The following is a 57,523-nucleotide window of genomic DNA, read 5'->3' as shown; positions in this document are numbered from 1 at the left end:
CCTCGCCGACCATCAACTGGGAGCCTGGCAATGGCCGCACCTAACTTCAGTGTCATCATTCCGTTTTATAACGGTCAGCATACTCTCGCCAACGCCATCGAGTCGGTACTGACACAAGCTTACCCACATTTTGAAATCATTCTTATCAACGATGGCTCAACGGATAACAGCCACAGTGTCGCCGAACCATATATCAGTGATCGCGTACGCTATTTTGAGCAAGATAATCAAGGCGTTGCCGCGGCTCGAAATCTAGGAGCGGCAAAAGCTCTCCACCCTTGGTTGTGCTTTTTAGACTGTGACGATGTGTACTACCCTGAGCGCTTAACACAACATGCCGAGTGGATCGAGCAAGACCAAGATCTGGACGTACTCACAGCAGACTTTGACTATGTCGATGCTAACGGGGCACATTTAGGCACCAGCTTAAGGTCAACACCTGCTGGGCAATATTTATTGCAGCAACAGCCCAACTCAACACGATTAACTTTTGATAATCACGCACTCACACTCTTTGTAGGTAAACACTTTGGGGATACGCACACCTTAACGGTAAAACGACAGCTTTTCATGAATGTGGGCGGATATCCGGTGCAATTTCAAGTTTGTGAAGATGTTAGCTTGCTTATTTTAGTATGCAACCAAGCCAAAAAAATAGGCGCCATCAACCGGCCATTAGCCGCGTACCGTATTCATCAACAGAGCACGACCCGGCAAAATCCCCTGTTTGCTCAGCAGCAAACATTCGAGGCCTATCAAGTGCTATCTCAACGGCGCCTAACCCCGGCTATCACCGCAGGATTAAAACAAGCGACACGCCTTGCCTGTTTAGATCTTGCTTATTGCCAATTGAAACAAGCCAGCTTTAGGCAAGTAATTCAGTACGCCTTCAAAGCCTTTTGCCAATCTCATTTAACGCTTCGCGATTTTTTGTCTATTACCAAATCAGCCGCGATCCAGCTTTACCGCAAGGACAGCTATGCCAACCACTGAAACGCCCAAAGCCGACAGCCAGAAAACCGCACATACAACACGCAGTCGTGCCCGAGCCAGTGAACGAATTGTAGTTATCACTGAACTATTCTTACCGACCAAAGGAGGTACCGCGGTTTGGTTTGATGAGGTGTATCGACGTTTAGGCAACAAAGAGCATCATGTCATCACGGCCAAGGTTGCTGGTGACACAGAGCACGACAGCACCCACAGTAACAGCATTCATCGTTTGTCTTTACAGCGTGTCAGCTGGCTAAAGCCGGAATCACTGTGGATGTATCTCAACCTATTGATGCATAGCATTTGGTATTGTTTGCGATACTCTGCCACCAGCGTACATGCCGGCCGCGTTCTGCCTGAAGGCGCCATCGCAGTGCTATGTGGCAAATTATTTTCGATTCCAAGCGTTATCTACGCCCACGGCGAAGAGATCACTACCTGGCGGCAAAAGAATAAATTCAAAGCCATGGTCAAGATGTATCAGCAATGTGACCACGTCATTGCCAACAGCGAGTTTACCCAACAAGAATTACTCAAGTTAGGAATCAAACAAAGCAAAATCCGGTTAATTCATCCGGGCGTCAACGTTGAACGCTTTCAACCCAGCTTGCCTTGCGCTGATTTGAAACAACAAATACAGCTGCAAAATGACGAGTTTTTACTGTTATCTGTTGGCCGACTAAGCCGAAGAAAAGGCTTTGATACCGTAATAAAAGCATTAGCACACTTGAAACAACAAGGCATTAAAGCGCGCTATGCTTTGATAGGCATTGGCGAAGATCTTCATTACCTAACAGAACTTAGCCAGCAACTCGGTGTGGCCGAGCAAGTGCACTTTCTTGGCCATGTAGCAGTCGACGACTTACCCCGTTGGTACAACGCTTGTAATTTATTTGTGATGCCGAACCGTGAGGTAAATGGCGATACCGAAGGCTTTGGTATGGTCTTCATTGAGGCGGCTGCTTGCGGTAAAACAGCCATTTCAGGCAACATAGGCGGCCCTCCGAATGCTGTACTCCATGAGAAAACCGGGCTCAACGTTGATGGCACTGACGAACACAATTTAACCCGCGCAATATTGCGTTTAATTGAAAACCCTGAATTAACACAACGCTTAGCTCAACAAGCGCGCCAAAGGGCAACCCAGGAGCTTAGTTGGCAAGCGGTGGCCCAACAAACTAAAGAATTCCTCGACTAGATAAAGACATTAAAGGGCAAAATTGCCACCATTAATTCTACAAGGATGTAACGATTGTCGAGTCAAGACTCAAGCCAAATTGATGCTAAAAAGGCCATGTTCGCAGGCGCTTTATGGACTATTGCTATGCGTTGGGGCGGTAAATTCCTCGGCTTAATCAGCACCATTATCGTGGCTCGACTGGTGTTACCGGAAGACTTTGCCGTTATCGCCATGGCAATGCTGGTTGTTGGCTTATTAGAAGCTTTTATCGACCTCGGCGCAGCAACCGCTTTAATGCGCGAGCCTAACCCAAGCAAACACTTTATTCACTCTGCTTGGAGCATGCGGTTAGTACAGTGCATTTGCTTATCATTATTGCTCTGTGTTTTAGCATACCCTGCTAGCCTTTATTTCCAAGAGCCCAAACTAGTATCCGTTATTTGGGTTCTGGCATTTTGTACCTGCTTGATAGGCTGTAACAATATTGGTTTAGTATTAGCCCGCAAAGCACTCAACTTCTCCCTCGATTTTCGATTAATGCTATGCAGTAAGGTATTACAGGTCATCGCGACCATCGCCGCTGCATTCTACTTTGGCGACTATCGAGCTTTAATTACCGGCGTTGTCGTAGGCTATGTGGCCGCAACGGCCCTAAGCTATGTAATGCATCCTTATCGGCCATGGTTTAGTACCCAGGCATGGCCACAAATTTGGCAATTTAGTAAATGGCTGGTACTGGCCAACACCGCCAGTTACTTGCTGCGAAAGCTGGACCAAATAGTGGCAGGACGAATGGCTAATAGCCATGTCTTTGGCCTCTACAATGTTGGAGCCGACATTGGTGAATTGCCAACCTCGCAGCTCGGCCCAGCCATCCTAAAAAGCTTATTACCAGTATTATCAAGCATCCAAGATGACATGCAGCGGGTAAATAGAGGCGTACTCAAAGTAATGGCCATTCTCAACTCGCTCACTTTGCCCGCGGGTTTTGGCACCGCCGCAATCGCGCAGCCCCTTGGCTTAATGCTCCTTGGGCCAACTTGGCAAGGCGCGACCCCTTTTATTGCATTATTTGCGATATGCAGCGCCCTTAAAGTGGCTCCTAAGCCGTTAAGTAGCTTGCTTATCCTGCGGGGTTACAGCAAGAATCAAAGTTCCATCCTATGGCTTGAGCTCAGTAGCTTTGTCATTGCAGCCCTATTGTTGGTGCCCGAGTTCGATATCTTTGGTTTGGTGTACGCTAGGATATTTGCTGCCACTATCATCATTTTGGCTTTTTGCTATCAAGCATACATTAAATGCGGATTACCGTTTGCCAGCCCTATTGTATATATTCTGCGACCATTGCTACTCTCAATATGCATGTTTTTGCTCATTAACCTGACGCTAAATCACCTGCAAACAGACCTGTTATGGCTGCAATTGCTTGTCGCTATCAGCTTGGGTGCGGTAAGTTACACTCTGATGATGTTAATCAGCTGGTGGGGATGTGGTAAACCAGAAGGGTTAGAAATGGAAATATTCAACTGGCTCAAAAAGCAGCGAAATAAAGGTGCTAAAACATGCTAACAACCCCCTCAATCAAAGATCGGGTCATTTGGTTACACTTTTGTGTTACGGTCAAATTGCCGCTGTGGCTATTTCGTAAATTACATTTATTTGGCTTACTGCCATTACCTTGCTCTGTGCCGATGCTCAAACACAAAGCTTTGGTATTTGCCGCAGATCCGCAAAATCCACTGGGTTCAGTAGGTGATCAGGCTTTATACAAGGGCTTACTGCAATTGCAAAAAGACGCAGACCCCACCTGCCAAAGCATCAATATTCTTTGTTACCGTCAACCCAAACACACTATGGCTGGACTCAACTTCATCACAGTTACCGACTCTTGGCTAGGCACAGTGATCATCGCAGCTTGCATTAAACAATGCGGCAGTTTTTATCTGCTAGGAGCAGACGTGGTAGACGGTAAGTACGGTACTAAATTTGTATGTAAAGCAATGGGGCTACTTAATTTTTCTGCCGCCATCAAATGCCCCGCAGGCATCACAGGGTTTAGCTTTAACAGTCAGCCTAGGTGGCCTATCGTTAAAGCCTTAAAGCGGCTGCCTGCTGAGGTAAAACTGTGCGTCAGAGACGCGGCTTCACAACAAAGACTGGCGACTTTTATTAAGCGGCCAAGCACCCTAGTAGCGGATCTCGCCTTTTCAATTCAGCCCAGTCAAGACTTGAGTGCTGAAGCAGAACATTGGTTGCAGCAATGTAAAAAAGAAGAGGGGTTGATTGTCGGCCTCAATATTAATAAGCACGCCTTTTATAAACAACTGGCAAGCTTAGGAGAAGAGGGTTTCCTTAAGCAGATATGCCAACAGCTCAGTCAGCTCGCCAAACAGTACCCGGTCAGTTTTGCTTTAATCGCCCATGACTTCAAGACAGATGCCGGAGATACTGCCCTATTGACGCAACTACAAACTCAACTTGAGCACGATACTGATCGCCCTTGTATTTTCTTTGCCGAACCCGACCCTTGCCAAGTAAAACACCTCGTCGCCAAGCTAGACTTTGTCATTAGCGCCCGCATGCACCTTGCTATCGCAAGTTTAGGCGTTACTACGCCCGTACAAGTAATCAATTACCAAGATAAATTTGCGGGTTTACTGCAGCACTTTAACCTGCCCTCTAGCGACTTGTTTGAGCCGGAGCAAGTACTAAGCCCTCACTTTTTGGAGCAAGTTGGTTTGATGTGCCAACAACATCAAGCCGTGCGCACTCACTTACAGCAAGCATTGCCTAAAGTAAAAAGAATGTGCCGCGACAACTTGGTGACCACTGCGGTGGCAAGCCATAGCTAGGTCATCTTTGTTTTCTCGCGCCATGACATTACTCAGCTAAGACACGACTACTGAATACGCCTCAGTTGTTTATGGGGCTAATTGCAATACTTGTTTACTGAGGCCTAAACAGGCCGCTTTAAAACTCGCTTCACTGTAATGCTTCGCAATTGCTTGCTGACCTTTTTGGGCTATTTTAGCTTGAGCGTGCTCCTGCTCTATGCAACTGATGCAATGCATCGCAAATTCCATCGCATCTGACGCGACAAGCAAATGCTGCTGATTGAGCAAATAAGGCGCAAATGCTTGCGCGCACAGATCCGTAGTAATACAAGGGCGAGAAAAGGCCAGAGCCTCTAATACCTTTATATTGCTGCCACCGCCTACCAGTACTGGCGCAATCACTGCCGAGGCGCTGAGGTATTCTGTAGCCAAACTATCAACAAAACCGGGCGCACTGATGTCGTAAACTTGCTGCCAATGAATGCGTACTTGCTCTGGCGCAGCCCCTACCAGTTTGACCTCTACGCTGGGGTAGGTTTGCCTGACAATTGGCAGCACTTGTTGTAAAAACCAATTAATAGAGACAACGTTAGGCTGGTACCACAAGGATCCTACAAACAATAACTTAGGGGATTCACAGTTGGGCTTTTGATGTGCTTGAGCCTTATCTTGACTTTGCAACAATGGAATATTGGGCAGAACTTGACTCTTGCTTTTAACGCCACTGACAACGTCTTGTTCGGCAACAAAAAATAAACCATCAAAGCGTGATAACTTTGCTTGATTAATGTACTGCGCCAATCGCTTTTTCAGCCACTGCTTGGTCAGTGAAACGTTCCATTGCAGCAGAGTGCTGTAACGATACTGAAAGTCATCCAGGTCAACAATGGTTTTAACACCGGCAGGAATCACAAGCTGGCTGATTGGCCACATATAGCGACCCACAATAAGGTCGTACTGATCTAGTTCTTGCCCTAATGACCGACAAACTTGCTGGTTGAATCTAACGCTTTTACTTAACCCTTGCCACCAGCTTTTTGCCAGCTCTGCCTTAACCCAATTAACGCCTTCAATAGCATGCTCCTGAACCACCTTGGTTCGCTTCGCTGGTGTGAGCTCTAAAATGTCTACCGGCCCCAACTCTTGTAACGATTGATATAACAAGGCGCTACGCTGAGCCGCACCGGAAGACTGTGCAAAAGGCGCTACACTGCACACAAGTAGAATGCGTTTGGCATTATCACAGCTAGACATTTCTTTGCTTACTTAAAATGGCATTGACGGTTTGGCGATCAAATAAATAATACCGCCAGCTTTTACGCAATTTGAGGTCTTTAAGTTGAGCATCCCAATACAGTTGTTCCACTTTTTCAGGGATACCCGCTAAGCCCGAACGATATATTTTTTGGGACAGTAACTTATTTTGAAAATAACGCATGCTGTAACGCTGACATCGACGTAAATAAAAACGAGGACTCATCAAGGCGTGTAACCATGTCGTATCGTAACTAAACTCAGCACCAGCACAGACTTGAGTTAAAGATTTATCCCAAGAATTTTGCAAGGGTTCTAAATTCCAATGCGCAAGTGCGCCGACTAGGCTATCGTCGCCAATAAAGCCTACCGGTAATCTGATATTTTGCTGGCGGATCCTTGCAACAAAATCCGCATTCAATGCATACAGGCAACCGGCAATACCACCATTAGCTACAATCTCTTTGCGGTATAAAGAATATTTGGCTTGGGGCACCGCTGAACATGCATTGAGGCGTGGGTCTTGCTCTAATTGAGTCACTAGATTAGAAATAGCATTTTCACCAACAAAACAATCGCCGTCTAAAAAAACATAATAATTGCCTACGCCAGTATGTTGATGAACCGCTTCATTCCAAGCATTACATTTATCTCCTAGGCAAATATCCACAACTTTTAGCCAAGGATGTTGTAAAGCAAACTGGTTCGCAATATCTACCGTGTTATCTCGACAACCATTAGCAACCAACACACACTGGCTTCGTCCAGAGAAACGAGCGTGTTTAGCCAAAGTATTAGCTACAGACTCTAAACAGCGAGTAATACTATCGGCTTCGTTGTAAGCAAAGATAGTAATAACAAGCTCAAACTCCTCACTACTTTTATCTGCCATATTAGGGTTCCTGAGTATGTGACGTCGTCGTATCTTGGTAAGCCGCAACCTTAGCCTTAAAGTTTTCGTGTCGTTGCTTTAATATTTTTGAATCCGTTGCACTGATACCTCTCGATAAAATAGACAGCGCCCTATCTGGTTGCTTATCAATCCAATAAATACGACTTAACTGTACATAAACCTGTACCCGTTTAGGGTCTACTTGCTGTACTTGTAATGCCAAAGCCTCCGCAGCTTCAAAATCAAAACTAAGTTCAAATAAGTAGCTTTTTGATAACAGTAAATCAAGCAATATGGGGTGTTCTTCAGGTGTCTGATCAATCGAGTAATCGAGGTTACGCTGCGCTGCGTTGATAAGGCCAGATTGTTTTCGCATGCTCTCAAGGTAGTGTTGGATCTGAACTAATGCGTGACAGTAATGATGAATATGCAAGTAAACATCAGCCCCTAAACGATCCGACCAATATTTTACATCAGGTCGACTCAAATCGTTTCCTTTTGAATGCGCCTTGGGTCCACAATAACCAGGTAAACGCCTTAGTTCATCTGGTGTAGCAGAAAAATTACCTATGCCTTTGGCATGGATGCTAGTGGCTAGCAAACAGCTAAGAATCAACAAGTATCTCACTGACTTTGTTCCTCTTGTTGTAACCAAAATGACAATTCATCAGCTAACGCTTGCCAAGGTGGTTGACTAAAATCACACTCATGCGCTTGATCACCATCAGTAATACAGCTCACCAACTCCCCCTTTCTAAGCATGATCCGCTCAAGTTGATAAGGACCTTTACGCACAGCCTTTAATCGCGAACGATTAATTGAAGCTAAATATTCAGGCTTAATTGTAAAAGTGCCATCTTCTTTATTAGGAATGTCCAATAGCTCAGTAATATTCGGGTAAACGTATCTGTCTTTAGGTAAACCAGGCATATTCCCCAACCACATACCACTTTCATAAAATGCGACGCTACTGCTATCTGCATGGCTAAGAGGTTGCCCTTGCATCTCTTCTGGCGCAGTTAAATCAAGTGCATCAAGTAAGGTTGGTGCAATGTCTAAACTACTAGTAGTAAATGTATTTATTTGATTTTTTTGGTTTCTTGGGTCATAGATAATCAAAGGTACTCGATAACTGGATGAATAAAGTAAATTGCCTTGACCCCAAGACTCTTGTTCAAATAAATCCACGCCATGATCAGCAAACACCACCACTAACGTATTATCAGCAATCCCAAGTTGTTTTAATTGTTCTAGCATTTCACCGACTAAGTCATCGAACTGCTTGACCGTACCATCGTACAAAGCATTAATTTGTTCGATATCAAAGCTGTGTTTATCCCTTTGCATGTTTTTCATGACTTCTTTTACAGAGCCGAAGCTCGCCATCACATATTTGGACTCACCCTGATAGTCTTGATTGCTATACATATTGTAATAAGGGGCTGGGCTGGCAAATGGCACATGCGCCCCTGCGGTGAATACAGTCAGTAAAAAAGGAGAAGGCTGTTCAGCAAGGTACTGCAGCTCTTTTTTTGCTAATTGATACATATGACCATCAATAGAAGTTCCCGCAACGTAAAATATCTCCGGTAACCAAAGCCGTCCGATCTCATTACTCCAAAATAAGCTCAAGAATAAACGCGAGTTTTTAGGGCCTTGTGCAATCAAGGTTTTGATATTCCACTGATCTGCTGGCAGTAATTGACGCTGAAATCCAAAGTCTAACTTACCTAAATCAGTTGCAGCCCAATCTCCCACCACAGAAGTGGTATAGCCGGCCTTATTTAATACCTCTGGAAATGCTTGCGAGACATCTACCGCAGCCGGCTGAACAAAGTTAGTCCGCACTTTGTGTTGCCAAGGGTAACGGCTGGTAAAAATGGAGGTCAAGCTTGGTGCAGTGCGGGCGAGTGGAACATACATGCGGTCTGCAACTAAACTCTTCGCAGCTAATCGATCAATATTTGGGCTAATGTTATTACGTGAATAACCATAAGCTCCAAGGCGATCTGCTCGAAGAGTATCCGCTCCCAACATAATGACATTTAGTTTTGTGTGTGTGTTCGCCACCTTAGCGTCTGGGCTAGGTTCCACAGCATTTGATAAGTGCCATGTATTCCAATAAAACACACCAGCCAGTGTTGCCAGAAATAAAAAACTAACGCTATTTAAAGCTTTATTAAACCTTTGCCGACTGAAGACAGAAATAAGATTTATCGCCAATGGCGTAACCAAAACGACAGCTAAAACAGCCACTCCAATGACCCAATTAGCTTCATTTAGCATAGGTTGAAGCATATTCAGCCACTTCATATCATAGCTAAAATTAATCACAACACGGGAAGGGTTATAAATCAGAAAATGACACAGTAAGAGCAAAATAATAGCGGCCGAACTCGACGCGATAAAAATGAGCTCAATGAGAATATGCTTAGGTAGCCACTTAAGCTGTACATAATGTCGATAACTCAGTTGGGTTCCATAGATCAATAACCAAGCCGTTAACCCTGAGGCCGCCAACAACTTGCCAATGGAGCGTATGACATCCACCCAAAACTGTTGCAACAAGTCACTATCAATGGCTGGCCCACCCATCGAAAAGTTGTAATAAGCATGACCGACTAATGCCAAGCTAAAAATAAGTGCCAATAACAAACTACGCACAAAATATGCCATTCAAGCCTCGTATTGGTTAGGAGTAAAAATTGCTCGCCCCTGTAGGACTGGATTGTTTTGCTGACGTTTCTTCTGGTGTTTGCAACTTACTCACAATCACCCCAGCGGTGATCACTATGCACAATAAATGGTAAGGTAAGTCGAAATACGCCATGCCAAGAAACGCACCGCCAGACAGGTACGCAACAAATGACACTTGAACATGACGTAACAGCTGGTTTAATTTTGCGCCTTCACTGCCAGGAGGGGCTTTGTTTGTTGCCTTAATCAATTTTTGCGCACTTAGCCAAGTGCTCAACCACAGCAAAATAAACAGTGCAAAAGCAATAAAGCCATGTTCTCCAATCACTTCAAAGTAAATACTATGAGCATCATGCACCATGCCGGGCTCAGGAGCATAAAGGTAAAAGATATCTTTTCTAAAGGTTTCAAACCCTCCACCCATCACATTACTGCTGGCCAGGTTTGTTGCCATTTGCCAGGCATTAATCCGCCCCATGGCTGATTGATCTTCTTCAAAGGTCTCAATCGTGTTCATGCGGTCAGTCCACTGACTAGGAGCAAAATTAAGCAACATCAAACCCACTAAAGCTGTAGCCATCATCGACAATATAGGCTGCTTACTTTTCAAACATAAAAAGCCCATCATCATTACGCCTCCCACTAAAGCGCCTCGTGAGTGAGTACCAATCACCGCAAACAGGCATATGACGGCCATCGCATTCAGTCCCATTTTGAGCCACCAGCGCTCCTCGACAACGGCCAAGAATCGTACCAAAGGCACAACAATCAAAATCGCTAAACCTATCTCGTTATTACCATAAATGAAGGAATCTGCGGGCCCTTGTACCCGATATATTCCGCCAGTGGTAATGGTAAAAATGCCTCCCTTAACCCCATAAAAGCCGATCGAAGCAACAATCACCCAAACCAAGGCTTTCAGGTCTTTGTAAGTGGTTAATATATAAAGAGATGCAAACACCATGATTTGAATTTTTAAGACCTTTTCTAACTGCATCCAAGCCAGCTCAGGATAAAATGCGTTAAAGGTGCTTAACACGGTACATAAAATGAAAAACAGCAAAATAAAGACCTTGCCATCACCCCAAGGCATGGTGAACTTTTCTTTCGTAAGTAACAAAGCGATCAACATTAAGATGGCGGTTGTTTGGGCAAAAGGGAGGGAATAAGCAAACCCATACACTAACCTGTGGGGGTTCATATAGCTCAACCAAGACCACACCAACACCGCCCAAATAGGTCGTTTCAAACAAAATGGGATCAAGCCTAAATAGAATAAACTCAGCGCAATATCACGCATAGTCCCAACTTACTCCCACTTTGCTTTCTACGTATTTAAATTTACCGGATTGCTCCCTAGCAATTTGATCAACACGCTCGATATCCAATTGAATATCCCCTAAGCGCTTGCGAAAGTTGTTACGAATGAAGCTTTGACAAGCTTCGCTGTAAGTATCATCAGTGACGAGCAACACTCTCGTGTGTAATCGTGATTCTTGTATGATTTTGAATTCTGTCACGCTCGGTAGCTCTCGCAAGACATAAATCAAGGACAAGGCATGCATAGCCGTGCCATCAGCGGTGATCACAAAGTCCGTCGTACGCCCTTCGATACTCTCAAGCATAGGTAAATGCCTGCCACAAGGACAAACTTCGGTGCTCAAGCAAGCTAAATCTCCAGTACGATAACGTACAAATGGAAAATCTTGTGTTGCCAAATGAGTCACTACCACCTCGCCAATTTCACCTGCGGGCAAAACCTTGCCATGAGGGTCTACAATTTCCACAATAATATCTTCAGCGGAAATATGCATACCTCCATGGGGGCAAGCATGGGCAATAAAACCCGCATCGCGGCCACCATACCCATTCGCTACAGGACAAGAAAAGACTTCTTCAATTAGGCTCTTTTGATTTTCAAACAAACGTTCAGACGTCACAAATGCGACTTTAATACCTAACTGAGTCAAGTCACAATTATGCTTTTTAGCGTACTGAGCAATCAAAGATAAAGAGGAGGGATAACCAAACAACATAGCAGGTCGAAATTGTTTGATGGTTGCCACATACCGAGCTAGATCCGCTTCAGCCATGGCGAATGCAGGCAACAATTGTGAGCGCAATAAACGATCTCGCCATCGCTTCACTTTATCCTGCTTACTTAGCTCAATAGGTGAACCCCATACCACAAGTTCTTTATCCCCAATATCTACATCCCACCATTTGGTTGCTCGCCATTTAGCAGCAATATCATGGCTTTTACGCTCTTTACCAACAAAAAACTGTAATGGTTGTCCGCTTGAACCACCGGTATTAAATAAGGTGAGATCTTTCGCCAAATTCGACTTCAATGAATCTCCGGCTTGACGAATACAGGCTTTATCTAACAAAGGTAAAGCTTGCAAGCCACTAAGGTCCGTTAACTGCGAAGGAGAAAAAGCCAAATCGGCAAACAGGTTTTGATAATAAGGAACATGCTGTTGAATATTCTGTAAAAACTGACGCAGTTGAAGCAGTTGATTTTGAGCCAGTTGCTCAGGTGTATGCCACTGGGATAGTTCTAGCTGATGCATCTTTGCCACGCTAGCGTGACCTTTCAATTGCTCATGCAATGGAAATAACAATGAAGACACCACCTTGGTATACATGCCTCACTCCTTGTGAACGAATACTCAACAATGGGAAGATATAATTTCATCTTTCACTTTAATTGGGATTCTATAAGGATAGGATACGATGGATTAACCCGTGAAATATTTTGCTTACTGCGATATCAAGCGGCTGATTGGTTTTTAAGTATCACTCGCTTTTTTTAACAACGCCCGTAAATTCGCTACGCCTTTTTTACCTTTTTCTTGTTTCTGCTCTTTGCTTTCTTGTTTTTGACCGCTGCGCTCCCAATTCACGTCGTCTTGGGGCAACTCGTCTAAGAATCGGCTGGGTTCAGGGCGAATGGTTTCGCCGTATTGGCGTCGTTCACGGCAAAGAGTGAACGTGAGTTCTTGCTGAGCGCGAGTAATACCAACATAAGCCAAACGTCGCTCTTCTTCGATATTGTCTTCATCTATGCTGGTTTGGTGCGGCAAAAAGCCTTCTTCCATGCCCACCATAAATACAAACGGAAATTCCAAGCCTTTCGAAGCATGCAAGGTCATTAACTGCACTTGGTCTAGCTCGTCATCGTCTTCGCTGCGCTCCATCATGTCTCTGAGCATCAAACGGTTAACCACTTGGGCCAATGTCATAGGCTCTTCTAAATCATCGCCTTCAAGCCATCCGGTAACCCATTTAAATAACTCTGACACGTTTTTCATACGCATTTCAGCAGCTTTCGGGCTTGGGCTGGTTTCATACAACCAGTCTTCGTAGTTAATATCTCGCACCATGTCGCGCACCGCTGAAACAGGATTGCCTCGCTCAGCTTGATCTTTGAGCTCTACTAACCAACGAGAAAAATTGCGCACGGCATTGAGCCCTCGGCCACTCAAGGTTTGCTCTAACCCCAGTTCAAACGTTGCAGCAAAAAGGCTAATACCACGCAAGTTGGCGTAGTTACCCAGCTTTTCTAAAGTGGCCGGGCCAATCTCTCGGCGCGGCACATTAACGATGCGTAAGAAGGCATTATCGTCGTCATGATTAGCGAGTAAGCGCAAGTAGGCCATCACGTCTTTAATTTCAACGCGAGAGAAAAAGGAGGTGCCGCCGCTGATTTTATAAGGAATACGGTTGGTCATCATGGCTTTTTCAAGCACTCGGCTCTGATGATTGCCACGGTACAATACCGCGTAGTCTTTAAAGCTGGTGCCATTCATAAACTTGTGCCCCATTAGCTCAGCCACAACTCGTTCCGCTTCATGCTCTTCATCTTTGGCATACAGCACTCGCAGTGGCTCGCCATAGTGCAACTCACTGAACAAGGCTTTCTCATATTCGTGCGGGTTATTAGCAATAAGGATATTGGCAGATTTTAAAATCCGCTGGGTCGAGCGATAATTTTGCTCTAGCTTTATCAACTTAAGGTTTGCAAAGTCTTTTTTCAGCAAGACTAAATTCTGCGGCCTGGCGCCGCGCCAAGAGTAAATAGATTGGTCATCGTCTCCTACCACGGTAAAGCGGGCGCGTTCACCGACCAACAATTTTACCAACTCATATTGGCTCGTATTGGTATCTTGGTATTCGTCCACCAATAAGTACTGTATTTTTTGCTGCCAACGCTGTCTGACTTCTTCCTTAAATTTTAGCAACATGGTGGGCATTAAAATCAAATCATCAAAGTCGAGGGCATTGTAAGCCGTTAAATGGCGTTGATATAAATCGTAAGCTTTAGCAAACAGCACTTGCTGTTCACCTTTGGCTGTTTTTAAGGCTTGTGGGGGAAGTATTAAATCGTTCTTCCAGTTGGAAATTTGCGTCACTAACAAGTTAAGCAGGTCTTTATCTTCTTCTAATTCATTGACGGTAAGCTCTTTTAACAATGCCAATGAGTCTTGGTCGTCAAACAAGGAAAAGCCCGGCTTAATGCCAATCACCTTATGCTCACGGCGAATGATATCTAAACCTAAGGTATGAAAAGTGGATACCGTGACGCCCTTAGCCGCTTTTTTACCGAGTGTTTCCGCGACCCGCTCTTTCATCTCTCTTGCCGCTTTATTGGTAAACGTCACCGCTGCGATATTGCGCGGATTGTAGTTGCACTTTTGCACCAAGTAAGCAATTTTGTTGGTGATCACCCGTGTTTTACCACTGCCCGCACCCGCTAATACTAAACAAGGCCCAGAAATATATTTCACGGCTTCATCTTGGCGAGGGTTCATTTTCATGGTGATTAGCTTTCCAACTTAAAAAGGGACTGGGATTTTACTCTTACCATCACAGCGGAGCAATTTTAATCACGCAGCAACGAGGTTTCCTTAAGACCAGCATGATTGCAATTTCTTTTACCTCAAGCGCCCGCCCAGAGCAGGCTCTCACGCTGAATCACATCACACAAAATAATTAGGCCTATCTCACTGATTTCACTATTTTTCAGAAAATAAAATTAAATCACGCTAGGCTTAAGTTTATTTAGCTTGCTTGACCGAACATGACTCAACGTCATCCTACGCCCCATTACCTTATCACGCTGTTTACCGCGGATCGCAGACCCATTTTCAGCTTATTCAAAAATGCACGTATTGCCATTAGGGCCTTGCAGCTCTCAGACGCGAAAGGCGCCAGTAAAACAGTCAGCTTTGTGGTTATGCCCGATCACCTGCATTGGCTGATGCAGCCCCAAGCCGATGTTGAATTAGCCAAGGTGATAGCCAGTGTCAAACAAGACAGTGCCAGTAGTATTCAAGAGCGCCAAAACCATGACTTAGCCATTTGGCAAAATACTCATCACAGCCAGCAACTTAAGCTAAGCGAAGACATTCAGCGAGTCGCTCACCTTGTGGTAAATACTCCCTCGCGAGCAAGTTTAGTCACTGACATCGCCTTTTACCCGCACTGGGATAATGTCTACCTGGGCACCACGCCTAAGAATGAAGGCGATGTAGCAAAGAAATGAAAGCCATTAACTAGGCCGCTACCGGTGAACCGCTGTGAAATTTGAAATCGCTATCATCAGAAGTGATTAAGTCAGCTTCCACTTGGCCAAAAAATGCCACCCGCTCACTGATATCTTTACCGGCGATTTGCTCGGCCAATGTTAAATAATCTTGGTAATGGCGCGCTTCCGAGCGCAACAAGGAAATATAAAATTTATTTAAGTCGTCATCCAAGTGAGGGGCTAACTTGGCAAAACGTTCACACGAGCGCGCTTCAATGTAAGCGCCAATGATCAACTTATCGATTAATGCATCAGGCTCATACGTTTTAACGTGCTTTAGCATGCCTTTGGCATAGCGCCCTGCCGTAATATTTTGATACGGGATTTGGCGCGCATCCATAATCTCAAGCACTTGATAAAAATGATGTAACTCCTCTTTAATCAGCAGCACCATTTTATCTATCAAGTCTTGGCTATACGGGCTATCGCTGCGCGCGGTAATGGCTTTTGAAATATTGTTCTGCCCCTTAAGCGTCTCAAGAGTACCTACTTTTTTATATACAAACTGCTCATAAGGCTTAAACCATTGCAACAGCGTTTCAGCGCCTGCTTTATCGACCGCGTACTTGCGAATTAAGAACATGGCCGACTGGCCAGCTTTTAATTCACACAATAAATGGTCAATCAAAATCACCGGTAAACGCTCGGGCTTTTTGGCCTCATGGATCCAAGCATCTGGGGTTTCAGATTGTAAAAACTGCTTAATGGGGGCCAATAATGCTTGGTACTCTTGCATGAGAACGTCCTACTCGAAGCGCAAAAAAATAAGGCGCATATTACCACATTTACACCCTAAGTTCAGCGCTTTGACGGTGTCAGCAATTAGACTGAAGGTGACTTTATTTTGACAACACAGATCACAAAAATGTCACATTTAATCATTAACATGCGCGTGATTGTTATTGCAGGGAAGTATCAACATGAAATTACCAAAACTCCTTATCGGCTCGCTGTTGGGCCAATGTATTATTGCTGGATTACTCGTCATTACTTTTTTAAAAGGGGCTGAGCATCTAGAAGCTGAACAAAATGACGTGGCGCGTTACCAAGATATAAAAGCCAAGGTGGCTATCGACATCAAACAAACCGTGATTGATTACCTTAATACAGGTGACGCGGCCATTCTTGCTAAAGCAGAAAAGCAGCTTGAAATTTTAGAAAACTCACTCCGCTTAATTGACAACGAAATGACCGCCAGTGTGATTTATCAAATTACATTACTGCGCTTAGATTTAACCCAAAAATACCGCGCTGCCGGCAAACTCGGTAGCAATGCACAAATTGTATTGCAAAATGCGGAGCGTGAATTAGGGGACAATATTAAGCTGTTGTCTGAATATGCTGACAAGGGGGCCAACATTAACCCGGTCGCCGCTCATGATTACTATGCGGTGTCTGCCGAAATGGCGCAATCAGCTCATGTTTTAAGCCTGCTACGAGACCAATACTTAGCGAATAGCGATGACAAAACAAAAACCAGTATATTGTTTCAGCTTGAGCAACTGAAACAACAAGTTTTGCAACTTGAACAGCTGCCTCGATTAGGCCTAATGGAATCGAATATAGATGAAGATGAAGACTTTTTTGGTCGCAGTGATGAATACGCCGCAGCCGACCAAGTCGAGAGCATCATTGCAGACCTCACCAGCCTCACCAGCAGATACCCAAAAGAAATTGAGTATACGCAGGCACGTTTAGAAGAAACCCAAGTATTAAAAGAAGAGTTATTAACCCGTACCAACCAAGTCGCATTGAACGTAAAAAGCATTGAGCATAGCTTATTTGGCGTTAAATCTAATGCCTTCGTCAACATTCAGTACACTTTATACGCCCTGATTGCCGCTTCGGTATTAATGGCACTGATCCACTCTTTAGGTCAGCATCATTGGTTCCACAAACCATTAAAGCGTTTCCAACAAGCGCTACAAGTACAGGCCGAACGCGGTAATACCAGTAATATTAATGAACAAGAATTTAAAGGGGATTTTCACCGCGTGGTAGGAGACTACAACCGTTTGGTTGAAATATCGAAAGACAAGCTGGCACGTATTAAGCGTTTGTACCAAGCGACCTAACACGCTCACTGTATCTAAGAAGCTGACTCATTAACGAAGCTTGTGGCAAGGATAGCGTAAGTGGTTCAACTGAGCACCTTCGGAAAAATAAATAACGCCGCTAATGCGGCGTTATTCTTAAGCGGGCTCAGTCTGTTTTTTGTGCTTCAAAAAACTGCCAACAGGCGCATATTTGTCGACCACGACTTTTGCCCTTGGCTTAACTATACTGCCTGCTGTTGCTCCAGCAATGGAGTGAGAAGAGCTGCTTTTCACTTTCAAAAAGACCCCACTCGCGGGCTGATTTAATGCAGCGATATCGTTAGGTTTACAAGTTCTCGATAAGCTAGGCGCGCTGTAACCGCCAACAGATGCAGCTGCACCTGAGCTTCTAAAATAACTTTTTGCCACCTGATTTTCTCCTTATGTTGCTGGCCAAACTCAACCCCTATCAAAGCAAAATCTGCATATCCATGCGTTGCACTGGTTGAGTTTGTCAGCCATAAAGATTAGCAGTGAAATCTCTAATTGTAAAAAAATAGCCATAATTAACAATGATTTAACATCAATAAAACAACACAACCAAGATCACACACTCGTATAAACTGCCTTAAAAATAACCACTAACACAGTCCAATCACTAGCGATAATTATTGTGCTGTAACATTTGCGTAAAACGCCACTAATAGCATTAACGCGTTTGTGCGTTGAATACGGTTCACATTTAAACAATTAAAACCTCGGCAAATACTGTGGATACATGACGATGAGTGCAAGACTGTGATACAAAAAAACCATCGCATTTTTTGATGAGTAACCTTATGACCCACAAATCCGCTTCACCTGCGCACGCCGAACCGCTTGAGAGCCCGTGTAATTTTCTGGTGCCACAGCCTGCAAGCCTTGAGTTGCAACCCGGTTATTACGGTTATCTATCCACTTGGGATTTGTCGGTTATTACCCTCAATAGCTGCGCGCCCGCTGAAGTGCACACTCAACTTCAGTGCGAATTGCCCGAACAAGGTTTTGAGCTATTAATAACAGCCCATAAGATTAGTCTTCACTACCAAAATGCAAATAGTTTGATGTACGCTTTACACGCATTGAAACAACTGCGTCAAGCTTTTCCAGATCGCTTGCCTTGCATGTCAATCCAGGATCAACCCAGTTACCCAGATCGTGGGATTTTACTCGATATCAGCCGTGATAAAGTACCGACCCTGGTGCACCTAAAACGCCTTATCGATTTGTGGGCTTCACTGAGGATCAATCAGTTACAGCTTTATACTGAGCATACCTTTGCGTGGCAACAACACCGCACGGTATGGCAAGATAAAAGCCCAATGACAGCGCAAGACATTCAGCAAATAGATGCTTATTGCCAACAGCGTGGCATTACTTTAATTGCCAATATGGCAACCTTTGGCCACATGGAGCGCTGGTTAGCGCATGCTGAATACCAACACTTAGCCGAGCAGACAACCGGGTTCTATGATCAACGTGGAGATTTTAGACCGTTTTCATTTGGCCTAAACCCACAGAGCCAAGACTGCGTGAGTTTTGTCAGCGAGCTGATGGATGAACTCACGCCTAACTTCACCAGCAGTATTATCAATATCAACTTCGACGAAACCATGGACTTAGGAGTTGATGCCAGTAAATCCGCCTGTGAAGCCAGCAGTAAAGGACAAGTCTACGTCGACTACTTGAATAAAATCTTAGCCCTCACTGAAGCAAAGCAGCTGCATACGCAAATATTCAGCGACATGTTGTTTCATTATCCAGACATTTTGTCGCAATTGCCCAGCAACCTCACCTTGCTTAATTGGGGTTATGAAGCCGACCACCCATACGACAAAGAGCATCAACTGCTGCAACAAACAGGCTTGCCCTATCAAGTGGTTGTTTCAACTTGTTGCTTTGCTTCTATCTCAGGTCGTTGGCAAAATGCTAAGAGTCATATGCTTACCGCAGCTCGCTCTGGCCTTAACTATGGCGCCAGTGGCTATCACGTTTCGGAATGGGGGGATATGGGGCATGCACAGCAAGATATTTTTCCGTATAGCGGCTATATCTACGGCGCTGCGCTTGCTTGGGCACCAGAGCAAAACCAAACCTTGGACGTGCAGCATTGGTTACAGTATTTAGCATGCGACGGTGATGCTGACGTCGCCTTTTGGGCATTACGGTTGCAAGATATCTACTTAGATCTAGGCATAGAAACGCCCAACGCATGTTTTTTAGGGCCGCTGTTATTTGACCAACGTTTTCGTCGCCACTTGCGCCGCTCAACAAACTTAACAACGGAAGGCTTTGCCAAGGCAGCCCAAGTGCTGCAAACCTGCCTGGCGCAAGTAAACTCAGACAATCCCAGCCAATTGCAACAGCAAATTCGTTTTACCGCAGCATTGCTGCTTCACGGCGTACATTTAGGCCAAGCGTTGCTTGCCAACAACAGCCGCGACGTAGAAGACTTATCCACAGCCAGTAAAGCCCAGTTGTTAGCAGAAATATTGCCATTGTTGTCGCAGTATCGCGCCCTGTGGTTAGTGCACAATCGCGAAGGCGGTTTGCAAGACAGCCAGAGTAAACTGCAAGTATTGGTCGATTTATATCAAAACTAACGCGGTTAGGTGTCACTTGGCCAGCAGTCATGCTGGCTTTCATAACCAAAATGAATGTGAAAATACCCCCTTAGATTATAAAGTTATAGCATAGCCAATTTTGGCCATTATTTGCTGATTATTTCACTTTTTGTGACTCTTATATTTACCACATTTCATTATAATGCTGAGATTTATTAGGCTACATTTATAGGCAAGGATTGCTAGGTATTACGTTGTGACCATCATCGCCGAGAGATTTCAGAAAATCATGGAAATTGCACCCTCACAAGAGACGGCGCAACTTTTACAGTTGCTATCGGATGACTACCTAGATTTACCTCGAGCTATTTCTAGCCAACAGTATATTTGGCAGCACAAAGATTTGGGCTTTTTGGGATTAAAGTGGGCCCAGGGCGACATGCAACGAAGCTTTCTTGAGCACGAAGCACAATTCATCCGTGCTCGCCAGCACCCTGTATTTCCTGAATTTGTCGATATCAAACACCACGGTAAAACCAGTGTACTTATTACCCGCTGGTTTGAAGGCGTCTCTTTGGCTCAGCTCAGTAAAGAAAAACGGGCCATCACCTTTGATTGGCTAGCGTTGTTAGAACAAAGCTTGGTCTATTGTCATCAACATGGCTTTAATCACGGAGATATCAAACCGGCCAATATTTTGATTGGTAAAGACCAAGTCAAGCTCATTAACTTCAACAACGTCATCAAGCACGGCGAATGCTACCAGCAGCAAGCGTTACATCAAAACTCTGGTTTTGCCTCTCTAGAAGCGCTTTCGGCAGAAGGCGTAGCAAAACCGCAACAAGACTGGTATTCACTGGCCGTGACCTTGATTGCTAGCCAACAAACACACCCCGCTTATATGGCTAATCAAGCTCGGTTTGACACCAACAGTAATGCTTGTGTGCCCACAAAATATCTGCAAATCATACGCCAAGAATATAAACGGGTATTAAAACACGCTTGATAACTGAAATGCATTCCGGGTTATCTTGTTATAAATGGCATGTGACGGTGTAACACAGAAGTGGCCGTTACCCGCTGTAACGGCGTTATGACTTAACTCTCTAGGAAGGCATAGGTAACACGCGATTACGACCTAGGCGCTTAGCTTCGTAAAGCTGCTTATCCACCCTGTCGACCAAGCTGCTGGCAGATTCGCCAACTTGATATTCTGCCACACCAAACGATGCGGTGATCGCGTCGACTTGGCGATTAGAACGTTTGTCTTTTACTGACACTTTTTCGATCGCGCGCCTCATCGACTCTGCTAATTGCCGAGCAACTGAGAGCTTTTTATTGGGTACCACCAGGGCAAATTCTTCCCCTCCAAAACGATACGCCGTGGTGCCGTCGCGGCAGCTTAATTGCAAACGCTTCGCCACCGCTTTGATCACTACGTCACCGAATAAATGACCGTACTCATCATTGAATTTCTTAAAGTGGTCAATATCTACCAATATGAGGCTCATTTTGGCATTGCCGTCGCACAATACGCTTAAGTCATTATCAAACGCCCGGCGATTAAATAAACCTGACAACTGGTCATGAAGCGCGTCTTCTTGTACTTGGGCTAACTGGTCTTTTAGACGTTCAATTTCATTACTGGCGGAGGTTAATTGATTGTTTAAAAAACGAGTCGAATGACGTATTTCTTTTGACTCAGATACTACGGTGCGGACTAACTCCATCACTTCTTCAAACGATAAACCCTCATCCTCAACCCGAGATAAGCCATCAAAGCACTTTTCAATCTTGTCTTGAAAGGCAGAGGAGTCAGCTAAAGTATCCGACATAGAGTGCGCGGCTTCATTCAGCAATAACTCTAGGCTGCCTCTGAGTTGGCGTACATCCGTTTCGGTTTTACTGGCCACAAAGTTACGGTATAGGTTTTCTAAGCTCGCCGGCGGGCACAAACCGTAATCAGCAATCACTTGGTCTAATTCTTTGTTCATCTCAGGGATGACATTGTCGACATAGGTGTACCACAGCGCATAGTTCGTCGGCGTGGTGGGCACCTGATTTTTTATCATCAAAGGCACCGCTTTGCGAAGATTATCGCTGGCTTGTTGAAATTCTTTTTTACTCATACTGCTGCGTGGCCTATCCGTTTATGGGTCTGCAAACAAACGCTGTCGTTGTAACTGCACTTGAAATACTTGCTGGTCTCTTTCTAATGTTAATAGAAGTTGTTCAATTTTGTGCTTGGCATATCTATTTTGCGACAAAAAGCAAACCGTTTTCAGTGGCTCTTTAGTGGCATCAAACTCGGCTATCTTCAAAATACGGTCGCCAAGTTGCAACTTAGCGCTGGTTTTATTCAAGTTTTGTAACACTTTGCCTATTACTAACCCTTGTTCCGCATCAAACGTAGGGTATATACCAAACGACTTCCACTCGTTCGCCAAATGCAGCATGGCAACAGGCTCTAACGCAAACGTTTGCTGCTGCCAATTCAGGTAGACATGATATTGGCGCAAAAATTCGTTGCCCAATAAAGGCAAGCCAGGACTGAAATTTATCACGACAGGATCAAGTGGCAGCGAGTCTAACTTTACCTTATCAAACCGGGTTAAAAACTCTTGGTTTTTTGACTCAGAAAACAGCGCGCTGCGCTCTTTGGTTTGCAGCTGATAAATCCTATGCTTAATAAGCCCTTTCTGATTAAGCTCAATACCCACTTCAACCGGTAAGCCAAAACCTAAATTTTTGCCGGTATCTAATACCACAGGCACATTCTTTACCTCAGGGCTAAAGTGTAACCGAGCAATAGCGCCCATGCCGGGCTTTACTTCCATTTTGAGTTGCGTAGCTGAGGCAGGGAAAGACATGGCGGCAGAGCTAAGAGTCAATATTTGCCGTTGATAGTCCAATTTGATTCCGGCAAATAAGTCAATCAGGTTGTAACCTATGATGCCGTCTAGTGCCAAGCAACTAAGTAAACCATTGGCAGGTCGTAAATCAAACACCGCCATGCCCGCATTGAGGATGGTGATGTCACCCACACGCATTTTAGGCACTACGGTGGCCGTGATTTGTTGCTTTTGCCCGCCAGCGTCAACCGCAGAAACTGAAGCCAAGGGCTTCACCTCTAGCTTCAGTTGCTCAGCAAGCTGAGGCGAAATCGTTGACACCGCGGCGGTATCAAATAAAAAACGGTAAGGTTGACCGGCAATATCCACGGTAACTATGGGTAAACCATTGGCAAAATCAAAGCGGACTTCACTGTGAAAATCCGCTTCTGAGGTAGTGGCTTGAGAGTAAGGTTTAAACTTTTTGGCGACGACTTGTGGCGCAATAAACAGACACAACAACAGCAGCCAACACCTTGATAACGCAAACTTCAAACGCACTCCTTAGCTAAATAAAAAAGAATAATTGTTGAGCGTTACTCTTTAAGCTTATTGATTTAAGTCCACCACAATGCGCCCTTTAACCTTACCGGCAATAATATTACTTGCTTGCTCAGGCACTTGCTGTAAAGCAACGGTTTGACAAGACTGCTGATAATAATCCTGCGGTAGTTGCTGGGCGAGTAACTGCCAAGCAGCCTGGCGCTTGTCAAATGGGCAATACACCGAGTCAACGCCAATTAACTTCACTGCACGCAGGATAAAGGGCATCACAGTGGTAGGCAAGTCAAAACTGTTTGCTAAACCACACGCCGCGACCGCACCGTCATAGTTTATTTGGCTCAGCACTTTCGCCAAAATTGGACCACCAACGGTATCGACGGCCCCTGCCCACAGTTGTTTGTCCAGTGCACGACTTTTTTCTAACATTTCATCGCGCATTACAATGCGCGAGGCGCCTAGCTGCTTCAGCCAAGCTTCGTTTTCAGCGCGACCGGTCACAGCAACTACCTGGTAACCCAGTTGACTTAACAAACTCACCGCTACGCTGCCAACGCCACCGCTGGCCCCTGTTACCAAGATTTCGCCATCTTCAGGTTGTACATTTGCTTGTTGCAAAGCCATCACACATAAACTAGCCGTTAAACCCGCGGTGCCAATCTGCATGCTTTGCAAAGGAGTCAGGCTATCGTTAAGTGGCACCAACCAATCCGCTTTAACACGGGCTTTTTGCGCCATGCCCCCCCAATGGTTTTCCCCTACGCCCCAGCCAGTTAATACTACCTGTTGACCCGCTTGATAACGTAAGTCATCTGAACTGACCACGGTTCCTACAAAATCGATACCTGGCACCATAGGGAACTCGCGGATGATTTTACCGGTACCGGTAACCGCTAGGCCGTCTTTATAATTTAAGCTGGAATAATCCACTTGCACCAGCACTTCACCTTGCGGCAGATCTGACTCTGAGATTTGCGCAACTGCTGCAACCGTTTTTTGTTCTTCTTGTTGTAAAACCAAAGCGTTAAACATTCATGATTCCTATTTCATCACAGGTGAAGATTCAGCTTATGCCGGAACCGGCCATAGCGCCAATAATGCCTAACTATAGCAATAGATAGCTTGTCACTGCTGCAAGAAAAAGCGATCATATTAGGGTTAATGAGAAAAGAGTTTATTATGTTTGATGCTAGTCAAATCCGCGCCCTATTCCCGGCCCTGCAGCAACAGGTTAACCAGCGAAAATTGGTGTATTTAGATAACGCCGCGACCACCCAAAAGCCGGAGTCTGTGATTCATGCGATGGCGGAGTATTATCGCTACGATAATGCTAACGTTCATCGCGCGTCTCACGCCTTAAGTGCCAGAGCAACGCGCCAATTTGAAGCCAGCCGCGAGGTCATTCAACGCCTTGTCAACGCCAAGTTTCCACAAGAAATCATCTGGACTCAAGGTACCACCGGCGCCATTAACTTAGTGGCCAATAGCTATGGCAGCTTATTAGAAGCCGGCGATGAAGTGATCATTTCTGCGATGGAGCATCATGCCAACATAGTACCTTGGCAACTGCTGGCAGAGCGCAGCGGCATTAAACTGCAAATTGCACCAATAAATGGCCATGGCCAAATAGACATGAGCGCGTTTAGTGCTTTACTCAACGAAAACACGCGTTTGGTGTCTGTGTGTCATGTATCGAATGCATTGGGTACGCTCAACCCGATTGCAGAGATAATAGCCTTAAGCCATCAGGCAGGCGCAAAAGTACTGATTGATGGCGCACAAGGTATAGCCCATTGTGACGTCGACGTACAGCAACTCGATTGCGATTTTTATGCTTTTTCTGGTCACAAAATGTATGGCCCAACAGGTATTGGTGTATTGTATGGCAAACAAGCGCTATTAGACGCTATGCCTCCCTGGCAAGGTGGCGGTGAGATGATCAAACACGTCAGCTTTAACGGCACCAGCTTTAACCGTTTACCGTTTAAATTTGAAGCTGGGACGCCTAACATCTCAGCCGTAATAGGCTTAGCGCAAGCGGCTGAGTTTTTGCAACAAACCCGAGCAAGTAGAGAGCATGAAGCACAGCTAGTGGCTCAGTTGTTAGAAGGGCTGCATGCCATGGAACAAGTATCCATTATCGGCCCAACCAAGGGGCAAATTGGTTCGGTAAGCTTTACTGTAACAGGCGAGCATCACAGTGACATCGCTACCTTGCTCGATGAACAAGGCATTGCGGTGCGCGCCGGACACCATTGCGCCCAACCTTTAATGGCGCAGCTTGGTCTGAAAGGCACCATACGAGCGTCCATTGCCGCGTATAATAATAGCGCTGACATTGACAACTTCTTAATCGCTCTTAAGCACACTCTGGCGCTGTTAAGCTAAGTAATCACCACGATAAGGCATCGACATGAGCACCGTACTCACCGACGAAAAATTTGGCTTCGACATTCAAGCAAATGACATGTTGCAACTATTTTCACAACAATCGGGCTGGGACAATAAATACCGCCAGATCATTGTATTAGCCAAGCAGCTTAATGGTCTGCCTGATTTATTTAAAACCGACGAGCATTTGATTGATGGCTGTGAGAGCGCTACCTGGTTAGTGACCCGGGAAATACAAGGGCATTGGCACTTTTATGCTGACAGCGAGGCAAGAATTGTCAAAGGTTTGCTGGCGTTGGTACTGGCTGCTTTCAATGGCAAGAGCAGCCAACAGATCCAAGACTTTGATATCCACCACTACTTTGCAACACTCGGTCTCACTAAACAGCTGAGCCCTTCTCGCAGTAATGGCCTAGTAGCGGTAGTCGAAGCGATTAAAACCCTGACTTGCTAAGATAGCACTTGTCTAAGCTGGCTTATTGGCTTTCTCAGCGAGCTTTTTAAGCACCCGTGATACCGCTACAAACGCAAAACTGGCGGTTACATGGGTGGCAGCGCCAAAGCCTGAGCTGCAATCCATTTTCATATTACCGTCGCTCTGTGCTTTCGCATGGCAAACGCCACCGCTTAAGTCTGGGTAGATAAGTTGCTCGGTGGAATAAACGCAATCTACCGCGAATTTACGCTTTGGATTTTTAGTGAAATTATAAAAGCGCCTCAGATCTGAACGAACCTTGGCCGCCAAAGGATCTTGAATCGTCTTCGCCAAGTCCCCTAATTGGATCTGGGTGGGATCTATTTGCCCACCTGCACCGCCGATGGTGATAATAGGAAGTTTATTGCGCTTACAAAATGCAATCAGCGCAGCTTTTGCTCGCACGCTATCAATAGCATCTACCACATAATCAAAGCCTTGCTCTAAATGTTCAAACAAATTGTCTTTGCTAATAAAATCATCGATACAATTAACCTGACATTCAGGGTTAATACTGTGGACCCTACTCGCCATTACTTCTATTTTTTGTTGGCCCACTGTTTCAGTCAACGCATGAATCTGCCGATTGGTATTGGTGGTGCAAATATCATCCATATCGATAAGTGAGATTTCACCTATGCCCGAGCGCGCTAACGCCTCGGCAACCCAAGCCCCCACGCCACCAATGCCAACAACACAGACGTGACTTTTAGCGAAATGATCGAGCGCAGCTTGGCCATATAAGCGAGCGATGCCGCCAAAACGCTGTTGAAAATCAGACATGGTTACCTTCTTTTGCCCCTAAGAGCAGCATTCATTGGATGCAGGCCTCGTAATTGATCGATTACGACTCGTACCTGCAACGATTACCTTGTTGGTGCCGGTTGGATCCTAGAATCCGGCCAATTTGGCAAAAATTAGCGCGCGATTATACAAATTTTTTTACAAGTTAAGCCACAGAAAAATAATGATATTTCACTAAAACCAGAAAAAAAGCGATTAAATAACCAACAAAAATGAAATTTTTTGTGATCTAGATCTGTCTAATGGGGTGTATTGGATAGTGAAGTTAGCGAAACATTATTCTGAAATTTTGGAGAGAAGATTATGAAAACACTATTAAGCCTAGTATCAAGCGCAGTAATTGCAGGTTCTTTATTTGTTGCTCCTGTTAACGCAGCCACCACCACATCAATCAGCAATCTAAATACCATTCAACAAAGCTGTCATGGTATTGATAAAAGCGACGGTAAAGCTTTGTACAAATGTACCAGTAGCCAGAAAGGTTACGGCGGTCGTGGTGCAAGATAGTATGCAGTATACCCCAACAAAAAAGCCAAGGCTTGAAGCCTTGGCTTTGTTTTTTTAGCGAGTAAAGTCTTAGTTAGACGCTTCTACAATCGCTTTCATGTCACTCATGTAACCACGTAGTTTCTTACCTACGATTTCTACAGGGTGATTGCGGATAGCTTCGTTTACTTCGATTAAACGCGCGTTGTCCACTGAGTTAGATTTCAGTTCTAGACCTTTACCAATCACTTCAGTGCTTAAGCCGTTTACGTAATCTTTGATCAGAGGTACTGCTGCATGAGCAAATAGGTAACAACCGTATTCTGCAGTATCAGAGATAACTACGTTCATTTCGTATAATTTCTTACGCGCAATCGTGTTAGCGATCAGTGGCGTTTCGTGCAGTGATTCATAGTAAGCAGACTCTTCGATGATGCCTGATGCAGTCATGGCTTCAAATGCAAGCTCAACACCCGCTTTAACCATAGCAACCAAAAGAATGCCGTTGTCGTAGAACTCTTGCTCATCGATTTCAACGTCTGAAGCAGCTTCTTTTTCGAAACCCGTTTCAGCCGTTTCTTCACGCCATGTTAGTAGGTTCTTGTCATCGTTCGCCCAGTCTTCCATCATCGTCTTAGAGAAGTGGCCAGTGATGATATCGTCCATGTGCTTGTTGAAAAGTGGACGCATAGTCACTTTTAACTCTTCAGCCATGTCGAATGCTTTGATTTTCGCAGGGTTTGACAAACGGTCCATCATGTTAGTGATACCGCCGTACTTCAGGCCTTCAGTCACAGTTTCCCAACCGTACTGAATTAGTTTAGCTGCGTAACCCGCGTCAATGCCTTCTGCAACCATCTTGTCGTATGCCAAGATAGCGCCTGTTTGCAACATACCACAAAGGATAGTTTGCTCACCCATAAGGTCAGATTTAACTTCAGCAACAAAAGAAGACTCAAGAACACCTGCACGGTCACCACCGGTAGCGCTTGCGTAAGCTTTAGCAATTTCAAAGCCTTGGCCTTTAGGGTCGTTTTCAGGGTGAACAGCCATAAGCGTTGGTACACCAAAGCCACGCTTGTATTCTTCACGTACTTCAGAACCAGGACACTTAGGTGCAACCATGATAACCGTGATATCTTCACGAATTTGCATGCCTTCTTCAACAATGTTGAAGCCGTGTGAGTAAGCCAGCGTAGCGCCTTCTTTCATCAGCGGCATTACCGTCTCAACAACGTTTGTGTGTTGCTTGTCTGGAGTCAAGTTAAGTACTAAGTCAGCAGTCGGGATCAGGTTTTCGTAAGTGTCTACAACAAAACCGTTGTCTTTTGCGTTTTTGTAAGACTGACGTTGCTCTTTGATCGCCGCTTCACGTAGCGCGTAAGAGATGTCTAGGCCAGAGTCACGCATGTTTAGACCTTGGTTTAGGCCTTGTGCGCCACAACCTACAACAACTACTTTCCAACCTTTGATGAACTCACAACCGTTAGCGAATTCGCTACGGTCCATAAAACGACATTTACCTAGTTGCTCTAGCTGCTGACGCAGGTTAAGCGTATTAAAATAGTTGTTAGACATGCTGATTTCCTGTGCATATTAGTTTGAATTCTTTGATAACGCGCTCTGCGTTATTTAACGCAACACACTATATATCAAGACCTATGTTGCTCAAAATGATATATTTGCAAACTTACATTGCATAAAATGAAATATTGATTTTTCTCTGAGGTGGCCTTTATGGATCTGAAATCGATGCAAGCATTTATTCACCTTGCAAATAGCATGCATTTTGGTAAGAGTGCTGAAGCCCTGCATTTAAGTCCCTCAACGTTAAGCAGAATGATCCAAAGGCTTGAACAAGACGTCGGCACCAAACTGTTGCAACGTGATAATCGCAGCGTCGCCCTTACTGCTGCGGGGCAGAAATTCCTGACCTTTTCCTTACAACAAGTTGATAACTGGCAACAATTAAAGCTGGGATTGACGGAACATAAAACCCAGCTAGAAGGGAAATTAGCCATTTATTGTTCGGTCACTGCCGCCTATAGCCATTTGCCGCGAATATTGGATACCTTTCGACTGGCCCACCCACAAATTGAAATCGCTTTGATCACCGGCGATGCCGCACAAGCCATAGAAAAAGTTCAAGAAGGAGAAGTCGACGTAGCGATTGCTGCGTGCCCAGACAACTTGTCAACCCGCCTTAAGTTTTACAGTTTGGCAGAAATACCCCTGACCATCGTTGCGCCAACCATTCACTGCGCAGTACAGCAACAACTTAAAGGGGCCATTATACCTTGGTCAGACCTACCCTACATTTTGCCAGAGCACGGACCAGCCAGAAGACGCATCAACTCTTGGTTTCGCCAAATGCACATTAAAACGCCCAATATATACGCTAAAGTCAACGGTCATGAAGCTTTAGTCAGTATGGTGGCACTGGGTTGTGGCGTTGGCATCGTACCTGACGTGGTGGTGGAAAATAGTCCGGTACGTGACAGGGTGCAAATTGTTAAAAGTGATAAACTCCTGGAATCTTTTGATCTGGGTGTGGTTTGCCTTAAAAAGCGCTTTCAAGATCCACTAATAAGTGCTTTCTTAAGTGGATTGGAATAAAAACAAGGACTTAGTTATGTCTCAATCAGACTCCCAAACCCTAGAGACAAGCTCTGCAAGCGTCTCTTGCACCACACAAGAAGATATTCAAACTGCCATTGAACAACTTCAATTGGCCGGTAAAACCCTATTTCTGCACGGTGCCATAAAGTCTTTTGGTCACCTCGTAGGGGGACCCGACAGCTTGTTTACCCCTTTACTGCAAGCCGGTTGTACTTTGGTGATGCCAAGCTTTACTTATGGCCCCATTTGCAACCCGCCAGATGGCTGGCACCTTGATAATATCGGTCACCGTGGACCTTGGCTTTTTGACCAGCCAATGCCTTATTCCGTGAGTGCCAATACCATTGAAAAAGACATGGGTGCCCTTGCAAAAGCTTTGCTGCATCACCCAGAGCGTAGGCGCAGTAGTCACCCCATCAATTCATTTACCGCGGTCGGCCCCCGCGCAAAAGAAATCGTCAACGCACAAACTTATCAAAACGTTTATGGCTTATATCAAGTAGACGAAGAAGCATTAGTTGTCACCATGGGCGTCGGCCTGACAAGCGTCACGCCGATTCACTTTGCTGAACAGTTGGCAGGTCGCGCCTTGTTTCAGCGATGGGCACAAATACACACTGCGGAAGGACAACACGAGGTACAAGTAGCCATCGGCAGTTGCTCCAATGGCTTTGAGCGGCTTGCGCCTGCCATCAAAGACTTAGCACAGCAAACTAAAGCCGGTCAAAGCGTGTGGCATGTGTATCCTTTAGCGCAGCTGGTTGCCCGCTGTCAGCAGCAAATTGTCAATCAGCCAAACATCACTCATTGTCCTGATGACAGCTGTATTCGCTGCCAAGATGCCATTGCTAGCCAAAGCACCGTAACCCCTTAACCTCAAGCAATTGAAACACTGGGGCCACTTTGCCATTGTTGCCAACGCCGAAGCGCTATAAAATAACGGTAACATTGAGGAGTTAAGCATGATTAATCCAAAGAAATTAGAAGAAATCGCCAAACAAGTCTCAGAAGCTTTGCCGCCTGGTGTCAAGACCATAGGCGAAGAAGCTGAACGTAAAGTCAAACAAGTACTTCAGTCTCAGTTGAACAAATTGGATCTAGTCAATCGCGAAGAGTTTGAAGTGCAAACTCAAGTCCTGCTGCGTACCCGCGAAAAGCTGATGGCGATGGAACAAAAGATTGCTGATTTAGAAGCAAAATTAGATCAAGACAATAATGATATAGCTGAAAAGTAAGATACAAATAAGAGTAATAATATAGTCATGTGTATGTATTCGTGACTATGGATCATTGATGGGCCATTTTTACATTACTGCTGTATTCTCTAAAAGTGGCTTGCTTTAAAAACGATTTTTCGAGTTGAATAATGACTCTAGTAAATTGTTAACCTATGACTATTTACCACTGTAAAAGTAAAAATTAACAACTTGAATTGTCGGGATTCAGTATGTCTATCTACATATCAATAATATCACATGGTCATGAATCCATGATCATCGAGAATTCAGAGTTATTATCGATAAACCGTTTAGAAAACGTCAAATTAATTATTAAAGATAACACCCCCAGCGCAGCGCTTGCAGCACACTGTAAGAATGAAAATATCATTTATCTAAGAAGTGATAAGAAATATGGTTTTGGAGAAAACAACAATCACATATTCAAACACTGTAAGACTCTAGGAATTAAAAACAGCGATTGGTTTTTCATCGTCAACCCTGACGTGAGCATCACTGTATCTGAGTTTAAAAGGTTAATATTCGAGTTAAAAAATCACAAAAGTGGAATTTTTGCACCTCACTTATATAAAGACTTTTCTTTCGAGAAAGATGAATTATCACTTAGAAAGTTTCCAAACATCAAGAGTCTCGTCAAACTATTCATAAAAAAGCCTGTATGCGAGCCATATAACATGGATGAAATGAAAAATGGTGAAATTGTCAATTGGGCTTCAGGTGCATTTTTGATTTTTAATGCTGAATTATATGAGTCATTAAATGGCTTCGACGAACGTTACTTCATGTACTATGAAGACGTCGACATTTGCTACCGAGCCCGTTATAAATTTAATTGCAAAGTTATTTTCTTAAAAAATATTAGTGCGGTACACGCAGGCGCTTATCAAAACAGGAAAGTGTTATCTCCGCACTTTAGATGGTACCTAATCAGCTTATTCACATTCCTACTATCAAAGCACAGGAAAACTTCATGATACTTATCACTGGTGCGACTGGCTTTATTGGTAACCATTTAATCAAAGCGCTTGAAGGGCACTCATTATCATTATTAAGCAGAAGGAAAACAGCTGTTTGCTCAAATCATCTGTTTACTCAAGCTGAGATAAACGGTTCAACAGACTTTACTGCGGCTTTACGGGGTTGTAATACTGTGATTCATTGTGCAGGGCGAGCCCATATCATGACGGATGAAGCAAGTGATCCACTCTCTGCCTACCGAGAAGTGAATACCTATGGTACTTTAAACCTCGCAAACCAAGCAGTGTTAGAGGGAGTAAAAAGGTTTATTTTCATTAGCTCAATAAAAGTCAATGGGGAAACCTCTAGCCTTGGAAAACCCTTTACTTACAATAGCCCACACGACTATCAGGATGATTATGGGCAGTCTAAATCGGAAGCAGAAACCGGCCTAATTAAAATTGCCGCCAGTACCGGGCTTGAGCTGGTAATAATTAGACCCACTTTAGTTTATGGGCCAGGTGTGAAAGCGAACTTTCTTGCTTTGATGAATCTTATAAAAAAGGGCTATCCGCTGCCTTTCAAATGCATCAATAACAACAAAAGAAGTTTAATTTCTGTCAAAAATCTGGTTGATCTTATCATTACCTGCATTGATCACCCTAACGCTCCAGGAAATATCTTTTTAGCCTCTGATGGTGAAGACAAGTCTACTTCTGAAATAGCTTATGAAATGGCACTGGCATTAAATAAGAAACCTTGGCAAATCCCTGTACCCCAAGGTGCTTTTCGGTTTATTGGAAAGTTAACAAATAAAGAAGTCATTATTAATAGGCTATTAGGTTCGCTTCAGGTTGACATCCAACACACGCAAGAAACGTTAAACTGGAACCCTCCTCAAAAATTAAGGGATGCGTTTATAGAAACGCTTCAGTCAAATAAAAAGTTAAAGGATTAATGAATAATGTTTCGTACACTTGATTTATTAGCTTCGACTCTTGGGCTATTACTACTGTCACCTTTACTTTTAATAATTTTAATAGCTGGGTTTTTTGATACTGGCTCACCTATTTTCATTCAAGTTCGAGTAGGTAAAAACAAAGAGCCTTTTAAGCTTGTTAAATTTCGAACAATGAAATTAGAAACGAAGTCGGTCGCCAGTCATTTAACGGATAGTACATCTATTACAAAACTAGGCACTATATTACGTAAAACAAAAATAGATGAACTACCTCAACTTATTAATGTAGCTAAAGGTGAAATGAGTTTAGTAGGCCCACGACCCAATTTGTTTAATCAAGAAACTCTGATAAAAGCGAGGGATTCATTAGGGGTTTATGATGTTTTACCAGGAATAACCGGCCTAGCACAGATTAAAAATATCGATATGTCGACGCCTGATTTACTCGCAAAAACTGATCAAGAAATGATTCAGCACTTTACGCTAAAAATGTACTTTAAATATATCGTTATGACAATCGCAGGTGGCGGCTCTGGAGATGCGGTCAAATAGTCCCTTTTATTTGCTCCGCACTGCCTTATTAGGGCTGCTCAGCAGCCCTAAATCACACCCACTTTTGTATTACTGAGCGACGGCTTGTTGCTGCCACTGCGATAATGACTTGATCTCTTTAGCATTAGCCAATTTACCTAACGCCGCATCTGCAAAGTTACTGCCGACAACTTGAATCAAGTATTGCTCATTATCTTGATTGATCACCGTATGTTGATAAAAAGCCTGAATGTCTGCCAAAGACGTCTGCTCTAGCGCGGCGACCCGCAAGGCCTTTTCGTTCAGATCAGGTTTGCCCTCTTGCCATACTTGCGCGATATACGCGAACTCCTCGCCGCGGTTACTTGGCTTTTTGGTTAGATTCGCAATATAAGCTTGTTTTACTTCGTTAAACTCAGCTTCTTTGTAGCCTTTTAAGGTCGTATCAAAGTTGCGAATAAAGCGTTCAAAACTCTGTTGGAGATCGCCTGGTCCTTTCTCTGGGCTTTGTGTGAACAAACCAAAAGCCGCATAATCCCCTACTGGGAAGCTCGCAGTAAACGGTGAGTAAGAAAGTTGCTCTTGGGTACGGATTTGATCATAAAACTCCGAATACGCGATTTTATTGAGTAAGTCTGCCGCCGCTTTATTACTCAAGCCTTTTTCGGTGGAAATAAAAATATAACCTAAAGCCGCATCGCCCATTTCACTTTCAGTGTGCCAATTAACACGGCGCTTAGCCTCAGGTTTGATTCGATTAATATGATAAAACGGAGCATCATTTAGCTTAATTTTGGCCAACACTTGCTGTTGCAATGCTGTGGCTTGTTGGCTACTAAAATTGCCAGTGACTAACATTCGCAAACTACTCTGTTGGAATACCTGCTCCCTAAGTTGGGTCAAATCAGCCAAACTAATTTTATCAACCGCAGCTAATAAGTCCGCATCAGACCACGAAGGTACACGCACTAGGTTACGAAACTCTGAAAATGCCAAGTTAATGCTTTGACCTTTGCGCTTGTTTTCGATTTGCCGTTTGAGCTCTACTTTTGCCAAAGCTAAGTCTTGCGCCAGTAATGGCGTTTGACGAATGTCTTGCAGCAATTGCAGCATTAGCTCGCCTTGCTTGTCATTAAAACCACTGGTGCTGACGGTCAAACCATTGTTACCCGTGACGCTAAATGACAAACTGGCTTCTTCTGCTTCGTAGCGTAAACCCACCAACTTTTTCGGTAAGATTTCACCAATCAACATCGCCATAGCAACGCGGTTTTGTACCGATAAGTGACTCAATTCATTATTAAGTTCAACGCTCAAGCTGCCTTTTGGCTCTTTGAAAAATTCACTCTGTTTAAACCACAAAGACACATTGTTTTTATTCACCAACTGCACTGCTTGTTGCTGGTGCTCAGGCGGTAAAATCGCTTCACTTTCCGGTAACCAACGGTTACCGCTCGGGAGTGACATTTTGGCTGATAAAAGGGGAACTTGCTTTAACCACGCTTGTTGGCGCTGCTCTGAAATTGGCTCCACTTTGTAGCTGTCACCGTAACGATACAAAGTTTGATCACCTTTTACATCTGGCGACATAACAAACACACGCACTCGTTCTGGTGTCAGCTCTGCCAAAAGGTTGTTGATTAATTTTGGTTTAAATCCATCAAGGCGATAATGGCTGTATATGATGTCTTCCACCGGGAATAACAACATACTGGCAACTAAGCTCATGCTGTAATTAAAGCCCGCTGATTTCGGCAAATAGGTAAAACGATTTTCAAGACTTTTCGCCAACGCATCGTATTGCGCTTGGTTTACACCGGTTTGCTTAATCAGTTCGATATAAGCAAACGTCGCTGCAATGATGTCATCTTGTTGCTGCAACCCTTTTTCAGTCAATTGAAACTGAATGGTCACGTTGCTGGTATTGGGCGCATAAAGCGTGTCTAAGCCTGCGGTCAAGGACTCAACCAAACCCGCTTGCTGTAAGTAAGCGGATAAGCTGCCTTCGCGATCGGAGCCTAGGATTCGGCTGATAAAACCGCCCGGCTTGTAAGGGTAATAGTCTTTTACGCTGGGCACTAAAAAGCTAATTTTTAACGCCTTGATATCTGCACTTGGTTTTAAACTTGCTTCTATCGCTTGTTCCTTTGCCGTTACAACCGGAGCAAGAATAGTAGGGACTTTGGCGTTTCGATTAGGAATTTGGGTAAAGTACTTTTCTGCTAACTTAGCCAGATCTTGCGTAGTGCGGGGACCATACAAGACCGCCTTCATTGTATTAGCGCTGTAGTTTTGTTCAAAAAATCGTACCATTTCTTGCTGCAAATTACTGCCCGGTTTGTCTTTAAGAGTCGATAGGTCGCCGGTACTAAAGCGTGAAATGGGGTGCGCAGGGTTTAAAGTATAACGATCTAACGTGTAGAACTTTCTCGCATCCTGGCCTTTGTAAGTTTGGTGTTCAGCATTCACCGTACTGCGTTCTTTATCTGCATAAGTTTCATCCAGTAATGGGGCTCGCATCACATCCCCTAGCCTGTCTAACGCTTCTGGAAAAACCTTATCATTCACCTCAAAACCATAAACGGTGCGCTCCTGCGCCGTGTAAGCATTGGTATAGCCACCGTTTAATCGCATGAATTTACTGTAATCATTGATAACAGGATAACGCTCAGAGCCAAGAAAAAGCATGTGTTCCAAATAATGGGCCAAGCCTAATTGCTCATCTGGGTTATGCATGCTGCCAACAGGAATCGCCAAGGTGGCAGCACTGTTTTTGGCTTCCACGTCAGACACCAGCAGAACTTGTAGCTTATTGCTGAGCTCCAGTACTTGGTAATCGCGGTTGTCATTTGGACTGGTGATTATTTTGCTATCAGCACTGGCAAGGGTGCTGACACTCAACAAGAATCCAGCAACGAACAATCTAAACGCAGACATTAAAACCTCTTATGGCGGGCAGGAAGAACTCCCATTCATGTTAGAGATATTTACTGGCTTTGCAATGGCGCGAAGTTTAAAGACAGGTAAAGAGTGCTAAATGCAGCATATTAGCAACCAGACGTTTCTAACTGGTATTGCGGTGGCGTATTGGCAGCGGCCGCCTGAGTATAACGAAAGTAACACAAGTCATCGCGCACTGCGCCATCTAGACTAAAATCATACCCGATATAAGTATCAGTATATCCTTGATATTCAATAATAAAGTCTTCGGACAAGTCGATACGCTTTTCGATATCCGTGTTGTCCAGGTAAAACCATTTTAAGCGCGTATCATAAGTGCCATCACCGTTAGTATCGACGTCTATTAAATCATCTCGATTAGGCACAGGTTGAGCGGCATAGCTGGGCAGCTGGGACTTAAAGAACATAAAATCGTTGGCGACCGTCACGCTGGTGTTAATTTGCTGTAAAGCTGCAATGCGAGATTGGGACGTTAAATTGATAAACTTTGGAATCGCCAAAGCTGCTAATAAGGCAAGTACAATCAAAGTGATCACAAGTTCCACAAGGGTAAAACCTTTTTGCATCATTAAGTCCTTTTACTACAGCCTTTTTGAATATTATATCCTTGTGAGGTGTAAATCTCAGCAGCGGTGAAAATATGACCTTTTTTTAACCTGTCACTTCTCCTTTCCACAAATACTGCCGTGAAACTTTGCACTGGCGTCATTACACGTTATGTTTAACCATATGAACTCGCAGCATTTATTATTATGACCACCACAGCTCGCAAATCGATTTTTTATATAGACCTATTACGCTGTATCGCCGCCTTTGCGGTGGTCGCCATTCATGTGTTGGGGCCCTTTCGAGAAATGCTCGGTCAAATACCCGATTGGGAATGGTTGGCGGCCAGTGGTATCAATAGCATTACTCGTTGGGCTGTGCCTGTGTTTATGATGATCAGCGGCGCCTTATTGCTGTCTGACCAAAGACCTTTTGATTGTCACCATTACTTGACCCGACGCTTATCAAAAGTGGCCATCCCATTTATCGGCTGGAGTATTATCTATGCCTTTGTGATGGGCTTTGTCGACGGTAACTGGCAAAGCGACATCACTTGGCAAGCCTTAGAGCAATCGCCTAATGAACCCGCTTGGTATCACCTGTGGTTTTTTTATGATTTTATTCCGTTGTATTTTGTCATCCCGTTACTGATTCCATTGTTGAAGGTCATTAATCCCGAGCGCTTTAAATTAATTCTTGTGGCATGGGCATTGCTCATCACCATGCACTGGCTTCACGTTGAAACTTTTTTACGTCAAAACTTATTGATGTATACGGGCTATTTGTTACTGGGCTGGTATTTGTTTAACCGCGATAACCGTGATGATTTAAAATGGTGGCTTACGGCTGGCTGCACCATGCTCTGTTTTAATTTCTTTGGTACTTGGTATTTAAGCCTTGAGCAAGGTGAATACAGCAGCTTTTTCATGGGCTACAAAACCCTTAACACGGCAACCATTGGCGGCATGTTGTTTGTTTTAGCACAAACCTACGGTGAAAGAATCCAAGGAAAATTACGCCTGCTGATCAGCGTTATTTCTAAATACAGCCTAGGGATTTACTTACTGCACCCTTTACTGCTTATTCCCATTCGAGACATTGATAATGGCTTTTATGCCGCTTTTGGCAGCAACTGGTTCGCCATTCCGGTGCTCACCATCATAGTGTTATTAGTGTCTTTGGTGTTGACGATGGCTTTAGCGAGATTGCCCTTTATCAACAAACTGGTGCCATAATGGTTAAGCTTGCTTTCGGTGCAAGCTTAACAATAAGCGATTAAGCTTGCTGCGGACTCACACCTGTAACCAAAATGTGACAGGGCCGTCGTTGGTAAGCTGCACTTGCATGTCTGCCGCAAACTGACCATTTTCGGTTGTCATGCCCTGTTGACGGCATTGCTCTGAAAAATATTGGTATAAACGGTCCGCTTCTGCGGGATCTGCGCCATAAGAAAAGCCAGGGCGAGTGCCTTTTTTAGTATCCGCTGCGAGCGTAAATTGCGATACCACCAACAAGCTTCCGCCGACTTGTTGCACGTTCAAGTTCATCTTGCCAGCTTCATCAGCAAAGACGCGATAATTCAATACTTTATTAGCAAGGCGTTGTGCTTTGGCGTCGTCATCACCTTGCTCCACTCCCAGTAATACCAATAGGCCTTGTTCGATGGCCCCTACTTGGGTATTTTCTACCGTTACGCTTGCTTGGCTAACTCTCTGAATGAGTGCGATCATTAATAATATCTGCCATGGTTGTTGTTGCTTTACACAAGGCGTCAATCATACCGGCTTCTCGGCTGCTATGGCCAGCACTTGGCACTATTTGCAATTGTGCATTTGGCCATTGCTTAGCCAGTTGCGACGAATTTTCTAACTTACACACCATGTCATAACGACCATGGATCAAGATAGCAGGCAAGTGTGTCACTTTCTCTAATTGGCTCAAAATACTGTGCTGAAGCAGCGGCTGCTGGGTAAAAAAGTGACTTGAAATACGCGCCATGGAAATGCCTTGATGGGCGTCGAAATTCATATGTTCTGGGGCATGAAGTTGCGCAATCCGGCCTTCCCAGAAATACCATGACTTGGCGGCATTTAAGCGCTCTAGTTCATTGTCTGAGGTGAGTAGTTGATGATAATAATGCAAGGTATCTTGCATCTGACAATCACGTCCAAAAGGCTGAACAAACTCCGCAAAATAATCCGGAAAGACCTGCGCCGCACCGCCTTCAGCCTGATAAAGCCAAGTAAGGTCTTCGGGCCGCATCAAAAAAGTGCCCCGCAACACCAAGCCTAAGACCTGCTCAGGAAAGCTCTGCGCGTAAAGTAGCGCCAGCGTCGCGCCCCAAGAGCCACCAAATAATAGCCATTGTTTAACCCCCAAATGCTGACGAATAGATTCGATGTCTTCTACCAACTGGGATGGTGAGTTGTCTTGTAGCTCGCCATAAGGCGTAGATCTGCCACAGCCTCGCTGATCAAAGAGAATAATGCGAAAACGCTCAGGATCAAAAAATCGACGATCAGATTGATGACACCCCGCACCAGGACCACCATGAAAAAACAGTACAGGAATACCGTCGACTGAGCCAGACTCCTCGACGTACAGAGTATGACCTTGGCCGACCTCAAGTTGGTATTCCTGATTGCTGTTGATTGCGGGGTACAATGTCTGCATAACACCATGACCTTAATAAAAAATGTGCGTATCAATTAATAATAGCAGCCAAGGTAACGAGTTAATGTTAGCGAGCTTAAGTTTATCGCGGTGAAGACCGCACCTCATCGTCAGTATCATCAACAGGAGGTTGCAACTCATCGTGTTCAGCGTCAATAAGGCCGTCATCCGTCGCTGTTTTAGACAATGATGGTGAACGCACAGGTAAGCCTGGGTAGTCGCCTAACGCCGCAGTGAACTCTGCGCCAAATAATACGATAATCCAACTTAGATACACCCACACAAACAGGATAGGAATCGTCGCCAGCGCGCCATAAATGGCTTGGTAAGAAGGAAATTGGGTAATGTAAAACGCAAAGCCTTTTTTAGACAATTCGAACAACATGGCTGCAACAATGGCCCCCACCAAGGCGTGGCGCAACTTCACCCGAGTATTTGGCACCAAGGTGTAAATACCCAAGAACATAACAATGGATATCAGCAGGGGTAAAAACCGAAGCATTTGCTGGCCATGGGTTAATAATTCGGCGTCAGTTATAATATTCAACGAGATAACATAAGAGCTCATCGCAATGCTGGCACCCACGACCACAGGGCCAAGGCTCAACACCATCCAATACATGGCAAAGGCACTTGCCATGTTGCGCTTTTTTCTGACTCGCCATATATGATTAAGGTTCTGATCGACCGCAGAAATCAATAATAAAGCCACCACAATCAAAGCCCCAATACCCATTGCCGTCATCTGGCTTGTATTAGCAATAAAGCCAGTAAGGTGCTCTCGCACCGCATCACCCGAAGCAGGCACAAAATTGTTGTAGACAAAGTCTTCGATCATAACTTGCATTGACTTAAAAACAGGAAATGCGGACAGCACGGCAAATATCACCGCGAGCATAGGCACCAAAGACAGTAAGGTTACATACGCCAAGTATCCTGCGGATACTTTTATTCTATCCTCATGAGCTCGACGATATATGTGCACAGAGAATGCCATGATGTGTCTGACTATTAAGCAAAGAGTCGGGGGAAATCCAATTTTCATTGATAGCAACAGCCTGTTTAAGCGATCGTTTATCCTGTTAGTGTACCTAGGGTTAAGCCGTTTTCGCCAATTAATCGAGAAAAAACTCTGATTTAAATGAGCACAATAAAATATCAACTTTACATCAATACACATTAAAGTATGATGCCGCGTCTAGTAATTAAGTAGGTAAAAAGGAAATTTACAATGAATAAGATCTTCAGCACCGCGCTGCTAACTGCCGCGCTTTCCGCATGCGGTGGTGGTGGCAGTGGCAGCAGCGACACAAATACTGCCGTATCGCCATTGGACGATGTTACCCCGGTTGAAACAGCGCAAGCCGAGTTAAACATTGAAAATGTGCAAGATTTTATCGGTATGACGATGGCAGACCATGACCTAAGACAAGAAGCCAGACAAGCCCTATTTAATAGCCAAGCTTACGCTCGTAATACGCTAACAGACACGACACAATGTAGTGGCGGTGGTGAGTTGCATATGCAAGTAACTGAAGGCAGCGGAGAGTTGAGTCTGTTAACTCGCTTTGATGATTGCATTGAATCGAGCGTTACCTTTAATGGTGCTACCCAAGTAAAAGCCACGTTAGATACCAATGGGCAAATATCCAAGTTGGAAAGCAGCTATCAAAACTACCTAATCGAAGGCCAAGACGCTTTCACCGGCGAGCTCTTCGCGTTGTTAATGCAAGGTGGCTATACATTTACCCGCCAAGGCGAAAATCGTTTCACTGAAATTGCCAATACAAGTGCTGCTAACTTAATGACAGGCCAGAAGGTGGCTCTTGAAGGCGTTCATCTCACGTTCGAACTCGATATAAGCCAAGTGCTTCCACAACAAGCGCAAGGGACAATTGTCAGCTCCGAGCACGGTAGCGCCACGTTAAGCCAAGCAACAAATGCGATAGTGATAACAGGTAATAATAGTAGACTTGAAGTTACCGAAACAAAAGACAGCTTTGGCTACACTAACGGCGTACACTTCTCTCTCGATACCGACAATGATGGCAATATCGATAACATGGGCGAAGCTTACAATTTCGACAGCGACATCAACTGGATTTACTGATTTTCCTGTTGCCCCGAAAGCGCGCTTGTCGCGCTTTTTTTGATGTTGCCATAATTTGCCATAATTGCTCCCAAATGTTGCCTGATTGCTGCTTTAGGCTTTAGTTATTGATAAAGCAGAGGCACTCATCATGGAATCTTACCTTGTTCACCCAAGCGGACCGTTAACCGGCAGCATTAATATTTCTGGCGCTAAAAATGCCGTATTACCCTTGATGGCAGCAACGCTACTTTGTCGCGGCGTATCTACCATTGACAATGTGCCACAGCTTGATGATGTCAATACTATGGCAGACTTATTACGCCACCTTGGCGCCAAAGTGAACCACCAGCACCAGACTCTAACCATAGACTCTCGCGCCTGCACGCATCACAAAGCGCCATATCATCTTGTTAGTAAAATGCGCGCGTCAATTTATGTACTTGGGCCTCTGCTAGCCCGTCTCGGTAAAGCCAGCGTGGCAATGCCTGGCGGATGCGCTTGGGGGCCTCGCCCCGTCGACCTCCATATTAAAGCAATGCAATCTCTTGCCGCTCAAGTGCACCTTGAGCACGGTAACATTCATGCCCACAGTGGCCGCTTACAAGGCGCAGACTTCAGCTTTACCACGGTATCTGTTGGCGCTACAGCCAACATGCTAATGGCAGCCGTACTCGCTAAAGGCACAACGCGCCTATTTAATGCGGCGATTGAACCAGAAATTGATAACCTCATCGACCAACTCAATGCCATGGGAGCACAAGTCTTTGGTAAAGGCAGTCATACCTTGGTTATCGAAGGCGTCGAAACCTTGCAGGCGGCCCGTATCAGTGCCATACCAGATAGAATTGAAGCAGGCACTTACTTAATTGCAGCCGCCATCACACAAGGCGCGATTACCTTACAACAAGTAGAGCCTAAGCATTTAAAAGCGCTCACGAACAAACTCATCGCTGCCGGTGCGCAAATTAGTTCGGGTGAAAACAGCATTAGCATTAACGCCAGTAAGCGGCCTCTCAAAGCTATTTCAGTTACCACTGGGCCCTACCCACTTTTCGCCACTGACTTACAACCCCAATGGCTTGCCTTGGTTGCGTCATTGAAAGGTGCCGCGCAGGTCAAAGAAACCATTTACCATGACCGTTTTCAGCACATTCCTGAATTTGTGCGATTAGGCGCTAAAATACGTTTACAAGGCAACATCGCCGCGATTATAGGTAATCCAGAGCTAAGTGGTGCCCAAGTTAAAGCGTCTGATTTAAGAGCCGGAGCCGCATTGATACTGTTAGGGCTGATTGCACAAGGCCATACTCAGGTACATGATATTTATCACTTAGATCGTGGCTATCATGACTTACCTCAAAAGTTAAGCCAGCTCGGCGGCACCATTCAACGTTTAGGTAAAGAGCCCTCTATACAGCCTATAAGACTTTGCGGCTAATGATATAAACTTAATCTGAGCTGTGAGATACCTGCTTGTTTCGCCCTATGATCTATGCTTATCTTAATGTTTTGCATTTTTGTTAGGGCGCAGCATTTTGTTTCGAGCACTTTTCATTCTAATCAGCTGTTTTTTCATCAGTTTGCTGTCTTTTTCAGCATCTGCCAATAAAGTCGATCCTGCCAAGCTCAAATTGGCTTCTGTCAGCGCATATGTGACCGACTTACACGGTAAACAACCGCTTTACGTAAAAAATGCCGATACCCAGATGCCTATAGCCTCTATCACTAAGCTGATGACCGCCATGGTCATTTTAGACGGAAAACAATCACTTAAACAAAAAATCACTTTCACTCAAGATCACAGAGCCTTAATTGAATTTGGCCATACCCGTATTCGTCGGGGCTCTCAAATTAATCGCGGTGAAGCCTTACGATTAGCCTTAATGTCTTCTGAAAACCTTGCCGCTGCAGCCTTGGGGGCAAGCTACCCTGGTGGTTACACAGCATTTGTTAATGCCATGAACCGCAAAGCAAAACAACTGGGAATGAACCATACCGTCTTTGTGGAAGCGACGGGGTTATCACCGATGAATCGCTCTACCGCACGAGATTTAGCTAAGATGGTAAAAGCGGCTTATAAATATAAAACCATCCGCGATTACAGTACAACTGTCGTGCACACGGCTTATTTTAGTAAACCTAAATACAAGCTCGGCTATACCAATACCAACCCCTTAGTAAGAGGTAAGCGCTGGACCGTCATGCTCAATAAAACCGGGTATCTTAATGAAGCGGGTCGCTGTTTGGTTATGGTGGCAAAAGTATCTGGTAGAACGTTAGTGACAGTCACGCTCGATGCATATGGCAAACGCACGCCCATTGGTGACGCTGGCCGTATTCGCCAATGGTTAGAAACGGGTAAAAGCAATAAGATCAGCCAATCCGCACAGCACTATCAACGCCAAAAATTAGCTAAGTTGAGCGACTCTTAAACTCGCAATGTTCGCTTCTACGTGCCCTATAGAAGCGGACTTACTCGGTAGCTGCAACGCGCCGCTCCGTCTAATAAATATTCATCTCTGGTTACGGTTGCAAGCCCCTTAAACAAGGCTTGAAAACACTCAAGTTCAGACTGACAAAAGCCTTGGCACACTTTCGCGGCTTCGCAAATCGGGCAATGCATTTCCACCAGCCACCAATCTTCACCTTGACGATACACGGTTGCCATGTAGCCTTCTTCGGTGCGACATTGCGCTAACGCATTCAGCTTATCCCCAATATCATCCAGCGGTGCTAACGCCGCTTGATATAGCGCCATGCTTTGTTGCTCGCGGCGCTTAATTAATGCGTTTAACCCTTCAGCACCAAACACCTCCGTGACCCCTTCAATCAATTGTAAACTCAGCGCGCCATAACGCTGAGGGAACATTTGTTGGCCTTGCTCTGTCAGTGTCCAATATTGTTTCGGGCGCCCCACCGCTTCGGCAACATGTTCATCCGCCACCAAGCCTTCTTGCTGTAATTTCAGCAAATGTTTGCGCGCCGCCATGGAGGTCATGTCCAACAACTGTGCGAGTTGTTGGCTGGTTTGCGGGCCGTGCTGCTTCAGCAGCTGAGGAATCTTATTAGCTGTTTTCATGGCTTTGATTATGTCACAACAAAAATAAATAAACAAAAATGTTTACATAAAATAAATAAACAATTAGGTTTATATAAGAGATAGGAAACGCAACAAGGAGCCGATAATGAAACTCATCATCATCAGTGGCAGTCAGCAATCTCCTTCCAATAGCTGGAAGGTCGCCCAGTATTTACAAGGCTCGTCGCAGCCTTTTGAGCAAGTCAGTTGTTTTGATTTGCATGGGTTACAGTTGCCCCTATGGGACAACGATTTTCCAGAAGGGCCGCAGTGGCAAGCGTGGCAACCGGTACAGCAAGCGCTAGCAGCCGCTGACGCCATCGTCATTATTACGCCGGAATGGGATGGCATGGTCACGCCCATCATGAAAAACTTTTTGATGCTGTGCTCACCTCAAGAAGTCGGCCATAAGCCGGCCTTAGCCATCTCTGTGTCTGATGGCATCAGCGGCGCCTACCCGATTGCCGAGCTGCGCTCGTTTGGCACTAAAAATAACCAAATGGTGCTCATCCCCAATCACATCATAGTGCGGCAAGTGGGACAAGTATTAGGTGCTGAGGCAGATGGCCCTCATGAAGCAAGCTTGCGCCATAACATCAAACAAAGCCTGGCCATTTTAGGCCATTACGCAGCAGCGCTAGCGCCAATGAGACAAGCTCATCAAGCTTTATTAAACGACTTTGGCTATGGCATGTAATGCCTAACCTACGCCCCTCACAAGACAATATAAAAACAAAAGGAAGGAAGCAAACATGATAAGACTTGAACACGCCAATCTATTGGTAAACGATATCCAACAAAGCCAAGCATTTTTACAAACGGCATTTCCGCACTGGCGAGTAAGAGACGAAGCAGACTATGAATGGTATGGCCAACCCAGACATTGGCTGCACTTAGGGGACGATTATAACTACGTCACCTTATGCAGTGGCGCTCAAGGCATCGCCAGAGATAATAAAGGGAAACAGCCTGGCGTCGCACATTTAGGGTTTGAGGTGAACGATATTGAAGCCCTTGTTTCACGCATGACTGCCGCCGGTTACCAGGACTTATATGGCGGCATTAGCCGCAGCGAGTTTCGCCGCAACGTCTACTACCTTGATCCTACCGGCATTGAATTTGAGTTTGTGCAATACCTGTCGGATATACCCGCCCAGCGCAATCAAACGGAATAAACAACAACGCCGCTTTAACTGTCGTTAAAACGGCGTTATGCATCTTAATAGGCTGCGTTAAGTAAACTTAAGCGCCCCAGTAACAAGTAGGGTATTAAGCTACTTTGCGTTGTGGTTGCGTTTTACCGTGCGTCACGTAAAGGCTTAAACCCGTAACCATTAAGCCACCCACAAGGTTGCCTAAGGTGACTGGAATTTGGTTCCACAGTAGCCAGTCAGCAATGGTAAATTCAGCGCCTAGCATCATGCCAAGCGGGAATAGGTACATGTTTACCACGGCATGTTCAAACACCAATGCAAAGAAGATAAAGATAGGGAACCACATCGCCAGCACTTTACCGCCGACAGATTTAGACACCATGGCACCCACAACGCCTAAACACACCATCCAGTTACATAGAATGCCGCGCACAAACACAGTGATCCAACCATTTAAGCCATGGGCTTCAAAGCCAACGCTGCGCGCAGTGGAAGCTTTAATAAAGGCTTGCCCCACCGCACCTGGCTCAACAGAGAAGTTCATAGTAAAAGACAAAGCCACTAAAAAAGCCACCGACACGGCGCCAATTAAGTTACCTAGGCCCACCAATAGCCAGTTGCGTAATACGCCGGCTTTATTTACGCCAGGGCGTTTCTCAAACAAGGCCAACGGGGCCAGAGCAAACACACCGGTTAATAGGTCAAAACCCATCAGGTTTAAAATACAAAAGCCCACTGGGAACACCAAGGCGCCCACAATCGGCATGCCAGTTTGCACTGCAGCTGTGATCGCCACCGCTACCGCAATGGCTAATACCGCGCCCGCCATAATGCCGCGGATCAAAGTATCACGGGTTGACATCATTACCTTGCTTTCGCCGGCACTGATCATGGTCTGCACAAATTCTGCAGGTTTTACGTAAGACATACTCTTCCCTTTCGTGTAATTTAAATTCGCTTGAAAAGCAAAAGCCATCAGAAGATGGCTTTTGTTAACTATTTGTTTTTGCTAGCTACTTCTACTCGCCCGTCCACCACTCTGGCTTTGAATGCTTTAATGTTAAAGCGCTCATCTTCCATGCAAATGCCGCTGGTCAGGTTAAAGCGTTGTTTTTTGAGTGGGCTTGCTACCCATAACTCGTCTTGGTGCTCAACAATAAGGCCACGCGACAACACGTTAGATTGTGCAAATGGGTCCATATTGCTAATGGCAAATACCTCAGCTTCGCTCGAAGGCCTAAATAGCGCGACTTGTTGTCCGGCCACCAAAGCGCATACGCCGGTGCCAGGGGTAATATCGTCAAGTTGACAAACTGATTCAAACGCCATGATTAAGCCTCCAATTCCACGTGTAAAATATCGCCTTTTTGATGGGCCGCTTTTTCTTTGTTATTGGCTGGGCGGTGTTGTTCGCGAGCCGGCACAAAGACCACGTTATCGTCACGTAAGTCTGAGTTAATAAAGTGGCTAAAGCGTTTTAGCTGCTGCTCGTCGTTAATGGCTTCGGTCCATTCACATTGGAACTCGTCAACCAGTTTTGCCACGTCAGTTTCAAGCTGTTGGTTTATGCCCAGCTTGTCGTTCATGATGACTTCACGTAAGTAATCAATGCCACCTTCCATGTTTTCTAGCCACACAGACGTGCGCTGCAATGGCGCGGCGGTGCGAATATAAAACATCATAAAGCGGTCGATGTATTGCATTAACGTTGCTTCGTCCAGATCCGACGCCAGTAAGTCAGCGTGGCGCGGTTTCATGCCGCCGTTACCACACACATACATATTCCAGCCAGCATCAGTGGCAATAATGCCTAAATCTTTACCTTGGGCTTCCGCACATTCACGAGTACAGCCAGACACACCAAACTTCATTTTATGCGGGGTGCGAATGCCCTTATAACGGTTTTCAATGCGCACGCCCAGGCCAACAGAATCTTGTACCCCGTAACGACACCAAGTTGAACCCACACAGGTTTTCGCCATGCGCAACGCTTTGGCATAGGCTTGGCCCGTTTCATAGCCAGCATCAATTAATTTGCCCCAAATCGCAGGTAAATCATCTTTTTGCGCGCCAAACAAACCAATCCGTTGGGCGCCGGTAATCTTGGTGTAGAGGTTGTATTCAGCCGCTACTTCCGCCAACACTTTTAACGCTTGTGGCGTGACTTCACCACCCGCCATGCGTGGAATCACCGAATAGGTGCCGTCTTTTTGAATATTGCCTAAGAAGTTGTCGTTAGTGTCGTGCAACTTCACTAACTCAGGTTTTAAAATATGCTCACCCCAAGCGGAAGCAAGCATAGAGCCCACCGCAGGTTTACACACTTCACAGCCGTAGCCTTTACCGTATTTTTCTAATAACGCGTCAAAGGTCTTAATTTCTTCAATTCGAATAAGGTGGAACAACTCTTGGCGCGAGTATGCAAAGTGCTCACACAAGTCGTTCTTCACTTCAATGCCAGACTTGGCAAGCTCGGCATTTAATACCGAGGTCACCAAAGGCAAGCAACCGCCACAGCCAGTGCCTGCGTTTGTTTCCGCTTTGATGTCTGCCAAAGTATGATGACCGGCTGCCACCGCTTGGGCAATTTTGCCTTTGGTCACGTCAAAACATGAACAAATTACCGCGGTTTCTGGTAAAGCATCTGCGCCTAGGGACGGTTTTTCTGCGCCCGCATGGGCCGGTAAAATCAGCGTATCTGGGTGCTCTGGCAAATCAATTTCATTGAGTTTCAGCTGCAATAAATCGCCGTAGTCAGAAGTGTCACCCACCAGCACCGCGCCAAGTAGCTTTTTGCCGTCTTCTGAGACAATAATACGCTTGTAAACGTCTTGCTCATCGTTGTGATACATAAAGCTTTTACAGCCCGGCGTGCGGCCATTTGCGTCGCCAATCGAACCCACTTTTACGCCCAGCAGTTTGAGTTTCGCGCTCATGTCAGCGCCTTCAAACTTGCTGTCTAAACCCAGTAAGTGGTCCACAGCTACCGTGGCCATTTTGTATCCAGGAGCGACTAAGCCAAAGAAGGTATTGTGCCAAGAAGCACATTCACCAATGGCATAAATATGCTCATCAGAGGTTTGGCAATAATCGTTAATCGCCACGCCACCACGAGGGGCAATGTCGAGGGCCATTTGCTTGGCTAAATTGTCGCGAGGACGAATACCGGCAGAGAATACAACTAAGTCAGTTTCTAGTTGAGTATCATCGGCGAACACCATGGTGTTGCGGGCTTGTTCACCTTTAGTCGCAATTTCGAGGGTGTTTTTGCTGGTGTGCACTTGCACGCCCATGCGCTCAATTTTCTTGCGTAGCTGGTCACCGCCCGCTTGGTCAAGTTGCTCGGCCATCAGTTTTGGCGCAAACTCCACCACGTGGGTTTCTAAACCTAACGCTTTTAACGCGCCCGCAGCCTCTAACCCCAATAAACCGCCGCCAACGACTACGCCGGTTTTACTGTGCTTGGCATTTGCTTCAATGGCTTTTAAATCTTCAATAGTACGATAAACAAAACAATCTTTGCCGTCATTGCCTTTAATAGGTGGCACAAACGGGTACGAGCCAGTCGCCAAGATTAACTTATCGTATTGCACTTCACGGCCACTGCTAGAGTACACAATGCGGCTGTCGCGGTTAATGTTAATGGCACGCTCGCCCACCAGCACATTAATACCGTGCTTGTCATAGAAGCCTTCTTTAACCAAAGAAAGCTCATCGGCCGTGTGGTGAGAAAAGTAAGAAGACAGGTGAACCCTGTCGTATGCAAGGCGTGGCTCTTCACAAAACACTGTGATATCAAATGCACCCGCTTCGGCTTTTTCAACCAGGTCTTCGATATAGCGGTGCCCCACCATGCCATTACCGATAACAACCAGCTTTTGTTTGCTCATATAAATGGCTCCAAAAAAATATAAAACGCTACTGCCGGCTATCATAAGTGGGTGCAGGAATGTCAACATGATGTAAATCAATTGTGCATTTAAACACCCCTAAAGGGGTAGACAATGGATAGGGGGATACCTTAGGAGGAGTAAAGGGTTACCATTAAAAACTCAGAGAGGTAAGAAAAAATCCGAGCCGAACAATCAACTATTTCAATCAGATTACCTTGCGGTCCTGATACGCGGTTAATTAAGTGTTAAAAATTCGATTGATGGTTCACTTTAGATAGAATGTTTAAATGCTCCGTTGTTGCCCTGCTTTCGATAAGCTTTTCGACTTAAGAACTCTCTTGCAAAGACGCGTCGATTGGTAAAAATAAAGGGCCGTAAGCCCTTTATTTTATCTATGCCTTACGAGTAACTCATACAAGTTCGATTCATCTCTCGCACTAAGTCTTATTTACTCTTCAAATACGTGCATGTAGCCGTCTACGTCGGGCACAAACACTTTGCCGTGCTTCACCGCTACCGAGCCATATACGCCGCCATTGACGTAAGTGCCGCTTTTACTGTCTGGTTGATAATGCCATTGCTGCTCGCCAGTTTGTGTATCCACCGCAAAAAAGCCTGGCTTAACCGGCGTCCAATAATCGTCTGCCCCAGTGGCACCAATATACACAGTATCCCCCGCTAATACCGGTTTGCCCCAAGACCAACCTTGAGTAGAGAAATGCCAAATTTCCGTGCCCGAATCTAAATCAAACTTTGACAAACGCTTGGCGTCCGAGCTGGCAATATAAAAGACATCTGGTGTTTCACCCGCAATAGCAGAAGACTCCACCCAAGAGCCATCAGCATTACCGTAACGCCATTGCTCTTCACCCGTGTACACATCCAAAGCATAAATATGGGCATCCCGAGAGCCAATCACCACCTTGTCTTGCAATACCTTAGGATCGGAAACTATGCCACCTTGGCTTTGGTGAACCCATTGCTGCTGCCCAGTGTGTTTATCAATGGCGTAGGTTTTGCCGTCCCATGAGCTAATAAATACGCTGCGTTGATTAATATCGGCAGTGGCACGTATTTTACCTGAGGTCTGAAACTTCCATACCAACTCACCCGAGCGCGCATCAATGGCGTATAAGTGCTGGTCGGCACTGCCCACATAAATCATTTTGCCATCACTGACCGGCGAGGACTTTGTGTAATCAAAGTCCCATGGGGCATAATTGGCCGGTAAGTTCCGCTCAGCGCCGCCGTCGTTTAAATCATATTGCCAAATCAGCTCGCCGGAATGGCGATTCAAAGCGTACAAGTAACCGTCGTCACTGGTAAAAAACACTTTGTTGCGATGAAATGTAGCGCTCGAGCGGACGATACCTTGAGTTTTAAACTTCCAGCGTAATTGGGTTTTATTCACGTTCATGGCGTAAAAGTAACCGTCGTCACTGCCAAAGTAAGCGGTTTTATTTGCCACTTTAATCGATGACCAAATTTGTCCTTGGGTTTTAAAGCTCCAAAGATAATCACCACTGGCAGCCAATACAGGGGCGCTTAATACCGCGGCAACAAGGCCAGATAAGAGGGTAAGTTTTGCGACTTTTTGCATCTTCAACATCCTTTTAAGTGTGTCATTCCAACACCATTGCTGGAATGAGCAACAAGCTAAAAAATGCCGTGATAAAAGTCCTGAATCAGATATTAAAACTTCTTAAGATTTCTTAACCGATTGAAATTTATACAAAATAAAAATCATCCCTGAGGCAAACCTAATTGCGATAACAGCGCATTAAAGCGAGGTTCATCGCGTAAAGGGGCATATTTCGGGTCAGCTGCCAACCACAATACAGCAGGGTGCTGGCTTTCATAGGCTTGCTCTAACCAGGTTAACGCTTGCCCGTGTTGCCCAGCCACAATGGCATAACGCGCCAATGACAAAGGAGGCTGATATTGCCCTAATGGCAGCTGCTTGCTATCAACAAAGGCTAACCAATGATAAACACCCGCCAGTTGGTCTTTGGCAAAAGCCGACTTCACTTGCGAGATATCAGACTCAACATAGCCGGCGTCTTCCATTAACCATATCAGCTCATTAAACGCGTTTTCTTGCTGCCCTTTTAACTCATATATGGCTTGCAAAGACACATGATAATAAACATTACTTTTGGCGTACTTCTGTAACTTGGTGATCTCTTTTAACGCCACGTCATATTCTTGATTCATGGTGTAAATCCACGCGACCGCCTCTTTAGAATATTCACTGGGGTATTGCTGAATATGCCATTGCGTATGTTGCAGCGCCTGTTCAAATTCCCCCATGGCTAATAAAAATTGCGAGTAAAAATAGTGGGAATAGGCTTCGGGCAACGCCTGCTGAAATAGCTCGTTGGCCTTATCATGTTGATGAAAGGCAATAAAGTACAAATTAGCAAGTAACACTTTGGCCAGCTTGTTGTCGGGCGCCAGTGACAAGGCGTGCAGCAATATGCCTTCTATTTGCTTTTTATCCTTTAGCAACTGTGGGTCGCCATTAAACAAGTTAGCCATTTTTGCTTTGGCTAATTGCACGTAGGCGGGTGCATACTGAGGCGCGATACTGATCACTTCTTGCAATAAAGTGATAGCTTGCGGGTAAGCAGACAAATCGTGCTGGTTAATAAGGTAGGTAGCTTCTTGATATTGTGCCAAAGTGTCACCGGCTAAGTCTTGCTGGCTTTGAGGCGCTGATACCGGTAAATTCCACAGCAACACCACAGATAAAAGCACAGCTATCACTCCGGCACTGGCGATGAAGGCCTTGGTTAAACCTCCCTTAGCACGGGGCTCGGGATGGCTTACCTCTGCAATAAGGCGGTAACCATAACCAGAAATGGTCTTGATATAACAAGGTGATCGCGCTTTATCATTAAACGCTTTACGGAGCGCATTAATGGCAACATAAATCACGTCTTCTGTAACCACCTTTCCCGCCCATACTCGCGCAAAAATCTCCGCTTTACTGACATCTTGCCCCGCATGCTCAGCCAATAACAATAATAATTCGAGAGGCTTTTGCTCCAGCTGATGTTGCTGCTGGCCATTGTCGATAATATTTCTCTCGGCATCGACCTTCCATTGGCCTATTTGGATCATTGGTTTCATAATTTGCTCCCTGCTAAGGGGATTTTGCCAAACCCACAGCAAAGCTCAAGCAGCGAAGTAACACTCTGCTACTGAATGCTATATTTCATTGGTTGATGATGACTACTCGCAAAGGGGATAGAAAGGAAGTTAACGAAGATAGAAAGGAAGCTAACGAAAGTGCAGCGAGATAATCGCGGCACTTGCGTTCAAGAAAACGATACTCACAACCCGAGGTTAAAGTTGGTTAAGGCTCGCCTTGTTCTTTAACTTGGTAATCCTCACGCGTTTGTTTACGCTGCTTAAGCCAGCGCTCCTTTCTGCGCGTAATCATTTTCTCATCACCTTTGGCAAACTCTTCCAGCTCTACCATATATTCTTCAAAGGTCTGCTCTTTTTCGTACGGAATTTTCGCTAAAAAGTCTTCGAAACTGTGGGCCAATAAGCAGTAGCGTTTATTAAGCCAGTAATAAATGCCGCCCGCGCCTTCGCCTTTTACCTTCATTAAAAAGATGTTGTTGGCATGGCCGTCAGCAATGGGAATATAGTCAGGATCAAGGCCATAATCTAAGGTATATTCTTGGTATTGCTCGTTGAGCGAGTCGCGGTCTAATAATCCATTAGAAGGTTTGCCCGTTTCACGAAATGAAGCGGCGTAGAACACACCTAAGTCGACCTCTCCGGATTCATAAGGCTTATCACTAAACGCGTTGCCATTAGGATCGGTAAGGGGAACATTAGATGGCCACACACAAGCCGCGCCAAAGCGCAGTAAAAAAGCCTTATAGGCATCAGGCAAAACGGCGCCGATGCGAGATTCAAATGCACTGAGATAATCACTTGTGATCACATCACATAAATTAGTCACTCTGAAAGGTCTAACATCTAACATTCTTCTTCCTTGTCTCTTTTCATTATGAAGCCAGCGGTTAAGGCTCGCCTTGTTCTTTTATTTGATATCTATCTCTACTCGATTGCTGTTGGAATAACCAGTTGGTTTTTCTTCGCTCCAACTTCTTAAGATCTCCATCAATCAGGTGGCTAACTGAGTCTAAATACTCTTCTAGAGTCTGAATTTTTACAAATGGGAGCTTATCTAAAAACGCTTCAAAACTGTGGGCCAATAAGCAGTAGCGTTTATTAAGCCAATAATAAACGCTACCCACGCCTTCGCCTTTTACCTTCATTAAAAAGATATTGTTGGCATGGCCGTCAGCAATGGGAATATAGTCAGGGTCAAGACCATAATCTAAGGTATATTCTTCATATTGCTCGTTCAAAGAATCGCGATCGATTAGACCGTTGTCAGGTCTACCTGTTTCTCGAAATGAGGCAGCATAAAACACGCCAACTTCCACTTCGCCATACTCATAAGGCGCGTCACTAAAAACTTGACCGTCAGGAGCAACTAAGTTGATTTTTGCTGAAGTTAAATAACATGCCCCAAACCTTAATAAAAACGCTTTATATGACTCAGGCAATTGAGCACCAATACGCTGTTCAAAGCCTTGTAAGTAACCTTGGTCAATCACATGACAATAACTGGTGATTTCAAATTTAGAATAATCGTACATGACTTTCCCTGTTTCTTATCATTATGAAGCCAGTGGTTAAGGCTCGCCTTGTTCTTTAACTTGGTATGTTTCTCGAGTTTTCTTCCTTTGTTTAAAGAAGTTATTTCTGCGCCATTCATAGTCTTTTTCATTGCGAATAACGTCTTTCACAGACTCTAAATACTCCTCTAAAGTCGGCTCTTTGACGTATGGAATTTTACCTAAAAAGTCTTCGAAACTGTGGGCCAATAAGCAGTAGCGTTTATTAAGCCAGTAATAAATGCCGCCCGCGCCTTCGCCTTTTACCTTCATTAAAAAGATGTTGTTGGCATGGCCGTCGGCAATGGGAATGTAATCAGGGTCAAGGCCATAATCTAAGGTATATTCTTGGTATTGCTCGTTAAGTGAGTTGCGATCTCGCAAACCATTGGCTGGTTTTCCCGTTTCACGAAATGAAGCGGCGTAGAACACACCTAAGTCGACCTCTCCGGATTCATAAGGCTTATCACTAAACGCGTTGCCATTAGGATCGGTAAGGGGAACATTAGATGGCCACACACAAGCCGCGCCAAAGCGCAGCAAAAAATCCTTATAGGCATCAGGCAAAACGGCGCCGATGCGAGACTCAAATGCACTGAGATAATCACTGGTGATCGCATCGCAAAAGTTAATCACTAAAAAAGGTCTAACATCTAACATTCTTCTTCCTTGTCTATTAATGGGAATTCAATAACCAGAACAGAAGGCTTTTGTATCACAGTGTTTGTTACCATAAAATGTGCAAAGGAAATTAACTGTGAGCACAGGGAATAAGTATGAAACTCATCAAGGTATTGGGCTTAATAAGCTTTGCCCTATTTGCTACGCCGAGCCAAGCTGAAACAGATATGGCTCAACTTATACAAGCATTTAAACAAGCTGACCAAGCGTTTAAAGCCAGTGTGAAGCCGATTGCTCAGCTTGATCCTGAGCTGGCTGAGTCTCAGCCTGGTAAGCAACAGCCCCAGCTCAGAGCCATTCAAAAGACGTTATTAGACGCACACGTGGCGTCTTATCAAAATAACTATCGTTTGCTAGAGCAGTGCCATCAGGCTTTGCCCGCCGCCAAGCGTAAACGATTAACGCCTCTGAGTGAGGTTGCCGCAGAGCTAAGCAAAACCAAGCAGGCCGAAACGGACTTTAGGCAGTCGTTAACCTTGTTAAGTGGGAGCCCTAGCAGCGAAAAAGACAGCATTATGTATGGCCTTTTGTATGTTCATCACTCCACTGCCGCTATGACTGACCTCATTCCCTGCACGTTGCAATTAGAGCTCGCTCAGTTGATGGCAAAGTAATGAAATACGCCATAAGCGCAGGCTTTTCGTCACTCTAAAACCGCTTGTGCAGTCACAAAAAAGGGAGGCTTATCGCCTCCCTTATCATGGTTGTTAGCGCACAAGCTATTAAATGCCGTATTGCTCGCGGTAAGCTTTCACAGATGCCAGATGCTCTGCCATTTCAGGCTTTTCTTCAAGGTAGCTGATTAAGTCTGCTAGCTTGATGATTGAAGTTACTTGAGCATTGTAATCGCGCTCTACTTCTTGAATGGCCGACAATTCACCTTTGCCTTTTTCTTGGCGATCTAAAGCAATCAATACGCCCGCCAGTGAGGCGCCACACGCTTGAATGATGTCCATCGACTCACGGATCGCGGTGCCCGCGGTGATCACGTCATCCACTAGCATAATGTTACCCGCCAGTTCAGCACCCACCAGCGTGCCACCTTCGCCGTGGTCTTTTTTCTCTTTGCGGTTAAAGCAATAAGGTGTGTCTACTTGGTAACCATCAAACAGTGCCACTGCGGTAGTAGTCGCAATAGGAATGCCTTTATAAGCTGGGCCAAACAAAACGTCGTAATCGATGCCAGAATCTTGCAGCGCTGCAGCATAAAAACGGCCTAATTTAGCTAAGTCACCACCGCTATTAAACAAACCCGCGTTGAAGAAGTAAGGGCTAGTGCGGCCAGACTTTAAGGTAAACTCACCAAACTTTAATACCTGTTTGCCAAGAGCAAATTCAATAAACTCGCGTTGATAATCTTTCATCTTAACCTCTTATTCTGCTAGTGCGGCTTTTTGTGCGGTGACTAAATCGTCAATGCCAGCTTTTGCTAGCTCAAGCATGGCTAACAACTCTTCATGGCTAAATGGCGCTTCTTCTGCCGTGCCTTGCACTTCAATCATTTTGCCACACTCTGTCATAACAACGTTCATGTCAGTGTCTGCTGCTGAGTCTTCCACGTATTCCAAATCACATAGCGGTTGGCCATCAACGATGCCCACAGATACCGCGGCAATCATGTGTTTTAGAGGGCTAGCTTTTAACGCGCCTTTTGCTACCAAGAAGTTAATCGCGTCAACCAAAGCCACACAGCCACCAGTGATAGCCGCTGTGCGAGTGCCACCGTCAGCTTGCAATACATCACAATCAATCGTGATGGTGTTTTCGCCTAACGCCGTCAAATCCACCGCTGCGCGTAGCGCACGTGC

55 protein-coding genes (2 of these 55 running past the window's edge) are annotated in these 57,523 nt (G+C 45.1%); 25 read left to right on the top strand and 30 right to left on the bottom strand.

The window, feature by feature from the left end:
• The 5 genes in view from D1Z90_RS04010 to D1Z90_RS03990 are tightly spaced (at most 54 nt apart) and all read left to right on the top strand, a layout consistent with a single transcriptional unit that may run on beyond the window.
• Positions 1–44 carry the 3' portion of a glycosyl hydrolase gene (locus D1Z90_RS04010; RefSeq protein ID WP_147378728.1) on the top strand. The gene continues 1,186 nt to the left of window position 1, outside the view, so the window shows 44 of its 1,230 coding nt (coding positions 1,187–1,230); the start codon falls outside the window, past its left edge; the stop codon is at positions 42–44.
• Positions 31–993: a glycosyltransferase family 2 protein gene (locus D1Z90_RS04005; RefSeq protein WP_119909445.1), complete on the top strand. Its 963-nt coding sequence runs from the start codon at positions 31–33 to the stop codon at positions 991–993. Before D1Z90_RS04010 ends, D1Z90_RS04005 begins: the two co-directional genes overlap by 14 nt.
• Entirely contained in the window at positions 980–2,191 is a 1,212-nt protein-coding gene (locus tag D1Z90_RS04000) for a glycosyltransferase family 4 protein (RefSeq protein ID WP_119909444.1), read from the top strand. Before D1Z90_RS04005 ends, D1Z90_RS04000 begins: the two co-directional genes overlap by 14 nt.
• A gap of 54 nt (positions 2,192–2,245) precedes the next feature.
• Positions 2,246–3,742, top strand: coding sequence for an oligosaccharide flippase family protein (locus D1Z90_RS03995; RefSeq protein WP_119909443.1), 1,497 nt, complete (start codon positions 2,246–2,248; stop codon positions 3,740–3,742).
• On the top strand, positions 3,736–5,025 hold the full coding sequence (locus tag D1Z90_RS03990; RefSeq protein WP_119909442.1) for a polysaccharide pyruvyl transferase family protein: 1,290 nt from the start codon (positions 3,736–3,738) through the stop codon (positions 5,023–5,025). The genes D1Z90_RS03995 and D1Z90_RS03990 overlap by 7 nt, the downstream gene beginning before the upstream one ends.
• A 69-nt stretch (positions 5,026–5,094) precedes the next feature.
• Here the strand turns inward: D1Z90_RS03990 and D1Z90_RS03985 are convergent, their stop codons facing one another.
• From D1Z90_RS03985 to rep, 7 genes are all read right to left on the bottom strand, one after another.
• Positions 5,095–6,261, bottom strand: coding sequence for a glycosyltransferase family 4 protein (locus D1Z90_RS03985; protein WP_119909441.1), 1,167 nt, complete (start codon positions 6,259–6,261; stop codon positions 5,095–5,097).
• Complete coding sequence (locus D1Z90_RS03980; protein ID WP_119909440.1) at positions 6,254–7,153, bottom strand: glycosyltransferase family 2 protein; 900 nt, start codon at positions 7,151–7,153, stop codon at positions 6,254–6,256. The genes D1Z90_RS03985 and D1Z90_RS03980 overlap by 8 nt, the downstream gene beginning before the upstream one ends.
• A gap of 1 nt (position 7,154) precedes the next feature.
• A complete protein-coding gene (locus tag D1Z90_RS03975; RefSeq protein ID WP_119909439.1) occupies positions 7,155–7,640 on the bottom strand; it encodes a tetratricopeptide repeat protein in 486 nt (161 codons plus the stop codon).
• 137 nt (positions 7,641–7,777) lie between these two features.
• Positions 7,778–9,829 carry a sulfatase family protein gene (locus D1Z90_RS03970; protein WP_119909438.1) on the bottom strand — a complete coding sequence of 684 codons (2,052 nt, stop codon included), beginning with the start codon at positions 9,827–9,829 and terminating at the stop codon, positions 7,778–7,780.
• 16 nt (positions 9,830–9,845) lie between these two features.
• A complete protein-coding gene (locus tag D1Z90_RS03965) occupies positions 9,846–11,150 on the bottom strand; it encodes a putative O-glycosylation ligase, exosortase A system-associated (protein ID WP_119909437.1) in 1,305 nt (434 codons plus the stop codon).
• A complete protein-coding gene (locus D1Z90_RS03960) occupies positions 11,143–12,498 on the bottom strand; it encodes a phenylacetate--CoA ligase family protein (RefSeq protein ID WP_119909436.1) in 1,356 nt (451 codons plus the stop codon). The genes D1Z90_RS03965 and D1Z90_RS03960 overlap by 8 nt, the downstream gene beginning before the upstream one ends.
• Positions 12,499–12,642: 144 nt before the next feature.
• Positions 12,643–14,670 carry a DNA helicase Rep gene (gene rep, locus D1Z90_RS03955; RefSeq protein WP_119909435.1) on the bottom strand — a complete coding sequence of 676 codons (2,028 nt, stop codon included), beginning with the start codon at positions 14,668–14,670 and terminating at the stop codon, positions 12,643–12,645.
• Positions 14,671–14,933: 263 nt separating this feature from the next.
• On the opposite strand from rep, the gene D1Z90_RS03950 reads away from it, so the two are divergent.
• Positions 14,934–15,398 carry an REP-associated tyrosine transposase gene (locus D1Z90_RS03950; RefSeq protein WP_119909434.1) on the top strand — a complete coding sequence of 155 codons (465 nt, stop codon included), beginning with the start codon at positions 14,934–14,936 and terminating at the stop codon, positions 15,396–15,398.
• Between the two features lie 10 nt (positions 15,399–15,408).
• Here the strand turns inward: D1Z90_RS03950 and miaE are convergent, their stop codons facing one another.
• On the bottom strand, positions 15,409–16,176 hold the full coding sequence (gene miaE / locus D1Z90_RS03945) for a tRNA isopentenyl-2-thiomethyl-A-37 hydroxylase MiaE (RefSeq protein ID WP_119909433.1): 768 nt from the start codon (positions 16,174–16,176) through the stop codon (positions 15,409–15,411).
• Positions 16,177–16,360: 184 nt separating this feature from the next.
• Between miaE and D1Z90_RS03940 the strand changes: the two genes are divergently transcribed.
• The gene (locus D1Z90_RS03940) at positions 16,361–17,515 is read left to right on the top strand and encodes a hypothetical protein (RefSeq protein ID WP_119909432.1); all 1,155 of its coding nucleotides are present in this window, start codon (positions 16,361–16,363) and stop codon (positions 17,513–17,515) included.
• A 117-nt stretch (positions 17,516–17,632) separates the two neighbouring features.
• On the opposite strand, the gene D1Z90_RS03935 is transcribed toward D1Z90_RS03940, so the two are convergent.
• A complete protein-coding gene (locus D1Z90_RS03935; protein ID WP_119909431.1) occupies positions 17,633–17,905 on the bottom strand; it encodes a hypothetical protein in 273 nt (90 codons plus the stop codon).
• A 410-nt stretch (positions 17,906–18,315) separates the two neighbouring features.
• Between D1Z90_RS03935 and D1Z90_RS03930 the strand changes: the two genes are divergently transcribed.
• Both D1Z90_RS03930 and D1Z90_RS03925 read left to right on the top strand, forming a co-directional pair.
• Complete coding sequence (locus D1Z90_RS03930) at positions 18,316–20,118, top strand: family 20 glycosylhydrolase (RefSeq protein WP_158587050.1); 1,803 nt, start codon at positions 18,316–18,318, stop codon at positions 20,116–20,118.
• Between the two features lie 250 nt (positions 20,119–20,368).
• Positions 20,369–21,085, top strand: coding sequence for a protein kinase domain-containing protein (locus D1Z90_RS03925; protein ID WP_147378727.1), 717 nt, complete (start codon positions 20,369–20,371; stop codon positions 21,083–21,085).
• 100 nt (positions 21,086–21,185) lie between these two features.
• On the opposite strand, the gene D1Z90_RS03920 is transcribed toward D1Z90_RS03925, so the two are convergent.
• The 3 genes from D1Z90_RS03920 to acuI are packed head-to-tail and all read right to left on the bottom strand — an operon-like array spanning position 21,186 to position 24,503.
• Positions 21,186–22,208 (bottom strand): GGDEF domain-containing protein, encoded by a 1,023-nt coding sequence (locus D1Z90_RS03920; protein WP_119909428.1) that lies wholly within the window; start codon positions 22,206–22,208, stop codon positions 21,186–21,188.
• A gap of 21 nt (positions 22,209–22,229) precedes the next feature.
• A complete protein-coding gene (locus D1Z90_RS03915; protein ID WP_158587049.1) occupies positions 22,230–23,465 on the bottom strand; it encodes a retropepsin-like aspartic protease in 1,236 nt (411 codons plus the stop codon).
• Between the two features lie 54 nt (positions 23,466–23,519).
• On the bottom strand, positions 23,520–24,503 hold the full coding sequence (gene acuI, locus D1Z90_RS03910) for an acrylyl-CoA reductase (NADPH) (RefSeq protein WP_119909426.1): 984 nt from the start codon (positions 24,501–24,503) through the stop codon (positions 23,520–23,522).
• 147 nt (positions 24,504–24,650) lie between these two features.
• Between acuI and D1Z90_RS03905 the strand changes: the two genes are divergently transcribed.
• Positions 24,651–25,859, top strand: a complete 1,209-nt coding sequence (locus tag D1Z90_RS03905) for a cysteine desulfurase (protein WP_119909521.1) — start codon at positions 24,651–24,653, stop codon at positions 25,857–25,859.
• Between the two features lie 25 nt (positions 25,860–25,884).
• Positions 25,885–26,316, top strand: coding sequence for a cysteine desulfurase sulfur acceptor subunit CsdE (csdE, locus tag D1Z90_RS03900; RefSeq protein ID WP_119909425.1), 432 nt, complete (start codon positions 25,885–25,887; stop codon positions 26,314–26,316).
• A 12-nt stretch (positions 26,317–26,328) separates the two neighbouring features.
• Here the strand turns inward: csdE and tcdA are convergent, their stop codons facing one another.
• The gene (gene tcdA / locus D1Z90_RS03895) at positions 26,329–27,120 is read right to left on the bottom strand and encodes a tRNA cyclic N6-threonylcarbamoyladenosine(37) synthase TcdA (RefSeq protein ID WP_119909424.1); all 792 of its coding nucleotides are present in this window, start codon (positions 27,118–27,120) and stop codon (positions 26,329–26,331) included.
• Positions 27,121–27,444: 324 nt separating this feature from the next.
• Between tcdA and D1Z90_RS03890 the strand changes: the two genes are divergently transcribed.
• The gene (locus D1Z90_RS03890) at positions 27,445–27,648 is read left to right on the top strand and encodes a hypothetical protein (protein WP_119909423.1); all 204 of its coding nucleotides are present in this window, start codon (positions 27,445–27,447) and stop codon (positions 27,646–27,648) included.
• Between the two features lie 69 nt (positions 27,649–27,717).
• On the opposite strand, the gene ilvC is transcribed toward D1Z90_RS03890, so the two are convergent.
• A complete protein-coding gene (gene ilvC / locus D1Z90_RS03885; RefSeq protein ID WP_119909422.1) occupies positions 27,718–29,205 on the bottom strand; it encodes a ketol-acid reductoisomerase in 1,488 nt (495 codons plus the stop codon).
• Positions 29,206–29,364: 159 nt separating this feature from the next.
• On the opposite strand from ilvC, the gene ilvY reads away from it, so the two are divergent.
• The 6 genes from ilvY to D1Z90_RS03855 all read left to right on the top strand — a co-directional run bounded on the left by ilvY (position 29,365) and on the right by D1Z90_RS03855 (position 33,954).
• Complete coding sequence (gene ilvY, locus D1Z90_RS03880) at positions 29,365–30,243, top strand: HTH-type transcriptional activator IlvY (RefSeq protein WP_119909421.1); 879 nt, start codon at positions 29,365–29,367, stop codon at positions 30,241–30,243.
• Positions 30,244–30,259: 16 nt separating this feature from the next.
• Positions 30,260–31,120: an AAC(3) family N-acetyltransferase gene (locus tag D1Z90_RS03875; RefSeq protein WP_119909420.1), complete on the top strand. Its 861-nt coding sequence runs from the start codon at positions 30,260–30,262 to the stop codon at positions 31,118–31,120.
• A gap of 88 nt (positions 31,121–31,208) precedes the next feature.
• Positions 31,209–31,481 carry a ubiquinone biosynthesis accessory factor UbiK gene (gene ubiK / locus D1Z90_RS03870; RefSeq protein WP_119909419.1) on the top strand — a complete coding sequence of 91 codons (273 nt, stop codon included), beginning with the start codon at positions 31,209–31,211 and terminating at the stop codon, positions 31,479–31,481.
• Between the two features lie 212 nt (positions 31,482–31,693).
• Positions 31,694–32,458, top strand: coding sequence for a glycosyltransferase (locus D1Z90_RS03865; RefSeq protein WP_119909418.1), 765 nt, complete (start codon positions 31,694–31,696; stop codon positions 32,456–32,458).
• Positions 32,455–33,399 carry a UDP-glucose 4-epimerase family protein gene (locus tag D1Z90_RS03860; RefSeq protein WP_119909417.1) on the top strand — a complete coding sequence of 315 codons (945 nt, stop codon included), beginning with the start codon at positions 32,455–32,457 and terminating at the stop codon, positions 33,397–33,399. The genes D1Z90_RS03865 and D1Z90_RS03860 overlap by 4 nt, the downstream gene beginning before the upstream one ends.
• 6 nt (positions 33,400–33,405) lie before the next feature.
• Positions 33,406–33,954, top strand: coding sequence for a sugar transferase (locus D1Z90_RS03855; protein WP_119909416.1), 549 nt, complete (start codon positions 33,406–33,408; stop codon positions 33,952–33,954).
• A gap of 69 nt (positions 33,955–34,023) precedes the next feature.
• Here the strand turns inward: D1Z90_RS03855 and D1Z90_RS03850 are convergent, their stop codons facing one another.
• Positions 34,024–36,870, bottom strand: coding sequence for an insulinase family protein (locus tag D1Z90_RS03850; RefSeq protein ID WP_119909415.1), 2,847 nt, complete (start codon positions 36,868–36,870; stop codon positions 34,024–34,026).
• Positions 36,871–36,980: 110 nt separating this feature from the next.
• Positions 36,981–37,463: a type II secretion system protein gene (locus tag D1Z90_RS03845; RefSeq protein ID WP_119909414.1), complete on the bottom strand. Its 483-nt coding sequence runs from the start codon at positions 37,461–37,463 to the stop codon at positions 36,981–36,983.
• A gap of 183 nt (positions 37,464–37,646) precedes the next feature.
• Between D1Z90_RS03845 and D1Z90_RS03840 the strand changes: the two genes are divergently transcribed.
• The gene (locus D1Z90_RS03840; protein ID WP_119909413.1) at positions 37,647–38,675 is read left to right on the top strand and encodes an acyltransferase; all 1,029 of its coding nucleotides are present in this window, start codon (positions 37,647–37,649) and stop codon (positions 38,673–38,675) included.
• Between the two features lie 57 nt (positions 38,676–38,732).
• Here the strand turns inward: D1Z90_RS03840 and dtd are convergent, their stop codons facing one another.
• The 3 genes from dtd to D1Z90_RS03825 all read right to left on the bottom strand — a co-directional run bounded on the left by dtd (position 38,733) and on the right by D1Z90_RS03825 (position 41,158).
• Positions 38,733–39,170 (bottom strand): D-aminoacyl-tRNA deacylase, encoded by a 438-nt coding sequence (gene dtd / locus D1Z90_RS03835; RefSeq protein ID WP_119909412.1) that lies wholly within the window; start codon positions 39,168–39,170, stop codon positions 38,733–38,735.
• The gene (gene pip, locus D1Z90_RS03830; protein ID WP_119909411.1) at positions 39,145–40,113 is read right to left on the bottom strand and encodes a prolyl aminopeptidase; all 969 of its coding nucleotides are present in this window, start codon (positions 40,111–40,113) and stop codon (positions 39,145–39,147) included. Before pip ends, dtd begins: the two co-directional genes overlap by 26 nt.
• Positions 40,114–40,195: 82 nt before the next feature.
• Positions 40,196–41,158, bottom strand: a complete 963-nt coding sequence (locus tag D1Z90_RS03825) for a virulence factor BrkB family protein (RefSeq protein WP_198419043.1) — start codon at positions 41,156–41,158, stop codon at positions 40,196–40,198.
• A 186-nt stretch (positions 41,159–41,344) separates the two neighbouring features.
• On the opposite strand from D1Z90_RS03825, the gene D1Z90_RS03820 reads away from it, so the two are divergent.
• The 3 genes from D1Z90_RS03820 (at position 41,345) to pbpG (ending at position 44,637) form a co-directional block, all read left to right on the top strand.
• Entirely contained in the window at positions 41,345–42,223 is an 879-nt protein-coding gene (locus D1Z90_RS03820) for a hypothetical protein (RefSeq protein ID WP_119909409.1), read from the top strand.
• Between the two features lie 130 nt (positions 42,224–42,353).
• Complete coding sequence (gene murA, locus D1Z90_RS03815) at positions 42,354–43,643, top strand: UDP-N-acetylglucosamine 1-carboxyvinyltransferase (RefSeq protein WP_119909408.1); 1,290 nt, start codon at positions 42,354–42,356, stop codon at positions 43,641–43,643.
• 97 nt (positions 43,644–43,740) lie between these two features.
• Positions 43,741–44,637: a D-alanyl-D-alanine endopeptidase gene (gene pbpG, locus D1Z90_RS03810; protein ID WP_119909407.1), complete on the top strand. Its 897-nt coding sequence runs from the start codon at positions 43,741–43,743 to the stop codon at positions 44,635–44,637.
• A gap of 26 nt (positions 44,638–44,663) precedes the next feature.
• Here the strand turns inward: pbpG and D1Z90_RS03805 are convergent, their stop codons facing one another.
• A complete protein-coding gene (locus D1Z90_RS03805; RefSeq protein WP_119909406.1) occupies positions 44,664–45,284 on the bottom strand; it encodes a helix-turn-helix transcriptional regulator in 621 nt (206 codons plus the stop codon).
• Between the two features lie 106 nt (positions 45,285–45,390).
• On the opposite strand from D1Z90_RS03805, the gene D1Z90_RS03800 reads away from it, so the two are divergent.
• Both D1Z90_RS03800 and D1Z90_RS03795 read left to right on the top strand, forming a co-directional pair.
• Entirely contained in the window at positions 45,391–45,981 is a 591-nt protein-coding gene (locus D1Z90_RS03800) for an NADPH-dependent FMN reductase (RefSeq protein ID WP_119909405.1), read from the top strand.
• A 55-nt stretch (positions 45,982–46,036) separates the two neighbouring features.
• Positions 46,037–46,459, top strand: a complete 423-nt coding sequence (locus D1Z90_RS03795; protein WP_119909404.1) for a VOC family protein — start codon at positions 46,037–46,039, stop codon at positions 46,457–46,459.
• Between the two features lie 94 nt (positions 46,460–46,553).
• On the opposite strand, the gene D1Z90_RS03790 is transcribed toward D1Z90_RS03795, so the two are convergent.
• From D1Z90_RS03790 to D1Z90_RS03755, 8 genes are all read right to left on the bottom strand, one after another.
• Positions 46,554–47,366, bottom strand: coding sequence for a formate/nitrite transporter family protein (locus D1Z90_RS03790; RefSeq protein ID WP_119909520.1), 813 nt, complete (start codon positions 47,364–47,366; stop codon positions 46,554–46,556).
• 68 nt (positions 47,367–47,434) lie between these two features.
• Positions 47,435–47,767, bottom strand: coding sequence for a nitrite reductase small subunit NirD (gene nirD / locus D1Z90_RS03785; RefSeq protein WP_119909403.1), 333 nt, complete (start codon positions 47,765–47,767; stop codon positions 47,435–47,437).
• Positions 47,768–47,769: 2 nt separating this feature from the next.
• On the bottom strand, positions 47,770–50,328 hold the full coding sequence (nirB, locus tag D1Z90_RS03780; RefSeq protein ID WP_119909519.1) for a nitrite reductase large subunit NirB: 2,559 nt from the start codon (positions 50,326–50,328) through the stop codon (positions 47,770–47,772).
• A 451-nt stretch (positions 50,329–50,779) separates the two neighbouring features.
• Positions 50,780–51,931, bottom strand: coding sequence for an outer membrane protein assembly factor BamB (locus D1Z90_RS03775; RefSeq protein WP_119909402.1), 1,152 nt, complete (start codon positions 51,929–51,931; stop codon positions 50,780–50,782).
• 143 nt (positions 51,932–52,074) lie between these two features.
• Positions 52,075–53,463, bottom strand: a complete 1,389-nt coding sequence (locus D1Z90_RS03770; protein WP_119909401.1) for a winged helix-turn-helix domain-containing protein — start codon at positions 53,461–53,463, stop codon at positions 52,075–52,077.
• A gap of 226 nt (positions 53,464–53,689) precedes the next feature.
• Complete coding sequence (locus D1Z90_RS03765; RefSeq protein WP_119909400.1) at positions 53,690–54,334, bottom strand: SMI1/KNR4 family protein; 645 nt, start codon at positions 54,332–54,334, stop codon at positions 53,690–53,692.
• 37 nt (positions 54,335–54,371) lie between these two features.
• Entirely contained in the window at positions 54,372–55,016 is a 645-nt protein-coding gene (locus tag D1Z90_RS03760) for an SMI1/KNR4 family protein (RefSeq protein ID WP_119909399.1), read from the bottom strand.
• Positions 55,017–55,052: 36 nt separating this feature from the next.
• Entirely contained in the window at positions 55,053–55,694 is a 642-nt protein-coding gene (locus D1Z90_RS03755) for an SMI1/KNR4 family protein (protein ID WP_119909398.1), read from the bottom strand.
• 116 nt (positions 55,695–55,810) lie between these two features.
• On the opposite strand from D1Z90_RS03755, the gene D1Z90_RS03750 reads away from it, so the two are divergent.
• Positions 55,811–56,329 (top strand): hypothetical protein, encoded by a 519-nt coding sequence (locus D1Z90_RS03750; protein ID WP_119909397.1) that lies wholly within the window; start codon positions 55,811–55,813, stop codon positions 56,327–56,329.
• Between the two features lie 108 nt (positions 56,330–56,437).
• On the opposite strand, the gene pyrE is transcribed toward D1Z90_RS03750, so the two are convergent.
• A complete protein-coding gene (pyrE, locus tag D1Z90_RS03745) occupies positions 56,438–57,079 on the bottom strand; it encodes an orotate phosphoribosyltransferase (protein WP_119909396.1) in 642 nt (213 codons plus the stop codon).
• 9 nt (positions 57,080–57,088) lie between these two features.
• A protein-coding gene (gene rph, locus D1Z90_RS03740) for a ribonuclease PH (RefSeq protein WP_119909395.1) crosses the window boundary here: on the bottom strand, positions 57,089–57,523 show its 3' portion. 282 nt of this gene lie beyond the right edge of the window; the window shows 435 of its 717 coding nt (coding positions 283–717); its start codon lies beyond the right edge, outside the window; the stop codon is at positions 57,089–57,091.

It is taken from the genome of Motilimonas pumila, assembly GCF_003596335.1.
GTDB lineage: Bacteria > Pseudomonadota > Gammaproteobacteria > Enterobacterales > CBDFNC01 > Motilimonas > Motilimonas pumila.
Note: the sequence above shows the minus strand (reverse complement) of the source record. Positions and strands in the feature narration are given on the sequence as shown.

Excerpts from the sequence above, each read along its gene's own strand:
- D1Z90_RS03920 (WP_119909428.1), bottom strand. The coding sequence starts at position 22,208 with ATGAGTAAAAAAGAATTTCAACAAGCCAGCGATAATCTTCGCAAAGCG.
- nirD (WP_119909403.1), bottom strand. The coding sequence starts at position 47,767 with ATGGCGTTTGAATCAGTTTGTCAACTTGACGATATTACCCCTGGCACC.
- D1Z90_RS03825 (WP_198419043.1), bottom strand. The coding sequence starts at position 41,158 with ATGAAAATTGGATTTCCCCCGACTCTTTGCTTAATAGTCAGACACATC.
- D1Z90_RS03790 (WP_119909520.1), bottom strand. The coding sequence starts at position 47,366 with ATGTCTTACGTAAAACCTGCAGAATTTGTGCAGACCATGATCAGTGCC.
- D1Z90_RS03930 (WP_158587050.1), top strand. The coding sequence starts at position 18,316 with ATGACCCACAAATCCGCTTCACCTGCGCACGCCGAACCGCTTGAGAGC.
- D1Z90_RS03775 (WP_119909402.1), bottom strand. The coding sequence starts at position 51,931 with ATGCAAAAAGTCGCAAAACTTACCCTCTTATCTGGCCTTGTTGCCGCG.
- murA (WP_119909408.1), top strand. The coding sequence starts at position 42,354 with ATGGAATCTTACCTTGTTCACCCAAGCGGACCGTTAACCGGCAGCATT.
- D1Z90_RS03905 (WP_119909521.1), top strand. The coding sequence starts at position 24,651 with ATGTTTGATGCTAGTCAAATCCGCGCCCTATTCCCGGCCCTGCAGCAA.
- D1Z90_RS03855 (WP_119909416.1), top strand. The coding sequence starts at position 33,406 with ATGTTTCGTACACTTGATTTATTAGCTTCGACTCTTGGGCTATTACTA.
- D1Z90_RS03890 (WP_119909423.1), top strand. The coding sequence starts at position 27,445 with ATGAAAACACTATTAAGCCTAGTATCAAGCGCAGTAATTGCAGGTTCT.
- dtd (WP_119909412.1), bottom strand. The coding sequence starts at position 39,170 with ATGATCGCACTCATTCAGAGAGTTAGCCAAGCAAGCGTAACGGTAGAA.
- D1Z90_RS03795 (WP_119909404.1), top strand. The coding sequence starts at position 46,037 with ATGATAAGACTTGAACACGCCAATCTATTGGTAAACGATATCCAACAA.
- ilvC (WP_119909422.1), bottom strand. The coding sequence starts at position 29,205 with ATGTCTAACAACTATTTTAATACGCTTAACCTGCGTCAGCAGCTAGAG.
- csdE (WP_119909425.1), top strand. The coding sequence starts at position 25,885 with ATGAGCACCGTACTCACCGACGAAAAATTTGGCTTCGACATTCAAGCA.
- D1Z90_RS03925 (WP_147378727.1), top strand. The coding sequence starts at position 20,369 with ATGGAAATTGCACCCTCACAAGAGACGGCGCAACTTTTACAGTTGCTA.
- D1Z90_RS03875 (WP_119909420.1), top strand. The coding sequence starts at position 30,260 with ATGTCTCAATCAGACTCCCAAACCCTAGAGACAAGCTCTGCAAGCGTC.
- D1Z90_RS03985 (WP_119909441.1), bottom strand. The coding sequence starts at position 6,261 with ATGTCTAGCTGTGATAATGCCAAACGCATTCTACTTGTGTGCAGTGTA.
- D1Z90_RS04005 (WP_119909445.1), top strand. The coding sequence starts at position 31 with ATGGCCGCACCTAACTTCAGTGTCATCATTCCGTTTTATAACGGTCAG.
- acuI (WP_119909426.1), bottom strand. The coding sequence starts at position 24,503 with ATGTTTAACGCTTTGGTTTTACAACAAGAAGAACAAAAAACGGTTGCA.
- D1Z90_RS03980 (WP_119909440.1), bottom strand. The coding sequence starts at position 7,153 with ATGGCAGATAAAAGTAGTGAGGAGTTTGAGCTTGTTATTACTATCTTT.
- nirB (WP_119909519.1), bottom strand. The coding sequence starts at position 50,328 with ATGAGCAAACAAAAGCTGGTTGTTATCGGTAATGGCATGGTGGGGCAC.
- D1Z90_RS03940 (WP_119909432.1), top strand. The coding sequence starts at position 16,361 with ATGAAATTACCAAAACTCCTTATCGGCTCGCTGTTGGGCCAATGTATT.
- D1Z90_RS03820 (WP_119909409.1), top strand. The coding sequence starts at position 41,345 with ATGAATAAGATCTTCAGCACCGCGCTGCTAACTGCCGCGCTTTCCGCA.
- D1Z90_RS03765 (WP_119909400.1), bottom strand. The coding sequence starts at position 54,334 with ATGTTAGATGTTAGACCTTTCAGAGTGACTAATTTATGTGATGTGATC.
- D1Z90_RS03760 (WP_119909399.1), bottom strand. The coding sequence starts at position 55,016 with ATGTACGATTATTCTAAATTTGAAATCACCAGTTATTGTCATGTGATT.
- D1Z90_RS03755 (WP_119909398.1), bottom strand. The coding sequence starts at position 55,694 with ATGTTAGATGTTAGACCTTTTTTAGTGATTAACTTTTGCGATGCGATC.
- tcdA (WP_119909424.1), bottom strand. The coding sequence starts at position 27,120 with ATGTCTGATTTTCAACAGCGTTTTGGCGGCATCGCTCGCTTATATGGC.
- miaE (WP_119909433.1), bottom strand. The coding sequence starts at position 16,176 with ATGCAAGAGTACCAAGCATTATTGGCCCCCATTAAGCAGTTTTTACAA.
- rep (WP_119909435.1), bottom strand. The coding sequence starts at position 14,670 with ATGAAAATGAACCCTCGCCAAGATGAAGCCGTGAAATATATTTCTGGG.
- D1Z90_RS03970 (WP_119909438.1), bottom strand. The coding sequence starts at position 9,829 with ATGGCATATTTTGTGCGTAGTTTGTTATTGGCACTTATTTTTAGCTTG.
- pip (WP_119909411.1), bottom strand. The coding sequence starts at position 40,113 with ATGCAGACATTGTACCCCGCAATCAACAGCAATCAGGAATACCAACTT.
- ilvY (WP_119909421.1), top strand. The coding sequence starts at position 29,365 with ATGGATCTGAAATCGATGCAAGCATTTATTCACCTTGCAAATAGCATG.
- D1Z90_RS03960 (WP_119909436.1), bottom strand. The coding sequence starts at position 12,498 with ATGTATACCAAGGTGGTGTCTTCATTGTTATTTCCATTGCATGAGCAA.
- pyrE (WP_119909396.1), bottom strand. The coding sequence starts at position 57,079 with ATGAAAGATTATCAACGCGAGTTTATTGAATTTGCTCTTGGCAAACAG.
- D1Z90_RS03860 (WP_119909417.1), top strand. The coding sequence starts at position 32,455 with ATGATACTTATCACTGGTGCGACTGGCTTTATTGGTAACCATTTAATC.
- D1Z90_RS03840 (WP_119909413.1), top strand. The coding sequence starts at position 37,647 with ATGACCACCACAGCTCGCAAATCGATTTTTTATATAGACCTATTACGC.
- D1Z90_RS03950 (WP_119909434.1), top strand. The coding sequence starts at position 14,934 with ATGACTCAACGTCATCCTACGCCCCATTACCTTATCACGCTGTTTACC.
- ubiK (WP_119909419.1), top strand. The coding sequence starts at position 31,209 with ATGATTAATCCAAAGAAATTAGAAGAAATCGCCAAACAAGTCTCAGAA.
- D1Z90_RS03805 (WP_119909406.1), bottom strand. The coding sequence starts at position 45,284 with ATGAAAACAGCTAATAAGATTCCTCAGCTGCTGAAGCAGCACGGCCCG.
- D1Z90_RS03990 (WP_119909442.1), top strand. The coding sequence starts at position 3,736 with ATGCTAACAACCCCCTCAATCAAAGATCGGGTCATTTGGTTACACTTT.
- D1Z90_RS03800 (WP_119909405.1), top strand. The coding sequence starts at position 45,391 with ATGAAACTCATCATCATCAGTGGCAGTCAGCAATCTCCTTCCAATAGC.
- D1Z90_RS03965 (WP_119909437.1), bottom strand. The coding sequence starts at position 11,150 with ATGCGTGATATTGCGCTGAGTTTATTCTATTTAGGCTTGATCCCATTT.
- D1Z90_RS03770 (WP_119909401.1), bottom strand. The coding sequence starts at position 53,463 with ATGAAACCAATGATCCAAATAGGCCAATGGAAGGTCGATGCCGAGAGA.
- D1Z90_RS04000 (WP_119909444.1), top strand. The coding sequence starts at position 980 with ATGCCAACCACTGAAACGCCCAAAGCCGACAGCCAGAAAACCGCACAT.
- D1Z90_RS03750 (WP_119909397.1), top strand. The coding sequence starts at position 55,811 with ATGAAACTCATCAAGGTATTGGGCTTAATAAGCTTTGCCCTATTTGCT.
- D1Z90_RS03865 (WP_119909418.1), top strand. The coding sequence starts at position 31,694 with ATGTCTATCTACATATCAATAATATCACATGGTCATGAATCCATGATC.
- D1Z90_RS03845 (WP_119909414.1), bottom strand. The coding sequence starts at position 37,463 with ATGATGCAAAAAGGTTTTACCCTTGTGGAACTTGTGATCACTTTGATT.
- D1Z90_RS03850 (WP_119909415.1), bottom strand. The coding sequence starts at position 36,870 with ATGTCTGCGTTTAGATTGTTCGTTGCTGGATTCTTGTTGAGTGTCAGC.